The 57671-nt window shown below is 59.5% G+C and carries 40 protein-coding genes and 23 pseudogenes (2 of these 63 cut by a window edge); 27 read left to right on the top strand and 36 right to left on the bottom strand.

The features are described 5' to 3' along the window. The 14 genes and pseudogenes from JG739_RS34545 to JG739_RS34480 all read right to left on the bottom strand — a co-directional run. Positions 1-1432: the 5' portion of an ATP-binding cassette domain-containing protein gene (locus JG739_RS34545; protein WP_199202431.1), read on the bottom strand. It extends 1304 nt beyond the left edge of the window; the window shows 1432 of its 2736 coding nt (coding positions 1-1432); it begins with the start codon at positions 1430-1432; its stop codon lies beyond the left edge, outside the window. Beyond that, entirely contained in the window at positions 1429-3630 is a 2202-nt protein-coding gene (locus tag JG739_RS34540; protein WP_199202430.1) for an NHLP family bacteriocin export ABC transporter peptidase/permease/ATPase subunit, read from the bottom strand. The genes JG739_RS34545 and JG739_RS34540 overlap by 4 nt, the downstream gene beginning before the upstream one ends. Further along, positions 3615-4877: an NHLP bacteriocin system secretion protein gene (locus JG739_RS34535; RefSeq protein WP_202367941.1), complete on the bottom strand. Its 1263-nt coding sequence runs from the start codon at positions 4875-4877 to the stop codon at positions 3615-3617. Before JG739_RS34535 ends, JG739_RS34540 begins: the two co-directional genes overlap by 16 nt. 68 nt (positions 4878-4945) lie before the next feature. After that, positions 4946-6922, bottom strand: coding sequence for a RiPP maturation radical SAM C-methyltransferase (locus JG739_RS34530; RefSeq protein WP_199202428.1), 1977 nt, complete (start codon positions 6920-6922; stop codon positions 4946-4948). Position 6923: 1 nt separating this feature from the next. Continuing rightward, a complete protein-coding gene (locus tag JG739_RS34525; protein ID WP_199202427.1) occupies positions 6924-7802 on the bottom strand; it encodes a GNAT family N-acetyltransferase in 879 nt (292 codons plus the stop codon). Next, the gene (locus JG739_RS34520) at positions 7786-9318 is read right to left on the bottom strand and encodes a radical SAM family RiPP maturation amino acid epimerase (RefSeq protein WP_199202426.1); all 1533 of its coding nucleotides are present in this window, start codon (positions 9316-9318) and stop codon (positions 7786-7788) included. Before JG739_RS34520 ends, JG739_RS34525 begins: the two co-directional genes overlap by 17 nt. 149 nt (positions 9319-9467) lie before the next feature. Then, positions 9468-9857: a Nif11-like leader peptide family natural product precursor gene (locus JG739_RS34515; protein WP_199202425.1), complete on the bottom strand. Its 390-nt coding sequence runs from the start codon at positions 9855-9857 to the stop codon at positions 9468-9470. 893 nt (positions 9858-10750) lie between these two features. Then, positions 10751-11224 carry a hypothetical protein gene (locus JG739_RS34510; protein ID WP_199202424.1) on the bottom strand — a complete coding sequence of 158 codons (474 nt, stop codon included), beginning with the start codon at positions 11222-11224 and terminating at the stop codon, positions 10751-10753. Positions 11225-11463: 239 nt separating this feature from the next. Then, positions 11464-11960, bottom strand: a pseudogene (locus JG739_RS35935) (IS5/IS1182 family transposase); the annotation flags it as partial. A gap of 34 nt (positions 11961-11994) precedes the next feature. Then, positions 11995-12168 carry a hypothetical protein gene (locus JG739_RS34500; RefSeq protein ID WP_199202423.1) on the bottom strand — a complete coding sequence of 58 codons (174 nt, stop codon included), beginning with the start codon at positions 12166-12168 and terminating at the stop codon, positions 11995-11997. 71 nt (positions 12169-12239) lie between these two features. Continuing rightward, positions 12240-13640: a hypothetical protein gene (locus tag JG739_RS34495; RefSeq protein ID WP_199202422.1), complete on the bottom strand. Its 1401-nt coding sequence runs from the start codon at positions 13638-13640 to the stop codon at positions 12240-12242. A 50-nt stretch (positions 13641-13690) separates the two neighbouring features. Beyond that, positions 13691-15862 carry a S46 family peptidase gene (locus JG739_RS34490; RefSeq protein WP_244750047.1) on the bottom strand — a complete coding sequence of 724 codons (2172 nt, stop codon included), beginning with the start codon at positions 15860-15862 and terminating at the stop codon, positions 13691-13693. A gap of 394 nt (positions 15863-16256) precedes the next feature. After that, positions 16257-16863 (bottom strand): annotated as a pseudogene (locus tag JG739_RS34485) (IS6 family transposase); the annotation flags it as partial. Between the two features lie 260 nt (positions 16864-17123). Further along, positions 17124-17381 (bottom strand): hypothetical protein, encoded by a 258-nt coding sequence (locus JG739_RS34480; RefSeq protein WP_199202421.1) that lies wholly within the window; start codon positions 17379-17381, stop codon positions 17124-17126. A gap of 951 nt (positions 17382-18332) precedes the next feature. Here JG739_RS34480 and JG739_RS34475 point away from each other — a divergent pair. Beyond that, a pseudogene (locus tag JG739_RS34475) lies at positions 18333-19674 on the top strand (IS1380 family transposase). 154 nt (positions 19675-19828) lie between these two features. Here JG739_RS34475 and JG739_RS34470 read toward each other — a convergent pair. The 3 genes and pseudogenes from JG739_RS34470 to JG739_RS35930 all read right to left on the bottom strand — a co-directional run. Continuing rightward, positions 19829-20062: pseudogene (locus JG739_RS34470) on the bottom strand (IS630 family transposase); the annotation flags it as partial. A gap of 196 nt (positions 20063-20258) precedes the next feature. Continuing rightward, positions 20259-20726, bottom strand: a complete 468-nt coding sequence (locus JG739_RS34465; protein ID WP_199202419.1) for an avidin/streptavidin family protein — start codon at positions 20724-20726, stop codon at positions 20259-20261. Between the two features lie 292 nt (positions 20727-21018). Then, positions 21019-21157: pseudogene (locus JG739_RS35930) on the bottom strand (transposase); the annotation flags it as partial. 67 nt (positions 21158-21224) lie between these two features. Here JG739_RS35930 and JG739_RS34460 point away from each other — a divergent pair. Further along, positions 21225-22014, top strand: a pseudogene (locus JG739_RS34460) (IS6 family transposase). A gap of 4 nt (positions 22015-22018) precedes the next feature. On the opposite strand, the gene JG739_RS36605 reads toward JG739_RS34460, so the two are convergent. Continuing rightward, positions 22019-22255, bottom strand: a complete 237-nt coding sequence (locus JG739_RS36605) for a ribbon-helix-helix domain-containing protein (protein ID WP_353622456.1) — start codon at positions 22253-22255, stop codon at positions 22019-22021. 238 nt (positions 22256-22493) lie between these two features. Between JG739_RS36605 and JG739_RS34455 the strand changes: the two genes are divergently transcribed. Together JG739_RS34455 and JG739_RS34450 are read left to right on the top strand one after the other, a co-directional pair. Continuing rightward, complete coding sequence (locus JG739_RS34455; RefSeq protein ID WP_199202418.1) at positions 22494-22721, top strand: hypothetical protein; 228 nt, start codon at positions 22494-22496, stop codon at positions 22719-22721. A 114-nt stretch (positions 22722-22835) separates the two neighbouring features. Continuing rightward, positions 22836-23192 carry a hypothetical protein gene (locus tag JG739_RS34450; RefSeq protein WP_202367939.1) on the top strand — a complete coding sequence of 119 codons (357 nt, stop codon included), beginning with the start codon at positions 22836-22838 and terminating at the stop codon, positions 23190-23192. Between the two features lie 47 nt (positions 23193-23239). Here JG739_RS34450 and JG739_RS35925 read toward each other — a convergent pair. Beyond that, positions 23240-23398, bottom strand: a pseudogene (locus tag JG739_RS35925) (IS30 family transposase); the annotation flags it as partial. Between the two features lie 23 nt (positions 23399-23421). Here JG739_RS35925 and JG739_RS34445 point away from each other — a divergent pair. From JG739_RS34445 to JG739_RS34425, 5 pseudogenes are all read left to right on the top strand, one after another. Then, positions 23422-23565, top strand: a pseudogene (locus JG739_RS34445) (IS110 family transposase); the annotation flags it as partial. A 256-nt stretch (positions 23566-23821) separates the two neighbouring features. Next, a pseudogene (locus JG739_RS34440) lies at positions 23822-23989 on the top strand (DUF736 domain-containing protein); the annotation flags it as partial. Beyond that, a pseudogene (locus JG739_RS34435) lies at positions 23989-24480 on the top strand (IS630 family transposase); the annotation flags it as partial. The pseudogenes JG739_RS34440 and JG739_RS34435, both read left to right, overlap by 1 nt. Before the next feature lie 438 nt (positions 24481-24918). After that, positions 24919-26603, top strand: a pseudogene (locus JG739_RS34430) (FAD-dependent oxidoreductase). A 213-nt stretch (positions 26604-26816) separates the two neighbouring features. Next, positions 26817-27059, top strand: a pseudogene (locus tag JG739_RS34425) (DDE-type integrase/transposase/recombinase); the annotation flags it as partial. Positions 27060-27502: 443 nt separating this feature from the next. Here JG739_RS34425 and JG739_RS34420 read toward each other — a convergent pair. The 4 genes and pseudogenes from JG739_RS34420 to JG739_RS36600 all read right to left on the bottom strand — a co-directional run bounded on the left by JG739_RS34420 (position 27503) and on the right by JG739_RS36600 (position 30044). After that, a complete protein-coding gene (locus tag JG739_RS34420; RefSeq protein WP_244750066.1) occupies positions 27503-27853 on the bottom strand; it encodes a c-type cytochrome in 351 nt (116 codons plus the stop codon). 513 nt (positions 27854-28366) lie between these two features. Next, on the bottom strand, positions 28367-28726 hold the full coding sequence (locus JG739_RS34415) for a transposase (protein ID WP_199202415.1): 360 nt from the start codon (positions 28724-28726) through the stop codon (positions 28367-28369). Positions 28727-28856: 130 nt separating this feature from the next. Next, complete coding sequence (locus JG739_RS34410) at positions 28857-29324, bottom strand: transposase (protein ID WP_199202414.1); 468 nt, start codon at positions 29322-29324, stop codon at positions 28857-28859. A 364-nt stretch (positions 29325-29688) separates the two neighbouring features. After that, a pseudogene (locus JG739_RS36600) lies at positions 29689-30044 on the bottom strand (hypothetical protein). A 460-nt stretch (positions 30045-30504) separates the two neighbouring features. Between JG739_RS36600 and JG739_RS34400 the strand changes: the two are divergent. Further along, a protein-coding gene (locus JG739_RS34400; protein ID WP_446720587.1) for an IS3 family transposase occupies positions 30505-31604 on the top strand; the annotation gives its coding sequence in 2 pieces (ribosomal slippage) (positions 30505-30766 and positions 30766-31604; 1101 coding nt in all). A gap of 106 nt (positions 31605-31710) precedes the next feature. On the opposite strand, the gene JG739_RS34395 is transcribed toward JG739_RS34400, so the two are convergent. Continuing rightward, positions 31711-32235, bottom strand: a complete 525-nt coding sequence (locus JG739_RS34395; protein WP_202367959.1) for a hypothetical protein — start codon at positions 32233-32235, stop codon at positions 31711-31713. Positions 32236-32498: 263 nt separating this feature from the next. On the opposite strand from JG739_RS34395, the gene JG739_RS34390 reads away from it, so the two are divergent. From JG739_RS34390 to JG739_RS34375, 4 genes are all read left to right on the top strand, one after another. Beyond that, positions 32499-32999, top strand: a complete 501-nt coding sequence (locus tag JG739_RS34390) for a hypothetical protein (RefSeq protein WP_199202518.1) — start codon at positions 32499-32501, stop codon at positions 32997-32999. A 128-nt stretch (positions 33000-33127) separates the two neighbouring features. Continuing rightward, complete coding sequence (locus JG739_RS34385) at positions 33128-33592, top strand: phasin (RefSeq protein ID WP_199202503.1); 465 nt, start codon at positions 33128-33130, stop codon at positions 33590-33592. 105 nt (positions 33593-33697) lie between these two features. Further along, positions 33698-34441, top strand: coding sequence for a class I SAM-dependent methyltransferase (locus JG739_RS34380; RefSeq protein WP_202367958.1), 744 nt, complete (start codon positions 33698-33700; stop codon positions 34439-34441). Further along, positions 34438-35115: a sugar transferase gene (locus JG739_RS34375; RefSeq protein ID WP_199202516.1), complete on the top strand. Its 678-nt coding sequence runs from the start codon at positions 34438-34440 to the stop codon at positions 35113-35115. The genes JG739_RS34380 and JG739_RS34375 overlap by 4 nt, the downstream gene beginning before the upstream one ends. 219 nt (positions 35116-35334) lie before the next feature. On the opposite strand, the pseudogene JG739_RS34370 reads toward JG739_RS34375, so the two are convergent. Continuing rightward, positions 35335-36215, bottom strand: a pseudogene (locus JG739_RS34370) (IS1380 family transposase); the annotation flags it as partial. Positions 36216-36252: 37 nt separating this feature from the next. Between JG739_RS34370 and JG739_RS34365 the strand changes: the two are divergent. The 4 genes and pseudogenes from JG739_RS34365 (at position 36253) to JG739_RS34350 (ending at position 38768) form a co-directional block, all read left to right on the top strand. Continuing rightward, complete coding sequence (locus tag JG739_RS34365) at positions 36253-36954, top strand: IS6 family transposase (protein ID WP_199202433.1); 702 nt, start codon at positions 36253-36255, stop codon at positions 36952-36954. A gap of 43 nt (positions 36955-36997) precedes the next feature. After that, positions 36998-37495 (top strand): annotated as a pseudogene (locus JG739_RS34360) (thermonuclease family protein); the annotation flags it as partial. Further along, positions 37492-38070 carry a thermonuclease family protein gene (locus tag JG739_RS34355; protein WP_199202515.1) on the top strand — a complete coding sequence of 193 codons (579 nt, stop codon included), beginning with the start codon at positions 37492-37494 and terminating at the stop codon, positions 38068-38070. The pseudogene JG739_RS34360 and the gene JG739_RS34355, both read left to right, overlap by 4 nt. Next, entirely contained in the window at positions 38067-38768 is a 702-nt protein-coding gene (locus JG739_RS34350) for an IS6 family transposase (protein WP_199202433.1), read from the top strand. Before JG739_RS34355 ends, JG739_RS34350 begins: the two co-directional genes overlap by 4 nt. Before the next feature lie 46 nt (positions 38769-38814). Here JG739_RS34350 and JG739_RS34345 read toward each other — a convergent pair. Beyond that, positions 38815-39580: pseudogene (locus tag JG739_RS34345) on the bottom strand (IS6 family transposase). Positions 39581-39636: 56 nt separating this feature from the next. Between JG739_RS34345 and JG739_RS34340 the strand changes: the two are divergent. After that, positions 39637-39768, top strand: a pseudogene (locus JG739_RS34340) (IS6 family transposase); the annotation flags it as partial. Positions 39769-39862: 94 nt separating this feature from the next. On the opposite strand, the gene JG739_RS34335 reads toward JG739_RS34340, so the two are convergent. The 6 genes and pseudogenes from JG739_RS34335 to JG739_RS34310 form a co-directional block, all read right to left on the bottom strand. Next, complete coding sequence (locus JG739_RS34335) at positions 39863-40537, bottom strand: hypothetical protein (RefSeq protein ID WP_244750064.1); 675 nt, start codon at positions 40535-40537, stop codon at positions 39863-39865. Between the two features lie 901 nt (positions 40538-41438). Beyond that, positions 41439-41873, bottom strand: a pseudogene (locus tag JG739_RS34330) (MucR family transcriptional regulator). Positions 41874-42494: 621 nt separating this feature from the next. Beyond that, positions 42495-42959 (bottom strand): GNAT family N-acetyltransferase, encoded by a 465-nt coding sequence (locus JG739_RS34325; RefSeq protein WP_199202513.1) that lies wholly within the window; start codon positions 42957-42959, stop codon positions 42495-42497. Beyond that, positions 42956-43918 (bottom strand): phosphotransferase enzyme family protein, encoded by a 963-nt coding sequence (locus JG739_RS34320; protein WP_199202512.1) that lies wholly within the window; start codon positions 43916-43918, stop codon positions 42956-42958. The genes JG739_RS34325 and JG739_RS34320 overlap by 4 nt, the downstream gene beginning before the upstream one ends. Then, a complete protein-coding gene (locus JG739_RS34315) occupies positions 43915-45480 on the bottom strand; it encodes an asparagine synthase-related protein (RefSeq protein WP_202367957.1) in 1566 nt (521 codons plus the stop codon). The genes JG739_RS34320 and JG739_RS34315 overlap by 4 nt, the downstream gene beginning before the upstream one ends. Beyond that, entirely contained in the window at positions 45474-45638 is a 165-nt protein-coding gene (locus tag JG739_RS34310) for a hypothetical protein (RefSeq protein WP_202367956.1), read from the bottom strand. Before JG739_RS34310 ends, JG739_RS34315 begins: the two co-directional genes overlap by 7 nt. 537 nt (positions 45639-46175) lie before the next feature. Between JG739_RS34310 and JG739_RS34305 the strand changes: the two are divergent. Continuing rightward, positions 46176-46941: pseudogene (locus JG739_RS34305) on the top strand (IS6 family transposase). Here JG739_RS34305 and JG739_RS35910 read toward each other — a convergent pair. Beyond that, positions 46938-47181: pseudogene (locus JG739_RS35910) on the bottom strand (IS30 family transposase); the annotation flags it as partial. The pseudogenes JG739_RS34305 and JG739_RS35910 sit on opposite strands and share 4 nt — an antisense overlap. A gap of 209 nt (positions 47182-47390) precedes the next feature. Continuing rightward, on the bottom strand, positions 47391-48851 hold the full coding sequence (locus JG739_RS34300) for an alpha/beta fold hydrolase (RefSeq protein WP_244750063.1): 1461 nt from the start codon (positions 48849-48851) through the stop codon (positions 47391-47393). Between the two features lie 162 nt (positions 48852-49013). Here JG739_RS34300 and JG739_RS34295 point away from each other — a divergent pair, with 162 nt between their 5' ends. The 4 genes from JG739_RS34295 (at position 49014) to JG739_RS34280 (ending at position 53428) form a co-directional block, all read left to right on the top strand. Continuing rightward, positions 49014-49250, top strand: coding sequence for a hypothetical protein (locus JG739_RS34295; RefSeq protein WP_199202509.1), 237 nt, complete (start codon positions 49014-49016; stop codon positions 49248-49250). Between the two features lie 106 nt (positions 49251-49356). Then, entirely contained in the window at positions 49357-50868 is a 1512-nt protein-coding gene (locus tag JG739_RS34290) for a radical SAM protein (protein ID WP_199202508.1), read from the top strand. Positions 50869-50947: 79 nt separating this feature from the next. Next, the gene (locus JG739_RS34285) at positions 50948-52249 is read left to right on the top strand and encodes a radical SAM/SPASM domain-containing protein (protein ID WP_244750062.1); all 1302 of its coding nucleotides are present in this window, start codon (positions 50948-50950) and stop codon (positions 52247-52249) included. Positions 52250-52372: 123 nt separating this feature from the next. Then, a complete protein-coding gene (locus JG739_RS34280; RefSeq protein ID WP_199202507.1) occupies positions 52373-53428 on the top strand; it encodes a helix-turn-helix domain-containing protein in 1056 nt (351 codons plus the stop codon). Positions 53429-53740: 312 nt separating this feature from the next. On the opposite strand, the pseudogene JG739_RS34275 reads toward JG739_RS34280, so the two are convergent. Further along, positions 53741-54574 (bottom strand): annotated as a pseudogene (locus JG739_RS34275) (IS1634 family transposase); the annotation flags it as partial. Between the two features lie 173 nt (positions 54575-54747). Between JG739_RS34275 and JG739_RS34270 the strand changes: the two are divergent. Further along, a pseudogene (locus tag JG739_RS34270) lies at positions 54748-55622 on the top strand (IS3 family transposase); the annotation flags it as partial. 7 nt (positions 55623-55629) lie between these two features. Here the strand turns inward: JG739_RS34270 and JG739_RS34265 are convergent. After that, on the bottom strand, positions 55630-57036 hold the full coding sequence (locus JG739_RS34265) for an IS30 family transposase (protein WP_202363131.1): 1407 nt from the start codon (positions 57034-57036) through the stop codon (positions 55630-55632). A gap of 37 nt (positions 57037-57073) precedes the next feature. On the opposite strand from JG739_RS34265, the pseudogene JG739_RS34260 reads away from it, so the two are divergent. Together JG739_RS34260 and JG739_RS34255 are read left to right on the top strand one after the other, a co-directional pair. Continuing rightward, positions 57074-57358 (top strand): annotated as a pseudogene (locus JG739_RS34260) (IS3 family transposase); the annotation flags it as partial. Positions 57359-57571: 213 nt separating this feature from the next. Beyond that, positions 57572-57671, top strand: the 5' portion of a protein-coding gene (locus tag JG739_RS34255; protein ID WP_199202433.1) for an IS6 family transposase. 602 nt of this gene lie beyond the right edge of the window; only the first 100 of its 702 coding nucleotides appear in the window; the start codon lies at positions 57572-57574; its stop codon lies beyond the right edge, outside the window.

Genomic DNA, 57671 nt, shown 5'->3' with positions numbered 1-57671 from the left:
GGCCGACACTGAAGATCATCGACACAGAGCCCGAGAAGAACGTCATGAACGATCGGCTGATCAGCTTGCGGGTGACGTTGATGCCATCGGCGCGACTGGCGAGGTCGCCGGCCGTGAAGCTGTGGAAGAATGGCGCCTGCAGGTTGAGGAGCCTGATCCACACAGCGGCCTGGATGCGGTTGTCCGCGCGCGCCTCCAATCTCAGGCTGCTCAGCGACTCCACGAGATTTGTGCTGGTCATGCCGAGCGCCAAAAGTAGCAGCAGAGCGCTGATCACGCCGACTTGGTCGAGTTCGGCATCTGGAATGATCGGGTCCAGCAGCCAGCCGAGGACCGTCGGGGAGGCGAGTGAGAAAAGGCCGGTCAGAACCATCGTAGCGATGATGGCGAGCACGTCGGCACGGCAGTTATGCAGGCCGAAGCGCAGGATGCGCCAACCGGTTGGCATGCCCTCAGGAAGCGGGATATAGAAGGCGTAGGCGGTGCAGTTGATCGTTGCGCCGGTCTTGGCATCCACTGGCTGCGGGGCGCCACGGCCGTAACACAGGTAGCGATTGCCGGAGCGGATCAGAGCGCAGGGGGCGGACTCCGTTCCGACCGTCGCTAGCAGCGGGCCGAGGTCGTTTTCCCACCAACGGTCCTGCAAGATCAGTGCCCGATACTGTAGGTGGTTGTCCCGGGCGATCTCATCGATGGCCAGGGCCAGCGGGGGTGTCGTGATCTGATTGCGACATGGCGACAGCGCTGGATGGCCGAGCGCGCGTGCCACGCGGGCAACGATCATGGCGATCGTCTCGGTTTCCTCACTGCCTTCGACCGTCGTTTTGATGCTTATCAGATCAACGAGGTTGCCCAATTCCGTGGCGAAATCGCCTTCCGCCGTGAGGCGTGCTGCTTCATGCGCCGCGGAATTCTGGGCAAGTTCCCCAGCACGGCTGGCGATAGCGGCCCTTACGGCCGTTTCGGTAAGTGCCAAGCCCGCGTCTTGGCGGGACGGCCCGGTCTGCCATCGGGCCAGCAACGTAAGCCAGCCGCGCTGGGCCTGTTCGAGCGCCGGTCGGGCCTCTGCGTTCGACGCAAGCTCCCACAGCGCCTTGCGCGTCGTCTCGACGATCTCAGTGTCGGCTGATGGCACGCCGATGAAGCGGAACTCGTCGCCGGCTGGCAGGGAATCGATCAGCCCACCCGCCTCGACTGACAGAAACGGGTACCGGCCGTGCCTGTCCACAAGAAATACTTCGACGGATCCCGAAAGCACGAGCCATATCCGGTCCACTGTCGTGACATCGAGCGTGTTGTTTCCGCCCACGATCCGGCGCTGTTCGGCAATGCCCAGCGCCGACGCGAGCGTCGATCCGGGTGCCTTCCAACTCTGCGTTATGATCGCATTGAGCCGGGCGCTATTGTTCAGGAGGACGTCGACGATGTTCATCCAGCCCCCACAAGGCCGGCATAGACGCCGTTGGCCGCCTTGAGCTCTTCATGCGTGCCTCTTTCGACAATGGTACCATTCTCGAGCACGAAGATCTGATCACAGTCACGAATGGTACTGAGCCGCTGAGCAACGATAAGGCATGTCATGCCCCTCAGCCGCATGTTCTGGTCAATCTGCGCTTCGGTGACGGCATCGAGCGCGGCAGTCGCCTCGTCCAGCACCAGAATCCTCGGGTTGCGGGCGAGGGCGCGGGCAATCTCGAGGCGCTGGCGCTGGCCTCCGCTCAGATTGGTGCCCCCCTCGGTCAGTATGCCCTCATATCCGCCGGGACGTCCCAGAATCGTTTCGTGAATACAAGCGTCCCGCGCCCCGCGCACGATCGATGCCGGGCTGGTAGCACGATTGAACAAGGCGAGGTTGTCTTGAATTGTGCTCTCGAACAGGCGGATGTCCTGATCCACCCAAGCGACGTTCGAGGTGAAGACGTCGCGGGGCACCTCGGCAACCGGGCAGTCATCGTAGAGCACGCTTCCCGAGCGCGGCGTGTAGAGACCGAGCATAAGATGAACCAGGGTCGACTTGCCGCTGCCGCTGCCACCCACGAAGGCGACTCGCTGCCCCGGCTCGACCTTCAGGTTGATGTCGTGCAGTACGGGCAAGTCGAAGGCGCCGTAGGCAAAACTTAGGTCACCAACCTCGACTCGCCCGGAGAGTTGTTGGGGCGGTTCCGCTGCCGCTGCCGGTGCTGTCGTCTTCGCCGGACGCCCCTCGATCAGCGGATCGCTCTTCGCCGCAAGGATGTCCTCGAGCCGCGCCCAGTGGCCCTTTGCCTCCTGAAGCTGAAGGCTGAGGTCGACGATCTGCTGCAAGGGGGTCATGAAGCTGCCGAGCAGCATCTGGAACGCCAGTAGTCCGCCTATGGTCATCTCGCCCCAGATAATCAGGACCGCGCCGAAGCAGAGAACCGTTGCCGTCATGATTTGCCCGATCAGGGTCGGCGCCGCCCCTAGCCACAGGGAGATGCGTTCGCGCGACTGGAACTGGTTCACCGCGCGCGCCTGGTAGCCCGACCAAATACGGAAGAAATCCGACTCGGAGCCCATGGCCTTAATGGTCTCGATCGACTGAAGGCCGGACATCGCGGCGGCGGCTATTTTTGCGCTTATATTGAGGATGACCATGTTGCTGTCCTTCAATCTGCGGCGCACAAGTCCCACAGCAGCGAGGTTGCAGGCCACCAACAAAATCGAGACGATGGTGAGTGGCAGGCTGTAGACCGCCATCACGCCTGCATAGACGATCACCATTGCGAACTGGGCGGCCGCGGTCGGCAGGGGACCGGAAACCAGAATGGCAAGCTGATTGGCCGAGTGCGCGCGGGTGACGATGTCGCCGTGCTGGCTCTGCGTAAGGAACAGCAGGGGGAGGCGCAGCACGTGCCAGAGGAAGCGCGCACCGATCATCACTGCCAATTTCAGCTGTAGACGCATTAACACGCGTTGTTGCAGCCAAGTGACGGTGGCCGCCAGTGCGACTCCGAACAGCAGGGCCACGATGATGGGAAACAGCCAGGTGTCGAATCGGCGTACCAAGACCTCGTCGACGAACACTTTGATGAGCGCAGGAAGCAGAATCGACGGCAGCGCAAGCATGACGGTCGTGGCCGCCATCACTACGAGCGCGGCTCTTGACCCAGATGTCCAGCCGAACAGGGTGCGCAGCATACCCTGCCTGTAGCCGCCTGGTTTGAAATCGGGTCCGCGCTTGAACTCTAGCGCGACGCCCGAATAGTTTTCGTAGAATTCTTCGTGACCGACAATGCGTCGGCCGAGCGCCGGGTCGTTGATTCGCACACCGCGACCTGACCGGCCTTCGACTACGACGAAGTGGTCGGCCGACCAGTGGGCGATGAATGGCAGTGCAAGCGAGCTGAGCGCTTCAATCGGCAACTGCTGCCCGCGCGCCTCTAGGCCATAGTCCCGCGCCGCCTTGACTATATTGCTGGCGCGCGCACCGTCACGCGAGACGCCGCAGGCTTGGCGCAGTTCGTCCAACGGGACAAAACGGTGGAAATGCCCCAGGATCATGGACAGCGCCGCAGCGCCGCAGTCCGCCTCCATCTGCAACACTGTTGGCGTAGCGACAGCCCGCCGCAGCCGCAGGGTGAACTCACGGCTGGTCACAAACGCGTCCATGTCCGCACGATCGGCAGCACAAGGGAGAGAGGATTGACGCGGTCCACTACGATTTTGACGGCGGCGGTCGTGCCGGGCGTCACCTCTGTCAGCGGACGGGCGGCAGACGTCCAGTGTAAGCCGTCCCTTGTATCCGGATCTGCCTCAAGCTCGATCTCGATGCGCACCGGAGCGCCAGCGCCCATCATCGTGTTGACGAGCGCCTCGTTACCGAGCACGGCCAGTAAGTCACCCCGGGACACCGGCAGCAGGCTCACTTGGCTGACCTGGCCCCTGATCGACCCGTAGATTTGTTCATCGATGGACGAAGGACTGATAAGTGCATGCATGCCGGGAACCACGCGCTTGCCTTGGTCGATCGGCAAGTAGGCGTGAACGATCATGCGTCTCTCCAAAGTACCGGATTCGACCGTGATCAGGTTCATTCCAGCGGCAATCGTCGCATTGGGCTGGGTTGTAATCTCACTGACCGTGCCGTCGACCGGGCTGCGGATCGCGGAGCCGACCTTGAATTGCACCTGTAGATCACGGTAGCTGGCTTCCGCGTCGATGACCTTTATGCGCAGTTCGGTTAGGCTGCGATGAACCAAGTCTTCGAATTCGATCTCCTCAGTTTGTAACTTCCGAATCTGGTCGGTCATTTGACGGATGGAGCGCTGCACGTCGATGAGGCGGTCGAACTCAAGCTGTTCCTGGATGCGGGTGGCAAAACCGCGCTTCACTTCCGTCACAAAGCCCTCGTACAGGCCTTGAATCATCTCGCGGTTCTTCTCTGCATCTGCAAGGCTGGCCTTAAGCGATGAAATCTCTTGGTTGAGAGTCTGCCTGCGCCGCTCCACATCTGCATGCGAAGTCTTGTCGTAATTTTCAGACTCCGCGCGTTGCGCTTGGACAGCGATCCGCGCCTGCTCAAGGCGCTCCGCGACCTCGTCGAGCTTAACCGTGACCAGAAGATCGCCGCGGGTGACCATGTCCCCGGGTTTGACGTGAATTTGCGCGACTGTGCCCCCTGTCCGGGCTACCACGTCGGCAACGACGCTGCGATCGAGCAGAATGACGCCTTGACCCCTGGCATGGAAGGCGAGCCGGCCAAGAAGCCCCCAAGCCACCGCGCCAGCTACGAAAAGCGCGAGTGCAACAAGCAGAATCCACGTCGACCGCGATGTGAGTTGGATCGCTTGGTTCAAATGCTCAGGATCACGAAGGGCACGTGGGCTCTCTGCGCTCGTCGTCACAGGTTTCAGCATTTTCTCTCCCCAGGCAGCTGAGAACACCAACGGCTGTCGCCCTGCGAATATGCAAATGGCAGTTGTCCTCATTCACGTGGCGGCCTTACGGGCATGACACGTCGGTCGAAATAGCCTCCCGGAAACGCGGTCGGCGCGGGCATTGGTGTATAGGGATTCCAGAGCGGGAGCCCAACCAGCCGCGCGTCCAGCCGCACGATCAGCTTGCGAGCGATCATGTCGGCTATCGCCTCGTCGATCTCGGTCTGCATCACATTCGCCGTGCTCAGCCGTTCGCGCAGACGGGCGTCTGGCATGCCTTCGTCCGCAGCTAGGAGAATTTCGCGTGCGAGGCTTTTGACCCGGTGTTCAGGCTCCACTGCTATGGCGCGCGTGTCCTCGACCGTGATCTCGTCGCCGCTGTCGCGCATCGACAGCATGGGCAGCTTCGGCTCGTACCAGGCTTTCAGCCAGGCATCGATACCCTGGGTAACGGCATGCAGCCCCGGGCGGCGGTTCGCGTCGCGCGCAGCGAAATGGCCGCCGACATCGCTGTCTTCACAGTCTTCGAAGTAGTAGACCTGATCCGCGAGATCGGGCTCCGAGAGCGGATAGACGGAGCGATAGGAGGCGGCCGGGCGCAGCTTCAGCCCATGTTTGTCGGCTGCGCGATGATAGGGGCTGTAGCGCTGGTAGCGCAACCGCACCGCATGTCCTGGCTGGAGATGATGCAGCAGCGGCAGCCAGGAGGCCATTTCGCCATACCAGGCGTCGCTCTCTCCGGGAAAGCCCCACAGTATGCTCCAACTGACCCGCACGCCATACTGGCGGCACCATTTCAAGAGCTGAACATTGTGCGCTGACGTCGTTCCCTTGCCCATCAGCTTCAAAGCACGGGTATCCAGGCTCTCGATACCTGGCTGGATCCAGCGGACGCCGGCGGCAGCCAACTTCTCGACTTCATGGCGCTTCAGATTGGCTTTGACTTCGAAGAAGATCGCAAGCTTGTCGGGTAGGGCGGTGAGGCGAGGCAGGGTCTTTTCGACGTAGTCAAGGGCCAGAATGTTGTCGACCGCTTCGATGCGCGACGAGCCGTAGCGCGCCGACATCTCTATCATCTCCTCTGCGGCCTGCCCGGCCGGTTTCTGGCGATAGGTCATCGATCCGCCGTTCAGTCCGCAGAACGTGCAGGGGCTGCGCGCCCCCCACCAGCAGCCGCGAGAGAACTCCATCGGCAGCCCGGGATAGACGCGGTCGGCGTAGAGCGATCGCCCAAGTTCGGCAAAATAGTCCGAGAAATCGGGCAGCGGCAGATTATCCATGTTCTCGACCACTGCGCGGGGCACCAAGTCGCCCATCGACGTGGCGGGATAGCCGGCCTCGCGATGCCCTGGACCGAAAACGCCGAATGGCAGGTCGGCCGATGGAATGTCTCTACCGTGATTGAGGATGTCGCAACACAGGGCGCCGATCAGTGCGTCAGCTTCACCCGACACGACGTAGTCAACCCACGGGAAACGCGCGTGAGTGTTACGCCCCATGACCGATTCGCAGTTTGCGCCACCCATGAGAGTTACTAGGCCCGGTGAGCGCTCGCTCAGTCGGCGCAGCAACGCGAGCGAGGGAACATGCTGGGTGAAAGTCGAGGTGCACCCGACCATGGCCGGCCGTTGCTCCAGTATCTTGTCGGCTGTCCAGTCGATGAAGCCGCCGATAAGCGAGCGCAACTCGCGGAAATGGGCACGACGCTCGGCCAAACCTTTGTTAGGGTGTATCGGATTGCGCTCGAAATAGCGGTCGAGGAAGACATCGTGGTCTGCTTCGAAGTCAGGAAAAGCGATGCCGGCGAACAGCCAGTCAACAAGCGCATCCTCAGGGGGGGAACCCTCAAGCATATTGTAGTCGGCGAGGCCCGCGTATTCCAGGAACCAGATGTTGGCATACACTATCTTGGATCGCAGTCCGGCCCGGGTCAGCACCGACTTTAGCAGACCAAGCGCCAGTGACGGCCGTTCAATTGCCGACATCGGCATGTTGACTAAGACGATCTGCACATCGGCGCTCATCTCATGCCACTCTTTTCATGGTGATGCAGGCATAGGCGAGGCCGCTTAGCCACGGTCTCATGCGCCGGAGTGCAAAGCGAGCCATGCGTGGCTCCGTGACCGGAACCGTGAACATGATGTTGACCAGTTCGGGAAAAGCGCGCTGGCGGCGCGTTACTTCGAGCCACAGCGGCCGCACCAAGGCCATTGCCTGGAGACTGGGATGGATGAACGAGCAGGTCCAGCGCAAAGTGCTGGTGTCGAGCCGGTGGGTGATCGCCCAGCCACGCACCGTTCCGCCGTCGGCATCAACGAGCGCCAAGCTCGTGTGCGGGTCACTATCCTCCTCGTAGATGAACGGATTGACGTCGTCATTCACGCCGGCTTCGTCGAAATCCCGGATCATCGTTCGCTGGTCGGCGCCGATCGACCGCCAGCCAACGATGCGGTAGCGGGCCGGCAGGCGCGCCTCGACAAGCCACGGTGTCTCGAACGCCAGCGGCACGGTTGTGTGGCAGACCAGTTTGTTGACTACGGGTCGGGTCCAGCCGTTCTTCACGAAAAAGCATGCGGCGTCCTGATTGTGCTCGCCGACGCGCAGGAAATGAATGCCTAGCCTGAAGCCGAGACGGCGGAACTCCCCTTCGATCGCGTCCAGCATGGAACTGCCAAAGCCCATTCCGCGGAGCATAGGCAGGACGTAGACTGAAAGGAGTTCGAACTGCCCGGAAGGGCCTGGCACGGCCAGGGCAAGGCCTGCGGTCACGTCGGTTGTGCGCGCCGCGACGCCGCGGACCGTGGATGCGAAACGGCTCGTCACCACGCGCCACACTGCCGGATAGGTAAGATGCCGTACCTCCTTTAGGCTGACGTAGTCCAGTATCTCAAGGCGAGTCGGCATGGTCGACGCCCGTGCGGGAGGCCGCGTCTTTGGCCGCTTCGATGCGGCTCGTTATCCCCTCGCTGGTCTGCCAGGCAAAGCGGTCGTCGAGGTCCTCTTCGATCACCCCCGCCGTGTACAACTGGTCTAGCAGATCGGCGACTGCAAGGGCGCTCGCTCCGTCAGCTATGACGCGCACAGCCAACTCCGACGCTGTGCAGTCGCCGCACGCGATCAGATCGCCAACGGAGATCGGAGCGACGTCGTCGAGTATCCGGTGTTCAATGTTGCGTGAGCGGAGGTGGAAGTGCGGGTTCCCGGCCTCGTAGTGCAGGTCTCCGCGGAAGCGGATCGGCAGGTTGGGAGGTGGGCTCTCGAGCATATGCTCGTCGATGATGCTCTGGAGCCCGTCACGGAACTCGTCGGGCGTCCTGAAGAAACGCTCATCCAGGATGCGGTAGCCGAGAGGCCAGCGTTTGCTCCCTGGTACCGGCGTCACCAATTGTACTCGTCCCCGCGGCATGTTTACGAGGAAGCCGGAAACGCAGGCGATCGTCGTGTGATCGCGATCCAGCAACGCGATTGCATCGTCGTTGTTGGCTGCCCTGAGTTTCTCCTTCCGCGCGAGTGCGCGCCCAGCGAAAGCTTTTGCGGTCAGCGCCTCCTTGCCCTGCAGGATAAGTTCGACCCCCATCAGGTCCTCGGGCGAAAACGCCGCGTGAATCTGATTGAGATGGTTCGTGCTTAGCACGGAGAAACGGTTCGTCACGTCCCCGCAGCGTTTGAACAGTTCGAGCACGCGCCTGGTGAGTGCCTGATCCTTGAGCGGGGAGGCCGTCGTCGTTTGTGGCAATGCGCCTGTGATTTGATAGTAGTCGAACAGAAAGCGGTCGTAGTCCGGGTTGTCGATCGGATCTGTGGCCCAATAGCAGAAGCCCGTGCGGGCTGCGGAACCAAACATCTCGGTCGCAACACCGACCACGCCGCGCCAAAAATCCGCATGCTCCTCGCTATATTCATAATAACCCTTGAAACGGTCCGCCGAGAGGCCACAGAACCAGCAACCGACGGTGCAGCCTTCGCTGAGCTCGAAAGCGATGACGGGGTGCGTAATCGACGGCGCCGATCCTCCCAATTCGCCGTTGCAGCGCCGGATTTGGCGCGCACGCCAGGTATGAAAGCGAGGGTTGATCATCGACATTTCGCCTTGGTCGCGCAGGAGGTCGCGATGGCGCATCATCTCGCGCATATACTCGTCCCACATCACAGCCAGCGGCCACGATGCACACTCCGGCTTGAAGCGGTATTTCAGGTGGCTACTGCGCCAGAGCGGCAGCATCTCCATCGGGTCAACTTCGATGCCGTAGCGCTCGCTTACCGTTCGAGGGATGTCAACATTCTCTAAAAGCGCGCTGCGGAACGCCTCGTCACCGACCAGGCGTTCCATGAAGCGCTTGATATGCGCCAACGTGCGAAGCTGTCCGGGGGTGCGTCGGTCAAAGATCTGTCGGTAGTGTTCGGTAGCAGCGTGTGTCATGAGATTACGGGCGGGCCTTTTGAAGCCGCGTTTTCGCAGGCCAGCTGCCAAAGGATCCCATGATCTCTCCGACGAGTGGCCTGATTTTGAGTTTTCTTCACACATACTCGTCGAGTATGGGTGGATGCGCCACACTTGAACGCGCGTGGTCATATCAGGACCGCAGCGACGACTACAACGGCTTCGGCTGCCGCAGTGACAGTCGTCGCTACCTCCGCTGTCGAAGTGACAGTCGTAGCTACCTCCACTGCCTCCACAGCGGAGGTAGCGACGACTGTGGTCTGCACAACTTTGGTCGAGGTCGCAACGCTCGAATGATGCTTGCCGCCGACGATCGCATCGAGCTGCTTATCGGTCAACTCGCGTGGGCTTCGCGATTGAATGTAACTCTTAGCCTCATCGAGTGTGAAATTGTAGCCGTGGTTCTTTCCGACCGCCACAACCGATGCGAGACCCGTAGCATACGGTTTTACCTTTTCGAGCAGACTGTCGTCTTTCGCCAGATCGTCGACGAATCGCTCTACCTCAGCTTGCGACATAGTTAATCTCCCTTCGGCACGTTACGCCCGCAGCCCTTCAGCCCAACTCTTCAGTCGCGCCGATCAATTCGGCACTTCTGGGCCAATTGCCTTCGTCATCTCCGTTGGTTGTGGAGAAACCCTTCACAACGGCAAAATTGACCAAGCAAGTGACGTACCAATCTCAGGACGTAGCTGCGCGCTGATACCCAATTCGGGCGGGCGCACCTTTGCGTCGCGCTTCTTTTTTCTTTTTTTCAATGAGGGCTGCGCACCGTTTCGCATTTAGTGCGTCTGTTTGATAGGCGACAATTTGGGCCTATAACGACAGTATTGTTGCTCGGGATCGAGACACCATGTTGCCGGCACCGCTCGGTACGTCGTTTTACGTCAGCGAAATACCCGCCTGAGAGGGCATTGGAAAATTAAACCTGCCACCAGCCTGTTGCCGCACATTTATGGGTTGACGCAGAGCCTATCGCCGCTGAGATCGAGCGCAGCCTTCTGACAGATCAGGTCGAGTTGAAGCTGCACAAGAATTGAGAATCGGCATCTATGGCCTTGTCACACGTATCGACGACCATCCGCCTCAATACCCACGCACCTAATTCCCGCGCGCCGCATGATCCCAAAAAACTTGGAAGCCAAGAATCCGCCGGACTGCGTCTGTTTCGACCCCGACGCCGAGGCGCGGAGGTGTGAAATACCAGCGGGGAAGGTCGTCGCGATCAGCGCTGTATACGTCAGTGTGGGAGAAAGCCCCGAGGTAAATCCATGGGGAATGGTCGGTGCTTCATCTTCGCCAAGTGAAACAAACGCCGTCCGTGCGCAATGTTCTCAAGGGCGGATTGTAAAGTAGTACGCGTCTGCGCCGCCGCTGACTGCGGCGCTAACGCAGCGTGGCCATGGCTCGCCTATGCTTTTGCCAGGATGGCCTCTTCCTTCTGTTGCATCGAAATTGTCGTGCTGTAATACGGCCAAATGTAAGGTCCACCCGCACCTTGATTCAGATCTTGATTGATTGCCTCATACCCGGCGATAGCTGGCTGTGTGGATTGATTGGTTACAAGCAGTTGGAGGGCTGTGATGGGCTTCTTGCTTGATTCGCCGTTTTTCCAGATCATGTAAATGTATTTCCCGCCTGCTCCTTGTTTGAGGTCTTGGCCAGTCCATTGCCAACCAGAGGGCGGATTCGATTGCGCTCCGTCGTACGCAACGAAGTTGATCGATGTCACAGGATTGCTGTCACCCAGGATATAGCCAATGTAGATGTACTTCCCGCCCACGCCTGTATTCGTGTCGGTGGTCAGAAAATCCCAAGGCGGCTGGTATTTGGGGCCGGCGCTGTCGTCGACCTGGTTTGTCAACTGCTGAATCGGTGTGGTCATTTTGGCGCTCCATTTTGTGCCAGAGTTTTCACTCCTCCGCCAGAGCATCACTAGATCTTGGGTTCGCCCAAGAGCGTAAGAGCGACTGTCAATCAGCAAATCTCGCGCCAATCGAAACTTTGATGCCGGGACAACGCGGTAACTCTGAGCGTGGCGTGTCTCGTTTCGGACACACTGTCGAATATCCGACAGTAGGGGCCTTGTTACCCGATCGATACGCGGTGCTCTAATCTCCTAGACTAGGAGTTCTGCGAGGGTGACGCACCGAGATACTTCCTAGCGGTTTTCTCGAAGCGGGGAAGGGAGTTGCGAAGCGTCGGAACTGTTTGGCCTTAGCGAAGTAACATTCGATCAGGTGGCGTAGGGGTGCTTGTTGATAGGGTATTTTTGAGCAGGAGACGGGTTGTGTGGCGATGACCGCCACGGCGTCTTTTTCCGCGATCACTTAGCGTGCAGGCGATCTGCGTCATTGGCAGTATCGACCATAACGACTTTGGCGGGCAAGCCGTCGCTCAGGGCATGGGCCTGCAGGCAATCACCCTGTGGCCGGCGGTCAAGGTGAAGCGCACCGGGCAGCCAGACCTCTGAAGGCCATATGTACATCGGTGGGGCCGCCGCGGGAATGGCCAAGGGCGTGATCCTCAGCCCCTTTTAGCGCCCGAAGCATATTGATGGCGAGGATGATCGTGGAATCTATCATCTACTCGAAGTCCGGGTCGTCCGACATCGACGCAAAGGGATCTATCGAACCAAGCGTCAGATTTTAGGCGCTAGAACGCGCTAAACTTGGCGCGCCTTACGATCGGCAGCCCGTTCTCTGTCTTGCCGACAATCAGATGGGTGGCCCCAGGAGGCAAAGAGCCGTCGGGATTGGCCTCTAGGGCTTCGCCCCGTTCGATCAAACCCCGCACGAACGCCGCTTTGTCGGCGTCGTCCGGGACCATTACACCAGCCTCCCTTTTGGATGGCACCTTCGCTCTCCTTAATCAACTTCCATATCATATTGTCCATCTTATCATTGGCATCCGCAGTCGCAATCGAATAGCAGCCTAGCCAAGCGCGCGCCCCCGGGGGTCTTCACCAGCCGATGTGACTTTAGCCTATGTCCGTGGTCCAGCCGAGCCTCGGGCAAGACCACCTCGCCATAGTCCACACGACCTCGGCTAAATAGATCGTCGACGAACACCTGAGCCGCGGTCTCTGCACCCAGAGGCTGTATCGACGACAAGTCGCCGGCGGCGCTTAATGCGACGAAACGGCAACTCTGTGATGGCGTCTTGACGAAGAGCACCCCGCTAATGCCGTAGTGGTCTGCGGGCAACGCTATCTCGGCCAGCTCTTCCTGCGCGGCAGCAGGCGCACCGACAATCGGCGGGACAGAGGCAATGCTTGCTGCGGAGTGCAGAGAAAGGATCAAACGACGCACGTAGATTGCTTTGATGATCGGCGGGTATCTGGCATCCACCGAGCCAGCTGCGATCACCATATTCGCGGCAACTTGGGCGTACCAGTTGGACACCACCGGCGAAGCTTTGATCGCGCTAATGAGAATGCCAGCCAGATCGCTTGCAACTGATAGCAATTCAGCCTCCGTCGGCATCGCCGGATTTTGCGACTTGGCAGAAAGGGCCGCACCCAGCGATTCGAAGAACGCGCCTGTAAAAACTCGCGAGAACGAGTGCGGCTCGGAGGAAAGGTGTTCTGCCGGAGCGGAGTTGGGGATGGTCGTCGGGTCTAGGTACGCGAAGGAATTCACTGCATTCCGCAGGCAGTCCGCGTCTACAGCGTCCGGACGCTGCGCGCGGATGGCCGCGCCGAGCTGCTCAGCGAGGCGAGAAAGCCGCGAGTTCCTGTACAGACGGCCGCCTGTATCCTGCAGTATGCCGGTGCGGAGCGACGGTAGCTGGATAGCCGACAAGATGGCGCTGATGTCTGCGAAAGATTCATGGAATGCCGCGACTTCCTGGCTGCCTACGTCCCACAACTCCGGCTTGAAGGAGTCCAACACCGCGTGTCCCATCTCGTGGCAAACCACATCCGGACTCTCTCCCGAATAGACGGTGCCTGTTGGAGAGGGGTCGTAGAAGAAGTTAAGTGCCGTACGATCATAATAGGCGTTGAGACCGACTTCTTCGTCTAGGATGACCTTTAGGGTCGCGCCGACCCGCCACTTCGTCAGCGGAACGCGCGCGGACCAGAAATCTGCGCCTCGTCGCAACGCTTCCGCTGCAGTCCAATACCTGAAATCGGCCGCTCCGGGAGGGTATACGCTTGGCTCCGGAGCAGGCTTGGGAAACCGAAAGGCAAGAGGCTTCTTGGAAAGGTCTGGAATGGGTCGGCTAACAAGCACCCCCGATCCGGGGTCGTCCTCCCATACGGAAACCGAATTGCTCCCTCCCGCATCGGCTGTCTTCACCGAACCTGTAGCCCGCGCCACTGTGTTAACAACGTTTTCTATTTATCCGCTCAGGAGCGCGGCGCCCGCCGCACTCCCATTTCCTTGAGCAACCGGCCCGCGCCGTCGATCTTGTCCATGGTCCAGATCATGAAGCGACTGTCGACATGGATGCTGCGATTGCGGTCCGCGTCGGGGGCCCAGTCCGAGATCACCCCCTCAAGCGTGCCGTCGAACGCGAGACCCACGAACTCGCCACGCCCGTTCAGCGTCGCCGAGCCGCTGTTGCCGTTGGTGATGTCGACCGTGGACATGAAGTCGACCGGCAACGTGCCCAGCGCTGGCGCGACATAGGGGCCATAATCCTTGACCCGAATCGCGGCAACCACCCCATCCGGCGCATCGAACTCGCCCCTGCCAGTGTGCTTGGCCAGAAGTCCCTCGGCCGTGGTGAAGGGCGTCCAAATCTGCCCGTCACGCGTTCGCCCTGTCACCTTGCCCCAGGTGAGGCGCAGCGATCCATTCGCGTCAGGATACACGGGCTGGTCGATTGCCTGCCGATAGGCTCGCAGGCCCTGCATATAGGTCGCGCGGGGCGCCTGCGTGCGGCCGGCGCGGTCTTTCTTCGCCCGCTCCGCAGCTATGTCGCCGGGATAGAGCGCGACCGCCAGCTTAATGAAAGGATCATCCGACGCCTCGAAGGCAGTAGCCGGCTTGCCGAGCCAGCCGAGCCGCGTGGCCGTGTCGGCGAGTTTGGTCTCTGCATAAACTCGGTCAAGGCCAATTTGGTCCAAAGCGGTCTCGAACGCAGTATCGCGATCCTTTGCGTCTAGCCGACGATACTCATCGAGCGCGGCCTCGAACAGCTTGCGATCGATGTCGGGCAGATAGCGGAGTTCGATCTGCGTCAGTTGATCGAGGGTCTCGTTACGGTCACGATCTTGAAAGCCGCTTTCACGGTCTTCATCGGGCTTCTCGTGTTCCTTCGCCCAGCGATAGAGAGTGCGCGCGGACGAGAGGATTTGCGCGCGGTTCAGCAGCGCCTGCCGCAGCCCCTTGAGCGAGGCACGGCTATTCTCGGCCACCATGGCGTCCAGTTCGCGGATTGCTGCGCCATAGCGCGCCTGCCGCGCGGGATCGTCTGCGACCCAGTCGCAAAAAGCTTTCTCCTCGATGGCCTTGCGCGCGTCGAGCCCGATTGCGTCGGCGCCGGCAAGATCGCCCGCCAGCTTCTTCTTGTAGTTTTCAACGCCTCGCAGGATGGCGGCGTAGCGGATCTGCGCTTCGCGATTACCTGCCGTGGCTTGGTTGATCTGGGCCGCATAATCCGACAACAAACGCTGCAGCAGCGGTTCATAGTCCGCGAAGCTGAACCGGACTTCATCCGCGGTGAGGAACCGATTGGTTGCTCCGGGAAAGCCGGCGACCATCACGAAATCGCCTTCTTGCACACCTTTTGAGGCGATGCGCAGCCAGCTCTTCGGCCCGTAGGGGACATTGTCGCGCGCGTAAGGCCGGGAGGAGCCGTCAGGAGCGACATAGGCGCGATAAAAGCCGAAGTCGCCTGTGTGGCGCGGCCACATCCAATTGTCCGTTTCACCGCCGAAGTTACCGATGCCGAGCGCGGGCGCATACACGAGGCGCACGTCCTGTATTTCGAGCTTCTGTTGGAGATAGTAGGAGGCGCCGCCATAATAGGACCCTACGTCGCAGCGGCGATTGGGCTGTCCTTCACATGCGGCGATCAGCGCCTTGCGGTTCGTGTCGAGCTGCTGATAGCGGGCAAAGCCGTTCAGCTTGTCCGAGACGCCCTTTAGCATGTCGGCGGTTACATCCCGGATATCCTCGATCACATAGATGCGGCTGCCGGGCTCTGCGGGCAATTCGTCACCCAGGCTCTTCGCCAGAAAGCCGTTTGTCAGATAGTCCTGTCCCTCCTTGCTGTTGTACTGGATGGATCCGAACACGCAGTGATGGTTGGTTGCGACCAGCCCTTGTGGACTGACGAATGAGGCGGAACATCCGCCCAGTGATACGATCGCGTTGAGTGGACCAGTGTCCAGACGGCGCAACTGGGCGGGATCGAGTTGGAGCCCATCCTCGCGCATGGCCGCGCCCACTTCCGCAATCTGCCCCGGCATCCACATACCTTCGTGCGCCGATGTAGCGCTGACCTTCCAGAGCAAGGCGATGGCAGTTGCTTGGGCCAAACATTTCAAATGCGCATTCATTTTCGAGTTCATGCTGATCTCACTTTCATCCTGCTTCCTGTTCTACGCAGACAGGCTCGATGGCTATCGGGATGGCCGGCGTGCGCCAGCGCCCGCGCGGCCGCCACCCCTTGAAGACTGATGGACCGTTAACGCAAAGCATCCGTAAGACGCTCACCTCATTGTATCGGTTGCGTGCAACGTTTGCGGATCATCTGCAGCACTAATCATGCCAAAGGAATGAAGTCTTGAATTACAATGTGTTGAGCAGACCCCATCTATGTCCGATCTTCGACATCGTCGTAAACCCGACACTGTCGTCCGCGGTAGCCATGAAGGGCCGCTCCCAACGGTTGTCGCGTAGCCAATAGTTGCGATGGCGATGTCACGTTGTCTGCAATGCGTTAAGGGCCTATGGCCGTCGATGTCAGCTGATCACAGTCACGGCTTTCCAGTCGGCGAAGGCCTTCAGGCGGAGATGCGGGTGGCGAGAGCGGCGCGTTTTGAGTGGGGTGGGACGAAGAGATTGCGCAGAGCCGAGAAGATCGAGAGGAAGCGTTGCAGTGCTCTTGGAGATCGGAAGCCCTGCATCGTCCGCTCCCGTTTTCGCAATGGCACGTGCGCATTCTCGGCGCGATTGTTGAGGCCTTTGTGGGATCGATGTTCGACGGCCGGTATCACTTGACGCTTGGCCGCTCCATAGGTGTGCAGCTTGTCAGCGACCACGCGTTTCGGCGCAGAACCTGCTTCTTCAACGGCCACCTCAGCAAGCGCTTGGCACCTTGGTGTTGCGGCGGGTCTGGACGATCTCGTCGAGGCCGTAGCCGTCCTGGCCGACGGCGCGCCACAACCAGTGTCTCTTGCCAGCGATGGTGATGACAACTCATCCATATGGCGCAAGCGGCGAGCGCAATCCGGCCCGACCTTGATGCCCACCGCGGATTGTCTCATACGAAACCACGATCCCGCGCTGCAGCAGCATTTCCGCGACCAGACGCAGGCTCAAGGGAACCCTGTAAGTAAAGCCAGACTGCATGATGATATGCCGTTCATCATGCGGCTGGCCTGCATACGCGATAGCCAGGGCGCGGGAACCGTTTAGCGCACGGCTTGTCGTCGGCCTCAGCAAATCCATGGCGCGGCGAGGAAGCGGCGGTCGTCTGCTTGATGCATGACGGAAGTCGGCGGCGCTTCACCATAGGCGAAATGCAGGAAGCAAAGGACCGCCTGCATGTGATTACGAATTGCGTCCACGATCTCGGCGTCTGAGCCGCGACCATTGCCAACCGATCCCTCAACCCGCGACATACAGCTTCAACCCAGCCTTGGAACAAGCGAACCGCGCTAACATCGTTGCAGAGGAGCCGTCCACCAGATAGCTCCACTTGTAGTCCGCGCCTTTGGTCGACATAGCGACCTGACTCTCGCCACCAGCAAGGTTGAAAAGCGTTCCTTTGTTGCAGTCGTACCTGGCCTGCGTGAACCAGATGCCTGTGTTGGCGCTGCGGCGTGAGCTGATCACGTTGACGACGCCCGCACCTTCATAGGCCACTTTTCTGGACCATGTACGTCACATCAGGCTCGCCCGTCCGATCGACGCGAGTCGGCGCTGTAACCAAACCACCGTCATATGGCGGTTCCACGACGGCACTGACGGCAGCCGTCTTCTCAACGGGCATGCTGGAACGTTTCAGCATAAGGCCGACGAATCCGATGGTGGCAAGGACAAGCAGACCAAGCACCGCGTAGAAGCCGTAGTCCGCTGGAGTTCGCCTTGGAGGTGGAGCGACAATGGCCCTGATCTGTCTTGCCCTGCCGACATTGTCAGCACGCTTTCCGAAGCCCCTGAATTCCTTAGTGTCGATCCAAACTCGACCTCCGCCCATTCCCATCTATCCTCCAATATCTCAACAGTTCCTTCATTTGCCCGTGAATTGCGTTCGGATATTCGGCGAATGCAGGGCTCATCACGCCGGCGATGCGTCCCATGCAACGATGAAGTGCATGAGGGATTGAGCGCGGGGACGATGCCGCCGCGAACGCTTTAGGATCGATGCGTTGCGCTGTCGCTCGAGTTATCCTTCACCCGTTTCAGGCGTTGCGCTGTCAGACGATCGGGTGCATTTGTGTTATTTCGGGGACGCCTGAGATCGAAACCTCGCTGGTGAAGCTCCCCTAGTCCGTCCCGCCGATCGGCTCGCGCTGCGGCGGCGGGCAGGGGCCGCCCGCCAACGACGGGACCAAAATGAGTTTTACCGACCTTTGCGGTGGGTGCTCAGTAAGGCCTTATGTCCTTGCTGGTCGCCGGGTGTGAGGTGGTTCGCCCTACAGGGGGACAGTAGAACATATCTGTTTTCAACTGAACGTTCCGATCCGCTTTAGCCCGTCTTATGCACGACGACCCGTCTGAGAGGTTGGCGGATGTAGCCTAAGCGATTGATTTGGCGTAGGATTCGGTTGTCTAAGCCAGTCCTGCCACCACGTCTCGCGAGCCACACCCGCCATGACCGACGATACGTTGCTGCCGCTCTCATTTCCAGCCGTTGGGCGCAAGAAGATCACAGCTGCGTTTGACGGCGGACGCATCGCCTCGGATGGTGGCGTCATGCTTTTGGCCGCGGCCGAGCGACGCCTGCAACTGGCCGACAGGCTGGCGGCTGCGATCCACGATCCGCGCGACCCACAGCGGGTGACGCACGCCATGGCCGACATTCTGCGCGCCCGCATCTTTGCGATCGCATGCGGCTACGAGGATGCCAACGATCTCGATCGGCTGCGCACCGATCCGGCCTTCAAGCTCGCCTGCGGGCGGCTGCCCGACAGCGGGATTGATCTGTGCTCGCAGCCGACCTGCTCGCGCCTGGAGAACCTGCCAGACCTGCGCACCGTCATCCGGCTCGGCTGGGTGCTGGTCGATCTGTGGCTGTCGAGCTATGCCGCGCCGCCCAAAAGCGTGACGCTCGACATCGACGACACTGTGGATGTCGTTCACGGCCATCAGCAGCTCTCGCTCTTCAACGCCCATTACGACGAGCGCTGCTTCCTGCCGATCCACATCTATGACGCCGCGACCGGACGTCCGGTCGCCATGATCCTGCGTCCTGGCAAGACCCCGACGGGCAAGGAGATCCGCAGCCATCTGCGCCGGCTTGTCAGGCGCATCCGCGCCCGCTGGCCGGCCACCCGCCCTGGTCCGCGGCGACGGCCACTATGGCCGGGCGGAGGTCATGGCCTGGTGCGAGAACAATGCGCTCGACTACCTCTTCGGATTGCCCGGCAACAAGGTTCTCCAGCGTCTCGTTGATGAAGCCGCCGACGATATCCGCACCCGCCGCGCGCTCGAGCAAAAGCCGGTGCTGCGCGGCTATGCCGAGACCCGATACAAGGCGAAATCCTGGAAGACGCAACGTCGCGTCTGCGCCCGCATCGAGGCAACCACCCGCGGCCTCGACATCCGCTTCGTCGTCACCAATCTCGACAAAGCCTCCGCCGAGCATGTCTACGACGTGATCTACTGCGCCCGCGGCCAGGCCGAAAACCTGATCAAGATGCACAAGAGCCAGCTTGCCTCCGACCGCACCAGCTGCCGCTCACCGATTGCCAACCAGGTGCGCCTCGTCCTGCACACCGCCGCATACTGGCTGATGCTCACCCTGCGCGAGGCGGTGCCCACAACCGATCATCTCAGCAGCGCCGAGTTCGCCACGCTGCGGCTCAGGCTCCTCAAGCTCGGCGCCCGCGTCATCGAAACCGTCTCGCGCATCCGCCTGGCCTTCGCCGCCGCCTGTCCCGAGGCCAGCCTGTTCCGACAAATCGCTCTCACGCTGCAGCCCGCAGGACCATGAGCGCCGGGGCATCAAAGCCCCGCCGAACCGACACCTTGACCCTCCAGCGCGTTCCAAAGTCCAGTCTCAGCTGCGGTGAAAAAGACGCCTCACACCTGCATGACCGAACGCTCAACGGCGCTCGAACCACAAGGCTCATGAATAGGACGGGCTAGTTCAGTGTGACGTCCTTGCGCTCCTCGATCAGCCCCACGATAAAGGCTTCATGCGCATCGAGGATGGAGGCGCGGTGGCGGCCCTGCGGGCGTGGCGCCAGTTCGCCGATCTTCGCCCGCGCGCTCCAGCGGATCGCGCTGGACACTCCCGCGCCGAACCGCGCCGCCGCTTGCCGCGCCGACACGCCCTCGTCCGAAGCCTTCAAGACCCGCGACCGAAGATTCCCGCTCAATGCTCTTCTCCTTCAAAGTAGATGTTGAATCAGCACAAAACGCATCCGTCACATGACAATCGATTCATCGATCACAGGAACGTGGTCTACAGCGACCTGGTCAGGTCAACAGAGCATCGACATCTCAGACTTTCTGCAGACGTCCGCAGTACCCTCAAACGCCGCACCAGGATTTTTGGGTTCAGCCTCGATATTGTTAGTCTTTGATTGGCGCGTCGCCTTTCTTTGGCTCGGTATATATGAACAAATCTTTACCGTTCGTGACGGCAGGACCTGATCCACCTTGATAGGCCAAATTCCATTCTGTAACGATTTGCAGTGCCCCACTGCTGCTCTTGGCTGCATAGCCTGTCCAGCCGGTCGCCGAGTGGCAGTTCTCGAGGCCGTTATTCCAGCCGACGGAAAAGGCGATGAAATTGCCGGTCACCCGCCCCGCGATCGGATATGGAGAGTTTTGGCAGCCAGTGCCCTTGGCGCGATTGACATACTGGCCCGTAACCCCACCATTTGAGTCAAGCGAGATGACCATGGTCGAGCCTTTATCGTTCGTCCACGCGCTTGATGCGCCAACCAAGCTGGAAAACTGCTCAAACGAGGCAGGCTCAAAAGCCATCGCAGAGCTGGCTAACGAAAGGCCAAGTCCGGCGAAAATAACACGAAACATACCAGTATTCCTCCTCATGGGGTCATGCATTAGTATTCAGCCAGCCCTAACACTCCACATCTGAAGCAGGCCGACCCGAGAATTAGATCACCTTACACCAAGCCACATGAACATTCCGTGATATTCTGTGACATTCTGTTGACACCAACCATATTCGCTGGCCGGATGGCTTGTGTAGCGAACGCACGAGCGATCGACTAAAAGAGTCTTGCATGCCCGACGCTGGCTTACCCATTGCCGACCGCAAGCGTGGGGCCACAGCGCATCGCGTGGCATCGGACGTCACCATTTGTCAGCATCTGCTCAGCCAGCATCTTCTTCAGCTTGGCGCTCTCCTCTTCCAAAGCCTTCAGCTAGCGCGCATCGGAAACATCCATGCCGCCGAACTTGGCCTTGTATGTGTAGAGGGCTTCCGAATTTCCATGCTTGCGGGCAGACATCGGCGGGGCATTGTCAACTTAACTCGCGTTCAGGGATTTGCGGCATAGACCCGATGTCATGAACACCGCAACCGTCAGCTACAAGCGCCATCGTTTCCCGCCGCAGATCATCGCCAATGCGGTCTGGCTCTACTACAGGTTCCCCTTGAGCCTGCGTCTCGAGGAAATGCTGCTGGATCGCGGGATCCTGTGGTTTTGTATGAGACAATCCGCCGGTGGGGCATCAAGTTCGGTCCGCAGTACGCTCGCCGCTTGCGCCGCAAGCAGCACAGCCGAAACGATGTTTGGCACCTGGACGAGGTCGTCATCACCATCGCCGGCAGGAAACACTGGTTGTGGCGCGCCGTTGACCGTTGACCAGGATGGCTATGTGCTCGACGAGATCGTCCAGAACCGCCGCAACACCAAAGCGGCCAAGCGCTTGCTGACGCGGCTGCCAACAGAAGCAAGGCGTCGCGCCGAAGCGCATGATCACCGACAAGCTGCGCTCCTATGGAGCAGCCAGGCGACAGGTGATGCCGGACGTCGAGCATCGGTCGCATAAGGGATTGAACAACCGTGCCGAGAATTCGCATGTGCCGCTGCGAAAACGGGAGCGGATTATGCAAGGCTTCCGATCACCAGGAGCACTGCAACGCTTCGTTTCGATCTTCTCGGCTCTGCGCAATCTCTTCGTCCCGCCCCGCTCAAAACGCTGCGCTCTCGCTACACATCTTCACCGCCTGCAGGCCATGGCGGAATGGAAAGCCGTGGCCATGGTCAGCGGACATCAGCGGCTGCAGGTCTCAACGCGTGTATATGCAGACAACGTGACATCCCCGGCTGGACAGTTTGGCGTGCGTGCGTAGCGCCTCACCCCTTGGTCACTCTGCGTTGCAGAGCCGCCCCACCCCGCGGTAGCGGCTTCTCGTTGGCCAATCTCGGAAGCCCGTTCTTCGATAGGAAATCATTGATCGCTTCGCCAAGGAGCGCTTGGACAGTGCTATCTCGTTCTAGCGCGAGACGCTTCAGCGCCTTCACAACCTCGGTGTCGAAATGACCGGAAATTTGGCGCCGCCCGCTTCGGGACGGAGGCTTGTTTGCGGCCATGGATCACCAAGGAAAGAAGAACTCCCGGTAGCTCTACAAAAAAGAGGAACATAAGTAACCAGAATATTGATGTGTCGACATTTCAACATTTGGAGACTTAATATTGGTGTTACACAAAAGAACTTGACGTAAACGCAGACATAAAGGAAGTTTGCGCAAGCCTTAATCAGCGGGCCGCAAACATGATGGCCGCATACCACTCACTGCGGTCAGCCGCGCGAATAAGATCGACTGGCGGATGCACGCACCACTTAGGGAGGGCGTACTCATCAAGGCCAGCGGAGCGATCGACGCCGGTTCGGAATCCCGCACGCGCGCGGCGAACGTGATCTGCTGGACGGTCGCGGCCGACGTCATGACGCAGGAAGAGCACGACGCCGGGCGCCGCAACTATAATCAAGCTTTCGGCATCGACGTCAACGACCCCGAGGTTGCCAAGGTCGCCGGCGAACCCGATCCCGTTTAGGGCGTGAAGATGGCCGCCTGATCGAACTGCCCGGAGGGGCCGAGCGGCGTTCGCCCCTCGCTCCTACCGCTTTTTCCCATGATGATGGAGTTTATGATGCTCACGAGCACGAAGATGTTTCTGATGATGACCCAAGAGGGTGACTATGGGGCGTTGGTCCGTGGCGCGGACGCGGCGTCGGCGATCGAACGCCACTATGCCGAAATGGATGCATGGTGTCCGCCGCAAGACCCAGAACTGAACGAGGAATTTGCTGTCACCCTTTATGAGATCCCCAGACACGCAGAAGGGGACGTCGCCGCCCTTGGCGACAAGCTGTCGGCCGGTGACTATACGGACGCAGCCGCCCACCTAGTCGCGCGATATCCCGACATCACCTCCATCATCGTCAACGTCATCTATACCTATGAGGAAGGGGCGAAAGCTTCAGAGCTCAAGCCTGTGCCGGACCTCTTCGAGCGCCTCCGCTAGGGCAATCGCGGCCTCGTCCATATCGATTGGGTTGTGAAACGGCCAAAAGCGCGATCGGCCGCTTCGGCGGGGCGTTGACTAATCATGATGTCCGGCGAGACAAAGCTCTTGCCTCGCCTGCGTACACGCGCCCTGGGGACCCGCAACACGCGCCCCGTTCGCAAGCAGGCCGACAGTTCGCGGCGTAGCGCTCCCCGACCCTGAACGCGAGTTAAGTTGACAACGCCCCCTGCGGACATGGGGTCTCCAGCTCCGGGAGAGGATCGGCTTCAAAAGAGCTGCCGTGGCTGTGGCGCGCAAACTGGCGGTGATAATGCATACGATGCTTAAAACCGGCGAGCTCTTTAATCCAAATGCAGGACCCACAACGTAAATCCGGATAGCGTTCAGAATCTGAACGCCTGAGGCGTCCCTGCCGGGACGTGAGCCGAGCCATTCCGCTGATGGGGTTGCACCGCTGACTCAGCAAAGTCACCGTCCACATTGAAGGCTCGTCCCGCGAAGCTCCATCATGCGGCGACCGATGTTGACCGCGAAGACAACCGTGTACCCGGCCAACGCATCTCCAAGCGCGAAGATACTTGACGTCCCCACCGCGATTAGACAACCCCATCGACAGGGCCATCGAGGAGCGCGTCTCGCGCGACACCCCGGACTTCCGCATCATCGCCGGTAACGGCGTCGAGGTCGGCGCGGGTTGGAAGGCGGTCTCCAACGACGGCGAGGAATACGTCTCGGTCAAGCTGAACGATCCAAGCTTCAACGCCCCGATCACCGCGGCCTTGTGGCCGGGTAAGCCCGTGTCGGTCAAAAGAACAAGATCACCCGCCGCTGGGCAAAGCGTGGAACGCAACCTTCGGCACCGCACGACCAGCGAACCCGATCAGCCTACATCTTCGGCGCGATCTGCCCCGAGCTCGGCAAGGCGGCAGCGCTGGCCATGCCCTGGTGTGACACATACGCCATGACCCAGCATCTGACCGAAATCTCCCGCCATGTGGCCGATGACGCGCATGCCATCCTCATCATGGATCAGGCCGGGTGGCACATGTCCAACAACCTCGTCGTGCCCACGAATATCACCATCCTGCCACTGCCGCCGAAATCACCGGAGCTCAACCCGGTCGAAAACCTCTGGCTCGTCATGCGCGAAAACTGGCTGTCGAACCGCATCTTCAAATCCTATGACGATATCGTCGCCCATTGCTGCGATGCTTGGCGCAAGCTCGAAAACCAGCCTTGGCGCATCATGTCCATCGGCCGAAGAGAATGGACAAATGGGTTCTGATCAGTGAGGAGGCGTATTATATTACATATGAAACCTAATATTAATTCACTGAGTTGGAATTGAGTGATAGAAAGAAATAGATAATATGGATCATTAGCAAGCACTAATAGAATATATCGCGCGCGAGTATTTGAAACGTGGTCGGTTGCAGGAGTGCGACTTCCCTATATGAGAGGAATGCGATGGATTTCTGCTGAGCAATCAATTCTGATCCAAATAAATATTGCGTCAATCTCCGATTAGCGAGATGCGTTTGCAGTGATTATTATTACTGAGCACAGAAGCTGGCAAGCTCTCTACTAATACCCACCGTTAATTGCGCCTCCGGTGAGCAGCAATTGTTATGCTGTGGCCGCGCGGCGTTCCAATTTAACGGGGGAGGTGTTCTGAGGGCGGCCACACTAGATCTCAAGAAATAAGCTATCACCGGAGAGCGGTATGCTGAACAATACCATCGCAAGAAATTCATTGCCGAGTATCGATCTTCTGTATGATTATGGACCGTTCTTGCGATTGAGCGAGTCTGAAGGTGGTATTGGGAGCTTTGCTCAAAACAGCCAGCGCCCGCGGGTTGGCATTGTGGGCGCCGGCATCAGTGGCTTGGTGGCGGCGACTGAACTTTTGCGCGCCGGAATAACGGACATCGTGCTATTTGAGGCGCGGGATCGTATGGGTGGGCGGGCTTGGTCACAAATCTTCGACCCGCGCGAACCGCATCTCATTGCCGAGATGGGCGCTATGCGCTTTCCTGCCAGCGCAACCTGCCTGTTCCATTATCTGGACAAATTGAGGATAGATACCGCAGCTTCCTTCCCTGATCCGGGCATCGTGGATACCGAGGTGCACTATCGAGGTGCGCGTCATTTATGGCAGGCGGCGAGTCTCCGCCGCCACTGTTTAGGCGCGTTCATCAAGGATGGCAGGCATTGATGGGCGACGGTTACGTGCACGAAGGGATTCAACTGCCCGCACCGGCGAAGATCACAACTTTGCTTCGGTCGCATCGCTTTGACCAAGCTCGTGACGCATGGCAGGCCTGGCTAGATTCGTTTCGCGACATCTCCTTCTATTCGGCCCTCGTCACCATCTTTACCGGACCGCAGCCACCAGGGCGCGTACCTTGGAAAAGGCCGGAAGATTTTGAGCTTTTCGGATCGCTGGGGATTGGATCTGGAGGCTTTTTACCTGTGTACCAAGCCGCGTTTACTGAGATACTGCGTCTTGTAATTAACGGGTACGAGGACGATCAGCGCCTGATTATGGGAGGGATCTCCCTGTTGGTGAAACGGTTGGCTGAACAGGAGCTTAACGGTGTGAGTTTGCGGCAGCGTGTCCGCTACGGTCATGTAAGCCGTATTTACAAACAAGGCGGTCAGATTCTCGTGACATGCGCAGGAGGGCAGGTCGTGCCTTTTGACCGCGTCATCGTCACTACCAGCAATCGAGCTATGGAGCTGGCCCATCGTCTCACGGCGGATGGAACCTTTCTTACTAACGAAGTTTTGCGAGCGGTCAGAGAAGCTCACCTTACCGGCTCTTCCAAGCTGTTTATGCTGACGGAAAACAAGTTCTGGTTAAAAAAGGGCTCGCCGACAACCATCTTGTCAGATGGCCTTGCCAGAGGGGTTTACTGCCTAGACTATCAGCCAGATGATCCGGATGGTAAGGGCGTGGTGCTGTTAAGTTATACATGGGAAGATGATGCTAACAAAATGCTTTCCATTCTGGACAAAAAGGAACGGTGCCAGCGTCTGGTCGATGATCTGGCCACCATTTCCCCTGATTTCGCCCGTCATCTAGTCCCGGCTAACGGTGACTATGAACGTCATGTCCTGCAGCACGATTGGCTGATGGATCCATATTCAGTAGGTGCCTTCAAGCTCAATTATCCTGGTGAAGACATCTATCCAGAACGGTTATTTTTCCAATTCGCTACCGCAAAAAGACCGGCAGAAGACACGGGCTTGTATCTCGCAGGATGTGGATGCTCCTTTACCGGCGGGTGGGTCGAGGGCGCGGTACAAACGGGCTTGAATGCCGCATGTGCTGTTATCCGCAGCAGTGGCGGCCAGCTCTTGAGCGGTAACCCTATTGATTCGATGAATTCCGCTTATCGATATTGAGAACCGGTAAATCTAGCGTTCTTTAGAAAAGGCTTCTTAAACGTTTGCAACGTCCACACTCGAGGAGATTTGCAATCAAATACTGGCCGGGAAAACTTCGGCGTTGGATATCAGGGAATCGGCACTTTAGGGCGCAAAAATCCATGGTCGACCGGTTAGGATGGGATTTCCTGCGCTGACAGGCGCGGGATGCAGTAGCATCGGTTCTGGAACCGCCGCAACACCAAAGCGGCCAAGCGCTTGCTGACGCGGCTGCTGAAGAAGCAAGGCGTCGCGCCGAAGCGCATGATCACCGACAAGCTGCGCTCCTATGGAGCAGCCAGGCGACAGGTGATGCCGGACGTCGAGCATCAGTCGCATAAGGGATTGAACAACCGTGCCGAGAATTCGCATGTGCCGCTGCGAAAACGGGAGCGGATTATGCAACGCTTCCGATCACCAGGAGCACTGCAACGTGTGTAGCGAGAGCGGAGCGTTTTGAGCGGGGCGGGACGAAGTCAACGTGACATCCCCCCTCATCCCGTTGAAACGGGACGCCCCGGAAACTCAGCGAAATGAGTCAATTGTCGGCGGCCCTTGCTGAATGCAGGCTGCCGGAAGAGGGAGCACCCTAACCAACTTTGACCTATTAAGGGCGCGGCGACGCATGGCTATATTTTGGGCAGAGCCATAGGACGCGGCCTAATGAGTACCGTCGTGGCGAAGCCAGAGCAAGCGTATTGGATGGATTCTCGTCCTGCGGTTGCTGATGGCGTGAGCACAGGCCTGCTCGACCAGCCGCGTCGGATAGCTTCGCCACTTTGCCGACAGAACAGTCGGCTTTCAAAACTGGTTTCACGGCGTGAAACACGATTGCTCCCTCCTTCGCGTTGTTCCCGAAACGCAACGGCCAAAGGTTTCTAACCTGACACACTCTTGAGATAGGCGATGACGTTTTTGACGTCCTCGGGATTCTTCAGCCCAGGGAACCCCATTTTGTTCGCCGGGACTTTCGCCTTGGGATTGGCCAAATATGCCATCAGGTTCGGCTCATCCCATACGAGGCCCGCTGCGCCCGCATCCTTCATGGCTTTCGAGTATGAATAGCCCGGGACGGTCCCAGCTGTCCGGCCTACAACGCCTTTCAAGGTTGGCCCGACCTTATTCGCGTCGGTATCAGCGCGGTGGCAGGCGGCACACTTTTTGAAGACTGTCTTTCCGGCCTCGATACCCTGAGCCCGGGCGACCGGAGGCAAGCACGCCAAAACCATTGTGGCGCCGACGAACAGATATTTCACCCGGGAATTCACCGATTGAAGATACGGCAGGCGGTCGATATGTTTATAAGGCATGATCCAATCCTCGCTTAAAGTACGTTACTCAGTAGCCGTAAAGAGGCTCGTCGACTCCCTCGGCGTAGATTTCGCCCTTGGCGTCGATGCGCAGCTCGTATTGAGGAATATTGGCCGTCGACTGGGCCCAGATCTGCTACCTTTCTATGTGAGTAGTGGCCGGGACACCTAAAGGAGTGGTCATCGGCGTTGTAGTTCCATGGGAAGCCCTTGTGCGGGCACGTGGTCCAGAATCCGACAATGTCGCGGTCCGGCCCGCGCCGTCTGGTAACTGACGTCGAGGGTTCGTTCGGCTTCAGCCTGTTCGATGGGTATTCGACGAGTGCCCGCCCCAGTGCAGACTTTGTCTGAGTCTGCGCAGGCAGTTCCACAGGTATGGCCATTCCTGCATCGGCAAACGTTCCTCCTCTTAGAAATTGACGGCGGCCGATGTCAGGCAGCTTGTTGCAGCAATTCATGCGTCCTACCCATTAGGCGAAATGTTATCGCAAATAGCTCTGCAACGCTTGTGCCAACCGGAAAAGCCGGCGATTTCATACAAAATGCGAATGGGATCCATTTCCGAGGAGTCGCAGCCAAGGCCCCGCAGACCCATATCGCAAATCGTCTCTCAGCGGTCCTCGACAGCTCGCAAAGGCTGGTCGGGTAGGCGCGCTGCACCCGCGAGAAGAAGCTTTCGACCTGGTTGGTGTTCGTGCCGCCCTCGGTCTGGTAGGCCTTGGAGTGGTTCACTCGCTTCAGCTTGTTGACGCCCGCCAGGTCGTTGTAGCTGCCATGCTCGTCGGAGATCACAGTAGCTTCGCGGGAGACGTGGTCACGGACCGCTGCCCACCGCCGTCCTCGTCGCGGATGCCGCGCGTGAATGTCTGGCCGCCACGCCTGAAGCAGTTCCAGAACATGAAGCGGCTGTGCGCCTTGGCGCTCAGGGAGCGCGGTCTCGGCCGGCGGTCGACGCGGTCTTCGGCCTTGTTCTCGGGTCGGATATGGCCGCCAGCGTATTGCCGTCGATCTCGACTTCGCCCTTGAGCACCATGTCTTCCCTGCGCCACGCGATCGCCTCGCGTAGCTTCATGAGCATCACCCAGGCGGTCTTGAACTGCACGCCGATCTCGCGCGAGAGCTGGAGTGCAGCCTTGCCCTTGACCGAGTTCACCGAGAGCCAGATGGCCATGACCATCTTCTTGAAGCTGAGCGTGCGTGACGCGAAGACCGTGCTCGACGTGACGGTGAACACGGCCTTGCAGGCCTTGTCCGAGCATTTGAAGCGGCCGCGGCTCATCGAGCACCAGCTCAGCGTGCCGCATTTCGGGCAGAACGGTTCGCCGTCAGTCTGCGGCCAGCGCATGCGCTTGAACCAGCCATAGGCCGTCGCCTCGCGGACCTTTGCCAAGGTGAGCTTCCGGCACGCGGGCGACAGCAGGAAGTGCTGCCTCTTAGACTGTTTTTCGGACGCGGCCAGAACTCAGTCCCTCCTCGGTTTGGACGGCGACTGAGCCGCGTATTTCCAAACCTCGGGACGGAAACGGGACGAGCGAAACCGCTGCGGCATGCTGCACGGCGGTCGTGACGATGGCGAATGGGATGGTCATGTTCAGGCTCCAGGTTGCAGGCATACAGGGTCCGCGGCGGCCGCCGGGCCACCGAAGAAATCAAAGCTGTATGTGCGCAGTCCTCAACATGGGACCGGGCTCATACTTGGAATGCGTACGGAAGTCGGCCGATGAGCGGCAGGGCCAAAGCGCAGTGACGGGCCGTCAAACGCCAGGCAGCGCGCCCTTCGCTGACATCGCGAAGACATCGAGCAGGATCGCCAGCCCCACGCCGCACGCGGTCAGGATGAGGCCCGCCATGAAGATGCGGTTAGCGCGTTCGTAGATTTGTCGGCGCAGCGAACTCATGTCGAGCACCATGGACAGCGCCCGCATCTGCAACGCGATGCCGAACAGGATCGGCACAACGGCAGCAGGTCGTAAAACCCCCATGGCATGGGGTTAGCAGCCCAATGCGTGACGAAGCCGAGCTAAAAGGCAAGCAATATCCCCACGACGGTGATTGTACCGTTGCGGAACATCGTCTCGATCAGCTCTTCCTTCGGATCGTTCTCGTCCAAGCGCCCTCCCCTCCATCAGCCGTAGCAGACCTTTGCGCGGTTAAGATTAAGCTCTCGGGAAATCCTGGACATCGCCGCCAATTAGTCAAGGGCCGAGGAGCGAAGCCATACGGCAACCGTTTCAGGTTTGCGCGGCGCCTTTGTCACCGCGCTCGGCCGCCGTCTCATCAAAGGACCAAAGCTGCGTCAGCAACCGAAACGTCTTGCCGCGCGAGGCAGCTCAGTAATCGGACGACCAGCCATTTGGAGCTTGCCGATCAAGCGATCGGGCACAAGGTCCCAATCTCGTTGCTCAATCCCGATGGCGCCACCAGCCCGCCATCGTGAAAAAGCCGGGAAACTCCATCTTCCGGCGGTCCAAACAATGGGTTCAGAGCACATGACGTGCCTCCGGTTTTTCGGACCGTTCTGAGTTGGAATTTTCCAATTATGATCCCGATGACGGGAGAAGGAGAGTTCCATGAAGAAGTCGAAGTTCTCGGAGGCGCAGATCGCGTTCATTTTGCGCCAGGCGGATGAAGGAACGCCCGTCGCGGAGGTATGTCGCAAGGCCGGCATCTCGGACGCGACGTTCTACAACTGGAAGAAGCGCTATGGCGGTTTGACGCCGTCCGAGGTCAAGCGCATGCGCCAGCTCGAGGACGAGAACAATCGGCTGAAGAAGATCGTCGCCGACCTGACGCTCGACAAGGCAATGCTGCAGGATGTCCTGTCAAAAAAGCTCTGAAGCCTGTTCGCCGCCGGGGGCTTGTCGATGAGGTTCGGGCGGACTGGAAGGTGTCGATCCGCCGGGCATGCGCGACGTTCCTGATCGACACGTCGCTCTATCACTATAAGTCGAAGCGCGGCGACCAGGCTGCCTTGAAAGCCAGGATCAAGGAGATCACAGCGACGCGGGTGCGCTACGGCTACCGTCGTGTCCATGTATTGCTGCGCCGGGAGGGATGGCCTGTGAACGCCAAGCGAATCTATCGCCTCTACAAGGAGTTGGGCCTGCAAATCCGCAACAAGACGCCACGGCGACGGGTGAAGGCGAAGCTGCGCGAAGACCGGACAGAGGCCGTGCACTCCAACGATGTCTGGGCCATGGATTTCGTTCACGACCAGTTGGCGACAGGCCGCAAGATCCGGGTGCTGACCGTCATCGACACATTCTCGCGCTTCTCTCCCGCGGTCGATCCGCGGTTCAGCTACCGGGGAGAAGACGTCGTAGCCACACTGGAGCGGGCCTGCCGATCAGTGGGCTATCCGAGGACGATCCGGGTCGACCAGGGTTCGGAGTTCATCTCCCGCGACCTCGACTTGTGGGCCTATCAGCGCGGTGTCGAACTGGACTTCTCGCGGCCGGGCAAGCCAACGGACAACGCCTTCATCGAGTCCTTCAACGGCAAGTTCCGCAGCGAATGCCTCAACGCCCACTGGTTTCTGACGCTTGACGACGCCCGCTTGAAAATGGAGGAATGGCGTAAGGACTACAATACAGTCCGACCCCACAGCGCGATCGGCAACAAGCCGCCGATTTCGCTCATGAAAGGCTCATCGGCGGCTTCCGCCACCTGAGCCAGACACCCCGGAAGTTCCGGCCCGGGCGATCCAAAGACGGGGAGCACTTCAACACCCCCGGAAGTTCCTGCCCGGGGCGATCCAAAGATGGGGAGCACGTCAATCACCTTGGGTGAGAGGAAAGAATCTCCATTCGCACGGAGCAGCCGCCAGCAAGTGGCTGGAGGCAGTATACGACAGCCCATGTGTGACCATCCTTCATCTCAACGAAAACAAGGTTGTCGGCCCCGCCGTAGCTTTTCGAAACGTACGTCAATTCGTTGTTCTCTATCTTGGACTTGATGACAACGCCGAGAGTCTTGGACATCTCATATCGATCGCTATCGAACGTTCTTTTTGTGCCGTGGTGGTCAAAAGCACGATGCTGCTCACCATGCTTAGTTCTTTCTGTATAGACGTGGTTTGAGAAAACCACATCGACAAGGACATCGGTCCCAAGATCGATTCCCTTTCCTGGAATCGATGCCGAAAACGCCTGCAAATGCGTTAGGTCGTAACTGGTTCCGTCGACAGTGATCGGAAGATGTTGCGATACACACGCAGGTGCTATACTTGCAAGGATGACGACCACCAACCAAATATTTGCAGCCACCAGAATTTGCAAAGCGCTAAATGAGGGTATCGTCACAGCTGGGGGTCCCTCTCGGAAAACGAGCTTCGGAAGGTGCACCACACATCATCGGATTCTTGCGGAATTTGCTCCATAATTCCGCAATTATGCGACTATGGTGCTGCCAGATAGCGGGTGTTTTCCGCCTGCGGCCTGATCTGGGTTGCGGGCGCGCGGCGATATATGTCCGCTTCTTCAAAGATCGGCTTCCATGCCGCCCACCGGGAGGAAAACGGCGAGTACAAGGAATCCGGAGTGGCCAAGGCCGAGATTGGATCATATTGCCCCATCTCGGCCTGCGCATCGAAGCGATACGGTTCTTCACGATCGCTGGGCCGAATGATTTCCTTCTGTTGACGACGGAACAGGCTCGGGCACTCGGAATCGATGTCTTCGAACAGGACGGCTTGAAGGTCACGACGGTTGACATCTACGCGGGTCGATTCGTGTCTTACGGCATGCTCTGCTCACGTTGCGAAGGATTCCTCCTATTCGACAAAGGAATCGTCGAGCGGGAGACCTGGAAGCAATCAAGGCGGGCCAGCAGATCGCAGGGAACGACGCCTGGATTGATGTCTGGACGCCGATGCAACGCGCCGCGCTACGGCGATGGCGGTGTAGTAGTCGTCGTGCAGAATGGCGGACAAACTTGCGGCATCATCTTCAGCGACGATCCTTGTGACCACCGCCAGCTCCGGAAGCGTGATCCCTTTTGGCCTCCGGGTGAACAGCTCCAACATGCGCTTCGATTGCCGCAACAATCACGCGTGCCCCGAGCGTGATGTCGGACATACGACACAGCTGCATTCGAGACATCGTGTTGTTCCGAAACGATTTCCCCTTTTGGCACGGCATATGCATGTTCATTGTGTGCAGGTAACAAACCACCACCAACCAAAAGGATCCGGAAATGTCCAAGATCACAGACAAGTCTGGCCAAACCGCTGAAACCGACGAATTCCAGCCATTCGACCCCAGCAAGGCCACCGATCAGTTTCGCGCGGCCGCCGAAAAGGGCGTCGAGCAATCGAAAGAAGCGCTTGCCAAATTCCAGCTCGGCGCCGATGAGGCTAAGAAAGTGCTTAAGTCGACCTTTGAAACCGCTAGGTCAGTCGGCAACGAGGTGTCGCTGGCGACGATCGCCGCGCTGCGCGCCAATGTCGACGCCGACTTTTCGCATCTTCAAGCTCTAGCCGGCGCGAACTCGCTGTCCGAGGTAATTGAGCTGCAGACCACATTTCTACGCAAGCGCGTCGAAATGGGGCTCGAGCAGGCTAAGGATTTTCAAGCGCTCACTACCAAGGCGGTGACCGATATCTCCAAACCGGTCAAGGAGATCTTCGAGAAGACACTTTGGGACCTCAAGGCCGCCTGATACCTCAAGCGCTGAAAATACCTGGGCGTCAGGCCGGTCTGACCTCCATATTGGGGGCGATGCCCAAGTCCAGTGGAGATGGTTCAAATTGCGGAGAACCAGCCCATGGCGTATCAAGAACGTCCCGAACGTGAACGCGACTTCCACAACAAGCGCTTCGGCGCTGTGGAAGAACGCAGGCAGGATTCGTTCTACTTCGCGGCCCAGCCTGCAACGGATGCCTACTGGCAGCTGCTGAGAGAAACAGCGCCGGGAAAGACTGCGCTCGAATATGGCTGCGCGGACGGCGAGAACAGCATTCGCCTAGCGCCCTTCGCCAAGAAGATAACCGGCATCGACATCTCCGACGTTGCCATCCAGAAGGCGAAGAACGAGGCGGCGCGCCGCAGGATCAATAATGTCGCGTTCCGGATCGACAATGCGGAAGAGATGAGCCTGCCCTCGGCGACGTTCGTGTTCGTGTTCGGCGCCGGCATTCTTCATCACCTCATCCTCGACAACGCACTTCGCGAGATCCACAGGGTGACGCGACCCAGCGGCAACGCGATCTTCTTCGAATCGCTCGGCCACAATCCGCTGATCAATATGTACCGCAACTGGACGCCCGAGGCCCGGACGATCGACGAGCACCCGCTTTTGAAGAGCGACTTCGACATCGTTCGCAAGCATTTTTCCAAATGCGACCTGCAATTCTTCGGGCTTTCCACGCTTGCATCGATCCCGTTCCGCAGGAGCGTTCTGGGCCGTACGGTGCGGGCCATCGGCAAGCAAGCCGACAATGTGCTACTGAAGGTGCCAGGGCTCCGGTGGCAGGCTTGGATCGCCGTGAGGGCTCTGGAGGCGTCATGAGGGACGTTGCCAAGTGGGCCACCGCGGGCTTTTCGCAGGCTGACATCGATTTCCCGCCGCCGATCGGCGGCTTGCTCAAACGCAGCTTCGATATCACCGGTTCACTGATTGGCTTGATCGCGCTCAGCCCGCTGTTTGTCGTGATCGCTCTGCTCGTCAAATTTTCCGACGGCGGCTCGATTTTCTACGGTCACAGGCGAATCGGGTACGGCGGACGGGTTTTTCCTTGCCTGAAGTTCCGCACCATGGTTCCCGATGGCGACAAGGTTCTGGCAGCCTATCTCGCCACCAACCCGGACGCCAACGCGGAATGGGCAGCAACCCGCAAGCTGAAGAACGATCCGCGCGTCACCCGGGTCGGAGCAGTCCTGAGGAAACTCAGCCTCGATGAGCTGCCACAGATCTTCAATATCCTGCAGGGCGACATGAGCCTTGTCGGACCTCGGCCGGTCGTGCGCGACGAACTCGAGATCTATGGCACCTCCGCAGTGTATTACCTGAAATCCCGCCCGGGCCTGACCGGCCTGTGGCAAGTCAGCGGCCGCAACGATGTGTCCTATGACAGCCGCGTCGCCTTCGACCGCCACTATGTTGAGAACTGGTCGCTGTTCGAGGACGTTCGCATCATCATCAATACCGTCCCGGCCGTGTGGATGTCGCGCGGCTCTTACTGACCAGCCGGTGGCCAATGCCAGATATTGGCGCCGGCCATTCGACGCAAGCTCATCGGGCGATGGGGCTAACCCGTCCTATTCATGAGCCTTGTGGTTCGAGCGCCGTTGAGCGTTCGGTCATGCAGGTGTGAGGCGTCTTTTTCACCGCAGCTGAGACTGGACTTTGGAACGCGCTGGAGGGTCAAGGTGTCGGTTCGGCGGGCTTTGATGCCCCGGCGCTCATGGTCCTGCGGGCTGCAGCGTGAGAGCGATTTGTCGGAACAGGCTGGCCTCGGGACAGGCGGCGGCGAAGGCCAGGCGGATGCGCGAGACGGTTTCGATGACGCGGGCGCCGAGCTTGAGGAGCCTGAGCCGCAGCGTGGCGAACTCGGCGCTGCTGAGATGATCGGTTGTGGGCACCGCCTCGCGCAGGGTGAGCATCAGCCAGTATGCGGCGGTGTGCAGGACGAGGCGCACCTGGTTGGCAATCGGTGAGCGGCAGCTGGTGCGGTCGGAGGCAAGCTGGCTCTTGTGCATCTTGATCAGGTTTTCGGCCTGGCCGCGGGCGCAGTAGATCACGTCGTAGACATGCTCGGCGGAGGCTTTGTCGAGATTGGTGACGACGAAGCGGATGTCGAGGCCGCGGGTGGTTGCCTCGATGCGGGCGCAGACGCGACGTTGCGTCTTCCAGGATTTCGCCTTGTATCGGGTCTCGGCATAGCCGCGCAGCACCGGCTTTTGCTCGAGCGCGCGGCGGGTGCGGATATCGTCGGCGGCTTCATCAACGAGACGCTGGAGAACCTTGTTGCCGGGCAATCCGAAGAGGTAGTCGAGCGCATTGTTCTCGCACCAGGCCATGACCTCCGCCCGGCCATAGTGGCCGTCGCCGCGGACCAGGGCGGGTGGCCGGCCAGCGGGCGCGGATGCGCCTGACAAGCCGGCGCAGATGGCTGCGGATCTCCTTGCCCGTCGGGGTCTTGCCAGGACGCAGGATCATGGCGACCGGACGTCCGGTCGCGGCGTCATAGATGTGGATCGGCAGGAAGCAGCGCTCGTCGTAATGGGCGTTGAAGAGCGAGAGCTGCTGATGGCCGTGAACGACATCCACAGGCATCGTCAACTTAACGAAGCTTGGATACCGATGTGCGATGACGGGCTATGACAGAGCGTGACCCACTCTACCGCCGCCACCGCTTTCCCGCCGAGATCATCGCCCATGCTGTCTGGCTCTATTTCCGTTTTCCTCTCAGTTTGCGAATGGTCGAGGACTTGCTGGCGGCACGAGGGATTATTGTCTCGCATCAGACAGTCCGGCTTTGGGCAGAGAAATTCGGGCGGACCTTTGCCAGCGAGATCCGCCGCCGCTCAGCGGGTCGGCTGGGTGACAAGTGGCATCTCGACGAGGCCGTCGTTTCGATCCGCGGCAAGAAGCACTGGCTCTGGCGCGCCGTCGATCAGGACGGTTTCGTCCTGGAGGTTCTGGTGCAAAGTCGTCGCAATGCCAAGGCGGCCAAGCGTCTGATGCGCAAGCTGTTGAAGGGCCAAGGCCGCGCGCCGCGCGTGATGATCACCGACAAGCTTCGGTCTTACGACGCTGCAAAGCGAGAGATCATGCCGGGGGTCGAACACCGTTCGCATAAAGGCTTGAACAATCGGGCGGAGAACTCCCATCAGCCAGTCCGGCGACGGGAACGGATCATGAAACGCTACAAGTCACAACGCCATTTGCAGCGCTTCGTCTCAATTCATGATCCGATTGCCAACCTGTTTCACATCCCCCGCCACGAAATCTCCTCCAGCCATCATCGCGAACTGCGTTCAGAGGCAATGAACCTGTGGGCAAAAATCGCGCGGGCTTGAACCGCCGTGGGGCAAGCGGGCTACGACCGCCTCGCGCTCTTTAAGTTTACGATGCCCGCCTGACGGCTATTTTGACCTGGAGCCGGGCATAACACTGGAAACCGGCGACACCTGGGTTGCAGAGGGGCAACGCTATCGCCTGTTTGGGGTTCAATCCTGCCTTCGCGGCACCAACTACACCGACTTGAAGCGGCAAAAGCGCGATTGTGGCGATGCGTCCCTGGCAATGTTTGCTGCCTATATCAAGGACACCAAGCCGGTTTGCGCGCCGGTCGCCAAGACCGCGGACCTAACCTACGTCATCTGCTATGCCACCGTTGGCAAGGATCGCCTCGACCTCGCCACCATGATGATTTCGAGCGGCTACGCCTTCGCTTCGCTCGATGATCAGGGCATGCCAATTCATCCGCCGTACTCCGTGGCCGAGCTGGACGCCCGCGAACGCAAGGCCGGTCTCTGGCAGTTCCCCGATGTTGTACACCCGGCAGTCCTGTTGGCCAAGACAGCCAACGAGCGCGCCAAGAAGGAGGCGAAGCAATGAAAGCCCAACTCCTCTTGTCGGCAGCAATGCTTGCCCTCACCGCTGAGGCCGTCGAAGCGGCGGATGTCATCAGGAATGAGCCTGTCCGCAAGGTCTACCGGCCAGCCGTAGAACCATCCGCCGCCCAGGTGACCCGGGTGCATCCTGTTCTAAGGGGGCGGGTCGCGGTCATGGACGGGCGGACGCTCTGGTACCCTCAGTACGCACAGAGCGTCCAATTGGCCGACATCGACGCTTGCGAGCTGCCGCAATGGGCACTCGATCCCAAGTGGGAAGACCGTGAGAGAGTGAAGGCTCCTCCACCCGTCCCGTGCGGACCATTTGCCAAGGCATGGCTTAAACGGACGGTCGGCAACAAGTCGGTGACCTGCAACGTCGTCTCCTACAGAGTCGACGGTACGGCGATCGCGCGTTGCACCACCGGCGCTCGAGATCTTGCCCTGGAAATGCTTCGTGTTGGCTGGGCGCGAGTTGCCTCGCCCTATCTCGTCAATGGCCAATATGCCGCCTATCAGCGTTACGGGCATCGTCAACTTAACGAAGCTTGGATACCGATGTGCGATGACGGGCTATGACAGAGCGTGACCCACTCTACCGCCGCCACCGCTTTCCCGCCGAGATCATCGCCCATGCTGTCTGGCTCTATTTCCGTTTTCCTCTCAGTTTGCGAATGGTCGAGGACTTGCTGGCGGCACGAGGGATTATTGTCTCGCATCAGACAGTCCGGCTTTGGGCAGAGAAATTCGGGCGGACCTTTGCCAGCGAGATCCGCCGCCGCTCAGCGGGTCGGCTGGGTGACAAGTGGCATCTCGACGAGGCCGTCGTTTCGATCCGCGGCAAGAAGCACTGGCTCTGGCGCGCCGTCGATCAGGACGGTTTCGTCCTGGAGGTTCTGGTGCAAAGTCGTCGCAATGCCAAGGCGGCCAAGCGTCTGATGCGCAAGCTGTTGAAGGGCCAAGGCCGCGCGCCGCGCGTGATGATCACCGACAAGCTTCGGTCTTACGACGCTGCAAAGCGAGAGATCATGCCGGGGGTCGAACACCGTTCGCATAAAGGCTTGAACAATCGGGCGGAGAACTCCCATCAGCCAGTCCGGCGACGGGAACGGATCATGAAACGCTACAAGTCACAACGCCATTTGCAGCGCTTCGTCTCAATTCATGATCCGATTGCCAACCTGTTTCACATCCCCCGCCACGAAATCTCCTCCAGCCATCATCGCGAACTGCGTTCAGAGGCAATGAACCTGTGGGCAAAAATCGCGCGGGCTTGAACCGCCGTGGGGCAAGCGGGCTACGACCGCCTCGCGCTCTTTAAGTTTACGATGCCATGTCACGTTGTGTCCATACACGCGTTGAGACCTGCAGCCGCTGATGTCCGCTGACCATGGCCACGGCTTTCCATTCCGCCATGGCCTGCAGGCGGTGAAGATGTGTAGCGAGAGCGCAGCGTTTTGAGCGGGGCGGGACGAAGAGATTGCGCAGAGCCGAGAAGATCGAAACGAAGCGTTGCAGTGCTCCTGGTGATCGGAAGCCTTGCATAATCCGCTCCCGTTTTCGCAGCGGCACATGCGAATTCTCGGCACGGTTGTTCAATCCCTTATGCGACCGATGCTCGACGTCCGGCATCACCTGTCGCCTGGCTGCTCCATAGGAGCGCAGCTTGTCGGTGATCATGCGCTTCGGCGCGACGCCTTGCTTCTGTTGGCAGCCGCGTCAGCAAGCGCTTGGCCGCTTTGGTGTTGCGGCGGTTCTGGACGATCTCGTCGAGCACATAGCCATCCTGGTCAACGGTCAACGGCGCGCCACAACCAGTGTTTCCTGCCGGCGATGGTGATGACGACCTCGTCCAGGTGCCAAACATCGTTTCGGCTGTGCTGCTTGCGGCGCAAGCGGCGAGCGTACTGCGGACCGAACTTGATGCCCCACCGGCGGATTGTCTCATACAAAACCACAGGATCCCGCGATCCAGCAGCATTTCCTCGAGACGCAGGCTCAAGGGGAACCTGTAGTAGAGCCAGACCGCATTGGCGATGATCTGCGGCGGGAAACGATGGCGCTTGTAGCTGACGGTTGCGGTGTTCATGACATCGGGTCTATGCCGCAAATCCCTGAACGCGAGTTAAGTTGACAACGCCTCTCCGGCGGATCAAGCGCCGTGTTCGGCCGATGCTCGGCTTCAAATCTCCCGCAGCCGCAAGCATCATCCTCGACGGCATCGAAATGCTTCACATGATGCGCAAACGACAGGCGAGGTTCGCCTTCAACCCAAATCCGTCTTGGCCGAGCCGCAATCCTCGCCGCCGCATAAGCACCGCCCGCCATATCTTCTTGCTTCAGTTCAAAAAAAAAGTTGCAACAGAACCCGTCACGGTTGCTGTTCAGATAGGCACCTTGCCCCGCTGGTAGCTGCCCCCTTGAGGCGCGCGCCGGCGAGCTCGAGGAGCGCGTGGGCTATCTCGTCCTCGGTCCAGCCAGATTCCGCTGCGCGCTCAACCAATGCCTGGAGGGCCGGTTCCAAGGCGAGCTGGCATTGAAGGCCGCGGTCCGGATGATCCACCGGGCAGCTTGGTTGCATGACCGCAATGTTTGATCGCTTCATTGCAGGCCATGGGCTCTCATCTCTCTCCTTTTGCCACACGAGGCGCGCCAGCTCACGTGTTGTTGCTGGTGTGCGCCCCGGCAACCGCTTCATCTTGTCAATCAGCCGCTCCAGCGATCCCGCGCGTCCCAACTCCGTAAAGAAATGATGCGGCGTGACGCTACCGAGCCGGTGCAGCTCGGCCAGCTTCCACACATACGGATAGTCGACCATGAAATCGGATCGAGGCGAGGCCTTGGACGGTTCAGCCTCGGTCACGATGCCGCCGCCCACGTGCCGATCGGCCCTCTCGATGATTTGGCGCACCCTCGTTATCGACAAGCCATGTTCCTGCGCCAGGTCGGCGAAGCGCTTGCCTTTCAGAAAGCCTTCGACCAGGGCGACGTTCCTATCGACGGTCGGGCTAAATCCCCAACAGGCACGCAATTTTTCCAGCATCATTGCGTTCATCCATCCGGTTGTTCGCGCTCCTGCAAACCCTAACCGGCCAAATCGGCGCTTGGAAGACCCGCCAGACCACGTCATGGCCCGGCGCGTAGGATGCGGGCGATCACCATGATCGTTGTCGACCGCCGACCAGGCGAATGTCGGCTTCGATCTTACCTCCTTCCCTTACACTGGGGGCGGCACTCACGTTCACTCGTTGTTCTTTTCCAAAAGCGGCCGGTAATATATGGTCTGCGACTACATCAGCGCTCAGCGAGTCACCTCGAATGACAGTCCAGCCCGGGTTCTCAATGAACCGAAAGTCAGCTGCCCAAGCTGCAAGGCCGACATCAAGCTGAACGAATCGCTCGCGGCGCCGCTGATTGCGCGAGGACTATGAGCGGCGTCTGCCGCAGAGCAACGCCTCGATCGCGGCTTGAGAGGAAGCTTAAACGCAAGCAAGCCGCAATGCGGCGCTCGACCGCCGATGATCGGGAGGCCCGTTCTGAGATCGGCCCAATCGGAGACGCTTGCACAATGGATCCGTGCCGACCGCGCCAACCATGATCGCCACGCCATCGTTGCTCAGGCGCAGGCGCGGTTCGGGATCGAGCTAGCCTCGACATCCGTCGAACCCCCTGAGGAATCTCTCCGAAAGCCAGGCAGCGTCCGCCGTCGCCGGCGTCTGTGGGGGCCGATGAAGCCAAGGAGAGCGCGCGCCAAGCTACTCATGACCCCGCTTCCGGTTCGTGAATCGGAGTCCGCGAAACTTCGCCCTGGGACACGAAGCTCTGCGCCGGTTCGCAAAACTCGTCGCACCGACAACGGCTCGGCGGCATCCAGGTGCAATGTTCGTTGCGGCATCAACGCCACCATTTGGAGTGGCGTTGAGTGCCGAATGCGATAGCGTCAGACCTCAGGCCTTCGCTTTGCGTTTCGCCGCAGGCTTCTTGGCCGGAGCTTGCTTCCTTCCCAAGCCTAGCGACTTTGCCAAAGCCGATCGGGTCGCCGAGTAACTCGGCGCAACCATGGGATAGTCCTTCGCCAGACCCCATTTCGCCCGGTATTCATCAGGGGTCAGCCCATGACTGGTCGCAAGATGGCGCTTAAGGGACTTATATTTCCTACCGTCCTCAAGACTGATGCCGGAAACACCGACTTTTTCGGGTTAACTGCCGGCATGGAGGCGGGCTTTACGATCGGAGCTGGCGGCCCAATATTGGACAACGCCGAATTCACGCTGGCGCTCAAATCCGGCAACCCCGGACACTGGCACTGCATTTTTCTGAACATAGGCTGCAACGATATCTGCAGTAAGTTCAATCATATTATTGCTTAGTTCCCCGGGCATCACTGTGCTCCTTCAATCATCACATTCTCATATACGCCATAGGGAACGATATGCATCCAAACGTATGGCACCTGAAATTTCTACAATCAAGCCATATGCTGGAATTTCTATGTGATGGTAGGGGGAATAACGGTTGTTCGTTTCGCAACACAGCGTGTATACGCAAAAGTCGACTGCTAGGCCTTGCGATGCGAAGCCGATTGCAACTGCATCAGTCTAGAATAGTCTAAGAAGTGCCAAAGGTGGACGGTAGCCTAATGCAAAGCAGGATATGACTGCATGAACCTCGACAGAGCTCAGACAGTGTAGTGTCGAGTGCGTCTCCGAGGGTTTTAGAGGTGCTCGATGTAATTGAATGCGTCCGCAAATTCCCATATATGGGTTTTGTGCAATCAATCGATCTAAAAGTGGTATAACGCATATTATGGAACTGCAAATATGCAAGTAAAAACAAGCGCAGCTGAGAAGCGCGATCGATGACCGAGGTTCGCACGGGCCGTCAACGGCGTGATGGACGTCAACTCCTTCATCACGTTTGGCAGCCCGCGAATCTGCCTAACTAAGTCTTCGATCACCTCGCGGATCGCGACTTGAACCGCGGCACGATCTTGGGCCGAGTTTTCAGTTTCCAGGGTCCTGCACCAACGAAACGAGGCCCGGCGTCGGCGCCGGCTGCGCCTCGAAGAAACCGCGCGAGCGTAGCAGGGTCAGGCAGGCCTTGTTGCGGGCATCCACGACCGCCAGCAGCCGCTCCAAGAATGCCGCCCGCTTGTAGTGAATCAGCGCGTCCACGATCGCGGTGCCGATCCCCTTGTGGAAATGGTCAGGGCGCACTCCCACCTCGATGTGAGCCCGCCGCCGGCATGGGGTCAGGTAGGCCGCCCCATACCCCGCGGGCATTCCTGCCCAACGGGCCACAAGGTAGTGGCCGCGCCCGGCCGCGATATCCACCAGCTTCCCCTCGATTTCCGTCCGGAGCTCTGCGACAGGCGGCGGAGTGGAAATCCACCGGTTGAATTCCTCCCCAGCCTGCAGCTCGGCCAGCCAGGGCACGTCGGCCAACCTGGCATCGAAGACGGTTATCACGAGCCCCTCAAGAAGCGTAGGGAACCGCTGGCAGCCCGCTCGACCATACCAGCGGCGCTCCCTAGGGCATCAACCCAGGTTTCGGTATCCAACTGGCAGTAGTCTTGTAAGAAACGCAGCGACCGCAGGTGCTGGACTGCTACAAGCCACCGCAGGGAATTGCTTAGCTCGGCGTCGTCTTTCGCCCGGTCATAACCAGTGAGGAACGCTCGCCACAACTCGGCGGCGCCATCGCCTGTTGCCAGTTCCAGCCACCACCCGACGGTGGCCAGATCGAGCCACTGTGGGCCAAGGCCGCAATCGTCAAAATCGAACATCACAATCCGATCGATAGCCCTGTGCAGGTTGGCCATCCGAAAATCGCTGTGGCAGAACCCTGCAGGCCCCGCCGCCCGGTTCATCCCTTGACCCCGCAGATCGGCCACCGCAGCCACCAGCCTGGCGCGCTCAGTGGCGAAGCCGTCCTCAATCCGGGCGATGGTCCGATCAATCTCCCCCTCGGCCGCCAGCTCGCGTTGGGGCGCGAGTGCGGCCAGCTGCGTCTGACCATGCAGGTCGGCCAATGCCGCGCCGGCAGCCCGCAGATCATCGGGACGCGCGCGCACCGGCTCGCCCGCCGCCACCTGAAACACGGCCATTGGCCGGGTGCCGGACCCCGGCACTTCCAGCTGCGTCAGCAGTTGCCCCTTCTGACTAGCCACGGCCCTTGCCACGTCCAGTCGATCGGTGGCCACTACGGCATCGAGCACCGCAAGCTCGGCCGCTATCTCGGCCTTCGGCCGACCTTCGGGCCGGTAAAGGCGAACATAAGCCACTGGCGCTCTGTCCGGCCCTGCAGCAAGCGTCCAGTTGACGCCACGCACGACCGTGCGGACCTCGGCCGAAAGGCGGTACTCCGCCTCCAAAGCGGCCGCAACGACCCGTTCCACTGCTGCAGTATCGTTCGTCGCCACCATCATGTCACTTGCCGCACAAATCGTTCCAGCCACAGGAAGAACGCCAGCGGCGCGCAGGGCGCTTCCGCCCGTGTTGCCGCGACCTCCTCCAATAAATTCAGTACCGCCCGTTGATCGACCAGGCCGAAATCCGCTAGCGCGCAGTCCTTCAGCTGCGATGCTATTCGGTCGGCCTCTTGGGCGATTAACTCCGGAAGCACACGCGCGAATGTCTCCTTTGCGTAAGTGCAGGGGAATATGCCGGCATTTAGGCCCAAATTAAGGTATTTGCGCATTGTCGTTCGCTGGAACCGAGCCGACAGTGGGAGCGCATGGCAATATTCCATCAACCGCGGATCACTCAGCGGATTGATTGGCCACAACCCGCGCCGCAGCAGGTATGGAGCCCTGCACACATGCGCTAGTAGCGTCGGCATGGAAACTACGCTCGTGGGCGCATCGAACAACCGCATCGAACGTGCTGCCGTCAGGGCGCGTTGTGTCAGAATGCTTTCGGCATAGGAACCGACTTCTGCGATCATCGTCTCGCTCGACAGGCGCTCAGGGGCCATTTCGCCAGCGAACAGCTGGAATAGTTCATCGCCGCCTATTCCCGTGAGCAGGTACTGCGCGCCTTCGCTTCGCGCATCGGCCCAAATAGCCTCGAACGCTTCCAGGTAGAACTCGCCCAACGGGTGCTCCTTCCGCCGAGCGTCTGTCCGGAGATCGAGGCAGGGCAGGAAGTCGGCCATATTCACGGTGCTATCCCGCAGCTCAAGCTGCGCGACAATCGCGTTGCGCCGTTCCATCTGGGCATACCGGTGCTTGCCATCCAGTAGGATGCCCTTGCTGGAGAGCCTGCCCATCGTGTGACGCGCAGCAACTGCGACTGTCGCCGAGTCCATTCCGCCGCTCAGCTCAATTGTAGCCCCGCTTTCCTTGATCGGCCTCATGGTCAACACCTCATGCAGCAGCTGACGGAATCGGGGGGCAGGATCGAATCCGCCCTGCTCGTCCGTTGGTCCGACCACTTCCACCGCTTCCGGATAGCAGTAGTTGGCCACGCCGGGTGCAACATAGATGGAACCGCGTTCCGTCAACATCGTGACGCCGGCGCATATTTGCCGCGCCGAGTAGAAGGTCCCGAGCGTCAGGTAATGCGCTGCGATTTCCGCATCGAGCGCGAATGGCACACCTAGGAAGTCCGCGAAATCCCATGACAGTAATATCACATCGTGCTGGGCGCGACAGTAGATCGGCGCAGACCCAAGAACGCCGGCGCGAATGCGCATCCGGCGTTCTCCTTCCATCACCTCGATCATTACATAGTCCAGCGGCCAGGCCACACATTCCTGATAGAGCTCGACATAAGCGTCCAAATCAAAAGCCTCGACTGCCGCCGGTGTGACCATTCCGGCTGCTCGCTCACGTACAACGGCGAACCATTGGCCGTCGGTCCTGACCAGCACCATTTCCAACGCTGGGTGATCAAAGGCCTGGATCCAGCTCCTACCGAATTCCACTCGGCCCGCGCGTTGCCAAACGCGGCCTCTCAGATCCTGTAGCCTGATTTCCGCTTTCAACACTTTCGTTGTCTCAGAAAGAGCCGTCCCGATGGCGCGGTATTGAAGCGGGGTGAGAGGTACGTCAGGGTGGCGCTGTCACCCGGCAAGCGGCGCTTCGGCAGCGGCGCCTGGGCGGCAGCGGACTTCTGCATGGGGCGATCAAGATTCTGCTTCTTCATGGCAAATCTCCATCTGAAAAGCCGCAGGATGGCGGCAAGCGCATCTTACTTCGGCAGCACGGTAGGGTGCGTGAAACCTTCTTTACGTTTGCGTTATGCTCGTGCAGAAGAAGGCCGACAACAACATCGACCCTCTGATCGAGCTCACCGCCGGTGTCGTATCAGCCTATTGTCCAACCGGTCCCTGTGGGCGATCTTCCTGCCCACGGCGGCGAGCAATGCCGCCCGTTCTTTGTGCCCATTCGGCCGGTTGTCGGCGACCCGCAAGCCGGGTATGTGCCCGCTAAAGGTTTGCGTATGTTTGATCGGGTTCTGCCTTTTTCTCGGGGCTGGCTTTACTGTTGGGTGGCGTCTGCGCGCAGCGATGATGGCATCATTATTCCGAGATCGCTTGATGCCAGGCGACTCTTTGACAAAGAGCCGCCCCGCCTGCAACAACCACAGAACGAAACCAGCGTGTTTCCGGTTGCCACAGGAGCCGGAGAGGCGTTGTCAACTTAACTCGCGTTCAGGGATTTGCGGCATAGACCCGATGTCATGAACACCGCAACCGTCAGCTACAAGCGCCATCGTTTCCCGCCGCAGATCATCGCCAATGCGGTCTGGCTCTACTACAGGTTCCCCTTGAGCCTGCGTCTCGAGGAAATGCTGCTGGATCGCGGGATCCTGTGGTTTTGTATGAGACAATCCGCCGGTGGGGCATCAAGTTCGGTCCGCAGTACGCTCGCCGCTTGCGCCGCAAGCAGCACAGCCGAAACGATGTTTGGCACCTGGACGAGGTCGTCATCACCATCGCCGGCAGGAAACACTGGTTGTGGCGCGCCGTTGACCGTTGACCAGGATGGCTATGTGCTCGACGAGATCGTCCAGAACCGCCGCAACACCAAAGCGGCCAAGCGCTTGCTGACGCGGCTGCCAACAGAAGCAAGGCGTCGCGCCGAAGCGCATGATCACCGACAAGCTGCGCTCCTATGGAGCAGCCAGGCGACAGGTGATGCCGGACGTCGAGCATCGGTCGCATAAGGGATTGAACAACCGTGCCGAGAATTCGCATGTGCCGCTGCGAAAACGGGAGCGGATTATGCAAGGCTTCCGATCACCAGGAGCACTGCAACGCTTCGTTTCGATCTTCTCGGCTCTGCGCAATCTCTTCGTCCCGCCCCGCTCAAAACGCTGCGCTCTCGCTACACATCTTCACCGCCTGCAGGCCATGGCGGAATGGAAAGCCGTGGCCATGGTCAGCGGACATCAGCGGCTGCAGGTCTCAACGCGTGTATGGACACAACGTGACATCCCTACTTGATAGATGGCTTCGTGGCTGATGCAGATCGTCTTTGTCGTCCGGGAAGTCGATCGGCAAGCGTCGGGCAATCTGCTCCGGGCTCCAAGCCCTGGCCCATCGCCGATCCTTTCGCGGGCCATGCCGGCGGCCCTTCCACGGAACGGCGGGACCAGCAGCGGCAGCGCCACTCGGGGTCATGACTACGCCGGCCAGTCGCTGCTCCACATAAGTGCCCAACGTTGTGTTGAGCGCAAGCTTGGCTGCCGAAAACCCGGCCTCAAGACACGCATCGATCAGTCGTTCCTTCGCCACCGGGTCAAAGCGACGTGTGGCCGTCGATGTTAGAGTCTGACCAAAAAAGGCTTTAACGAAATCAAGCACTTTCGAGCCTGCGGGTGCGGAGGCGGATGTGGGCGACCGCCCTCAACACCATTTATGTGTAGACAACGTGACATCGCCCTTGTTCTGACCTATTGCACCCCCCCGCCCTGCTCTACGGGAGTGAAGGGAGGAGAGTCCAGGAGCGATGCTGTGTCGCGTGCCTGTAGGCCATGCAGGAAGAAGGCTCTGCGAACTGCACGCTGGTACTCGTGATCCAGTTCCAGTCGATGGCCACCCCGAACCAATAGGAAGCGGGCGCTGGGATAGGCCGATGCGATGGCTTTGCCTATTGCCGGAGAGAATACGACATCATCCTTTCCCGAGACGACCAAAACCTCCCCCTGAAAACGGCTCCGATCCAACTGCAGATTCGGCAAGGGCGCATGCTGATGCAGAAAATTCTTTAGGATTTCTGCGGACCACTGGTAGAGTGGGAGGTCGTACCCATATGAGCAGGCCCCATTCTGCAGATCGGTTCCAAGTAGCTCGTACATCCGCACTTTCGCGGCATCGGCGGCAGGCAGGCCTAGCAGGGCGCGGCTGAGCCACCAGTTCAGGCTCGGGTGCAGCTCATACCAAGCATACGGTAAGGGGTTGTGGCTTAGCTCTGCGCGGATGACCTTACGAAGTGTTGCCAAGCCCGACTGTCCTTGTCGCCCGAGTTGAAAGAGCATATAAGCCAAGCTCAGGCGCCTGCCATTCTGATGCCTTGCAATCTCTGACAGGGTGTCAGCGGCCCCCGGATCGAACTCAGCGAAGTTGCGAGCGAAGGTCCATCGCTGCTGGCGGGCTAAGTCCGGCGCTCCCGTGGTGGCCAGCAATGCCCGGGCTACGTGTTCCCCATGTCGATCCAGGTATTGTTGGGCAAGTACGCCCGCGCCTGAGGCTCCGAAAATCATGATGCGCCCGCCTGACGGAAGCAGCCTCGCTGAAACCATGTCCTGCCTTACGCGTTCGATATCCTCGACGCGCTGCCAGGAGCCATAAAGGTTCATTGCGCGGCGCAGATCCAGCTTGCCGTTTGGATAGACCTCCGGGAAAACCGTGGGGCTGTGGCCGCGATGGCCGATCAGCACATAAGATACCCCAGGCAGCTGCTCATCAAAGAAAGAGAAATCAACGCCCGGGCCAACTATTTCCATTTGCCCGTCCGTCAGAAAAAAGACTACGGGACCTTGGGGATTGAAGTTAGGGCTGAGCACATAGAACGCGCGAAAGCGTCCGCTGCTTTCATCTGCATAATCAATCGGAAGAGTAAGATATCGATGGTGCGCATCTGGTGGCATCTGCGGGTAGTACGCATCCAGCGCGAGGCGCGCATTCGGTGGTTCTTGCGCCACATGCCATAGCGAATAGCCCCATATCCCACTTACCGCGCCAACAGTTAAGAGTATGACCAAAGCGGATCGAATCCTTCGACGGGAGTTTTTCATTGTGAAACCTGGCGTTGGCTGTGTGATGTGCGGATGGAGAATACTACTCAGTGCGATGAGGGATTTGCGGCTAACCGCGATGACATGAACACCGCGACCGTCAGCTACAAGCGGCATCGTTTTCGCCGCAAATCCCTCACCAGCATTTAGGTTGATAACACCCGCGCACTGTCAGTCAAGAAGGTTAAGAGACAGGCTGACCTGCATCAAGGCAGCCCAATCTGAAAACAGGCATAGTCGTAAACGTGGTTCATCCACACAACCTAATGGAGATGGAAAATGAAGACGATCGAAGAGCGCAAGGTTGTTACCGTCAAGGGCAGAGAAGTCGATTTCGGGACTTTGCTGCACCAGTATGAGTCTGACAAGTTGATCCAGGAGATGCAGACCCTGATCAAGAAAAAGGGCCTCAAGGTCGACCTCGTTCCTGGCGAGGGAGCACCGACGTTGGGAGAGCCCCTACTCGCATCGGGCTGCGACAGCTGCACCGTCTGTCCCTGCATGATCTGCTGGTAGGCCAATCCAGTGGTCAGGATACCATCCGGATCCAAGCGCATCTGGATGGTACCGGCCAAGTAGAGGATTCGGTCAACTCCGGCAAGAGTGCGAGAGAGACAGTGCGATGACGACAAAGCTACCCATAAGACCAGATCAGTTTGTCGCAGTGCGCCGGGACTTCGTCTTCACACAAGATGGGAATCGGCCAATTCTCTATCCTCTTGACTACATCAACACGCACATCCATTTCTTAACTCCGATCCAGGGATTCGCCCTATCGTTACTGGATGGCGTCTCGCGCTTTTCCGAGATCGATCTCTTCTTCCGTCAACTTTTTCCGGAGGCAGCGGCTGGGAGCCTCGTCGAGACACTCTCCGGCGTCGACGCTCTGGTGCGCGCCAGCGTATCGGCTACGGGAATTGGTGCTCACGGCATCGTGGAGATTGCCGATAACCCGATTACCGAGGCGCTCCGCTTCGACCCGCGCTGTTTCGTCATTGATCAGCAGGCATATTCGCGTGTGATGCAGGAGATCAAGACCCGATTCCGTCTAGAAGCGCCGATCAACCTCTATACGGTCTTCACACATCGCTGCCAAACCGACTGCCTTTACTGCTACGCCGACCGACGCATCAAAGCAGGCAAGGAGATGCGTCTTGAACGTTGGCGCGAGTTGATCGAGGAGGCAGCCTCTATGGGGGTGCGGATGTGCTCACCCGATAATGGGGACACCTTCGTGCGGCAGGACGGGATCGACTTTCTCAATCTACTTGTCGAGCACGAGATGCTGTTCCTCCTATCGACGAAAGCATTTCTGGACCGTAACGCGGTCGCGCGGCTAGTCGATGCCGGGTTCAAGGAGAAGATCAACGGCGTGGTCGAACGGCCTGTGCAACTTAGCTTCGATGCCGCCGACGACCACATGAATATGCGCGTGCTGAACGTCAGGAAACCCCGCACGCAACTGGCGGCCATGACCTTCGAGAGCTTTATGACTTTCGGCATACAGCCTATCATAAAGGCGGTCATTACTGGATTAAATGTCGATCAACCGAAGAAAATCGTTGAGTTCTTCTATCCTCGCGGCGCTCGCACCTTCAGTTTTGTGCGTTATTCGCGCTCATTCCACCGTCACAGCGACGATCTGTTCGTTACGGGCGCACATCACGCAACGCTTGCCCGCGAGTTTGAGGCAATCCGAGCCAAGTATCCGGACATCGCGCTAAACGAAAATCTGTCGATCGCCCCAACGCCGGCTGGAGAGCTGACGTCGGAGCGCAAGCTGCAGATCTGGAGCCAGCGGATTGGCTGCGGAGGCGGGTGGCACGCTCTCGGCATCGGTCCCGACGGCGGCGCCTTCCTGTGCGAACAGATGGCCTACGAGGAGCCATTCCTGGTGGGCGACGCCCGACACCAATCGTTGCGCGAAATCTGGACTGGTTCCCGATTGCTCAACTTTATCCATCCGAGCCGCGAGCGGTTTGCCGGGTCCAGTTGTGAGGCCTGTTCGTCCTTCGAGAGCTGCGTGTGGGAGAAGGGTCGATGTTACCGGGACGCCTATTTCTCCTATGGCTCGGTCCACACCACGCCGCCGTTGTGCCCTTTCAACGACAAGCCGGGCGTGCGGCTCAGCTAAGGGAAGCGTTACGACCATGACTATGACCCGGAATTGGAAACCGTCAAGCTTCAACATGCCCTTCAGTGAGTCAGACGACATGACTCTGCTGCTTAACGCGAGAAACGGCCAGACTCTTGAACTGGATATGGCCGGCTGGGCTATCGTCAAAAGGTGTCTCGACAGCCTAAAGCACGGAGACGCCGCGCCAGATCGCGAGCTTGTGAGCTGTCTCGCTACGCTTGGCTTCGTGGTGCCGGCCGAACTGGACGAATTCAGCGACGAGGAGGAGCGGCTACGCCTCAACAAGGTCGACAAATCACGCCTGTTTGTGACCATCGCGCCAACCATGGCTTGTAATCAGCACTGCAGCTACTGCTTCCAGCGCAGTATAGCCAAGACGAAGATCATGTCGGAAGAGCTGCAGCAAGCGACAGTGGAGTTCGTCCGTCGCCAACTGGGCGACAGCCGTCAGCTAGTCGTCCAGTGGTTCGGCGGCGAGCCGCTTATCGGTTATGCCGCAATCACTTTCATGACGCGGGCATTCAAGGCGATCTGTGCCGAGCGCGGCATCGACTACTATGCTGAGATGCTGACCAACGGCGTCCTGCTGACGCCGGAAAGGGTAGCCGCCCTGCCCGAACTCAGCATAAAGGCGCTGCAGATTTCCCTTGACGGCACGCCCGAAACCTATTCTGGGCGGCGACAGGTGCCAATAGCGAAGGCGGAGGCCCATTATCGGTTCTTGGCCGAGCACGTGCAGGACATCGTTGATGCCACTGGGTCCCTCACCATGCGCATCAACGTGGATCGGGATAACATTGAAGAGGCCAAATATGTCGTGCGTCTCTTCAAGAGCCACGGTGTGGTCGATCACCGCATCGATTTCCGTCTTGGTTTCATCAACACCAGCCGAGGTCTGGTGGATTGCGTGCCGCACGACTGTTTCACCAACACTGAGTTCGCCGAGAAGGAGTTGGTGTTTCGTCGCTTCCTCGAGGCGGAGGGATATATGGTGTTCGGTATGCCGCGGCCCAAGCGCTACCCTTGCACCGCGGTTGTGCGCAATTCGTTCACGATTGATCCACACGGCAACCTCGGCAAGTGCATCCCTGCTGTGGGCACATCCCAGTCGACATTCGCGCGCATTCTGCCGGACGATATGGATAGAACACTGCGGGACGTGACGACGGCTGAGATGCCATATGAGCGCTTCAACCCATTCCACAGCGAGGGGTGCGGTGGCTGCCTTATGCTGCCAACGTGCTTGGGCTCGTGCCCCAAGCACCATGTTAGCGGCCGCCGCGTGGTGGCCTGCGGCATGCGGGAGGGCTTCGGTGACAAGATCACCTTTTATCATCGGTTTCATAAGCGGCGGCTCGATGGCCGTACGCAGGTCTAGCGTTGGATTTGCTTCAACACGCCCCACGGAGGCAACTTACGATCGGAGGGCACCGTGGCAAGAGCCAAAGCTAAACGTCGGAGTATATCAGCCGTTGCGAAAGAGCGGCCAGAGGAGGGCTCAATGGCCCTCGCGCGTGAGCGGCTCGGTATCCTTGAGTTGGCGACGACGCTAGGCAACGTCGCGGAGGCGTGTCGTCGCGGCGGCATCGACCGCACGAGCTTCTACGCGTGGCGCCGCCGCTTTCGGGAGCAAGGCTTAATTGGATTGCAGGACCGGTCGCCGATTCCCCGCAATCACCCTCAGAAGACGCCACGGCAGACGGCAAGGCGGGTTGCGGCGCTCGCCTTGCAACATCCGGCATATGGTTGCAATCGCCTACAATATCTGCTGCATAGCGAGGGACTGCGCCTGTCGGCGGTCACGGTGCAGAAACTCTTGAGAGAGCGCGGCCTCGGCTGCCGTCGGCAGCGGTGGTTGACGCTTGAAGCGCTCGCTACTAAACGATCGCTCAGACTCACGGCCGAGCAGTCCGCTTTCGTCGAAGCCATCAACCCCAGCTTTCGTGAGCGTCACAGTGAAACTCAGGCGCCCGGGGAGGTGCTCTGCGCCAACATTCTGCCTGTTAGTCGCCTCCGTAACGAAGGCAAGATCTTTCTGTGTTTCGTCGTCGATATCTACTGCGCCTATGCCTTTGCAGCGCTTAAGGTCGGCTGGCATGAGCAAGCGCTCACCGAGTTGATGCAAAACTTCGTCGTACCATTCTATGGAGTGCGTGAGCTCGTAGTGAGGGAGGTGATCGCCAGCGCTGCGTTGCCATGCGGCGATTATGCGCCCACTTTCGCGACGGCTGAGATCAAATACCATGCCACTCGACTGCCCCCGGGGCATCTTCACGGCTTCGCCGAGCGTTTCGGCCGGATCGTATCCGGCGAGTTCTTTTGCGGTCGCCGTGCGGCGGTGGATCGTTTAGACATGGATTGCATGCAGACGGAGCTTAGGCTCTGGCTCGAAAAATACAACGCCAAGCGCTGTCTCGACGGCTATCGCAACTACGGGACTCCGCCGGCTGAGATGATGGACCGATGGCTCGCGGTACGCGTCCCACGACCAACTGAGCAGCCGACAATGTCAGGTGATCTGTCAAACAGCTTCCAAAACCGATTCCGTGGTTGTTGACACACGAGACCGCGCGGATCGCGCCTCGTTCGCTGCTTCGCGGACTGCGGAGCGTCTCTATGCTAGCGGACTACGTCGATATCTCCATCCGCTCGCACAGCTCACCGGCGGAACTGATCGTTGATAAGGCGTTGATAGGGGCCTTCAGCGGTCTGAAATAAAGGACTGAAAAGCCACGTTCGTTCCGATCGGCAACCTTCGTGAGGATCAAACCCTACTTCAACAGTGAGATTCTAAAAGCGTTGTGAGTTCAATGCGTTGCAGGCGCGAGAACGGGTGTTTGCACTACATTTTGCGGGTTTGGGCCGCCGCTCAAGCGGCCTGTTCGCGGATATTTTGCGGCAGGGCGACGCCGGCGGCCTGGAAGACGGACCCGACTTGGCCTTTCACGTGGGTTCGGGTGGTGATGCGCTTGCCATCCTTCTCGATCGTGGCCTCCTGCAGCCGGTCCAGGTCGCGCAGCAGATCGCCCCATTCGACGCTGAAGCCTTTGGCGGCGCAAAGATCCGCCAATTCCTTCTGCAGCAGCAGAGCCAGGAACGAGCAGAACACGTGACCGCGGATCGCCTCATCCGAGCTGTGATAGATTGGCCGGGTGCGCATCAGCGCCTTAGCCCGGCGGAACAGAACCTCCACCTGCAGAAGGTCGCGGTAGCGAAGGACCGCTTGCAGGGGCGTGATCCTGGCGTTGGTCCTTAAGACGAAGATCCCGTCATAGCGGGCCTCTTGGGCCAGCTTGCCGAGATCGATCTCGAAGGCGTCTCTGGTGACTGACTTCAAATAGCGTCGATAGGCCTTGTTGCCGATCAGCGCCTTGTCGCCTTTCTTCAGCTGCTTTTGCAGTCCCTCCACGATCGCCTGGCGATCGGCCTTGTCCTTTTCGGCCTCGGCTTCGTTGCGGCAGACGATGTAGCGCTGGCCGGAGAGCTTGACCTGTTTGACGAACAGCTGGGTCTCGCCCTTGACCCGCTCGACCAAGAGCGGCGTAAACGGCTGCTCGTCGTTCATCACCAGATCGCGCACGATGACGCTGGAGCGTTCGCGGGCGCCGAGGATGTATTCCAACTTCCGCGCCTCCAGCGCCGCGATGCTCGCCGCCGAGATCATGCCGCGATCGGCCACCACGCAGACCCGTCCCACCTTGAAGGTAAGACCTTATGTCCTTTCTGGTTGCCGGCTGTGAGGTGGTTCGCCCTACACTGGCGGTGTTGAAACGAGGGTTGCTCGTCGAGCCTATCCTCATGCCAGGAGGACGAACTGGCCTGCTGCCGGTTTCGGAGACACCGAGATAAGGTGTTTGACGGAACTGGAGAGTGGGAATGCAAAGAAGGAAGTTCAGCCGCGAGTTCAAGCTTGAGGCGGTGAGATTGATCAAGGATCGGGGCGTTGCGGTGGCCCAGGCTGCCCGCGACCTCGATGTCCACGAGAATGTGCTGCGCAAATGGGTGCGCGAGCTGTCGACCGATCCGCAGCACGCCTTTCCCGGCCACGGGCAGATGAAGCCGGAGCAGCTCGAGATTGACCGGCTGCGCAAGGAAGTCGCGAAGCTGAAGGCGGAGCGCGACATCCTAAAAAAGGCCGCAGCCTACTTCGCGAGGGAAGTGACATGAGGTTCGCTTTCATCGCGAGGCACCGGACCGTCTGGCCGGTGGCATGGCTGTGCGCCGCGCTGGACGTATCCCGCTCAGGCTTCCATGCCTGGCTCAACCGCAGCCCCAGCGCTCGCTCCCGGCACGACGAGGTGCTCGTTGCCCAGATCGACCGAAGCTTCAAGAGCAGCGACCGCACCTATGGCGCCCGCCGCGTCTGGCACGACTTATTGGCGGAAGGCCTATCTTGCGGCCTGCATCGCATCGAACGGCTGATGCGGGAGAACGGCCTGCGTGCACGTCCACGCCGACGTGGGCTGCCGAAGGATACGGGCGAGCGAGCGGCAGTGTCGGACAACCTCCTTGACCGCGCCTTCGAGGCATCGGCTCCGAACCAGAAATGGATTGCCGACTTCACTTACATCTGGACCGCAGAAGGTTGGCTCTACGTTGCCGCCGTGGTCGATCTATTCTCTCGCCGTGTCGTCGGCTGGGCGATGAAGGCCGAGATGACGGCGCAGCTCGTCACCGACGCCCTCATCATGGCGATCTGGCGCCGAGGCAAACCGGACAGCCTGCTGCATCATTCCGACCAAGGATCGCAAGGCGGATTCAAGCGGTCGTCGCAACACCGATTGTGTTCACTCGCGACAGCAACTCGTCAAGCGCTTCTGCGGGTGTTTTCCATCCCAGAGTTTTTCTCGGTCGGGCATTGAGGGCCACGGCCACGGCGGCGATCTCGTCGGCGCTGTGGACGCTCAGGTCGGTGCCTTTCGGGAAGTACTGACGCAGCAGTCCATTGGTGTTCTCGTTGGTGCCACGCTGCCATGGGCTTTGCGGATCGCAGAAGTAGACTTGGACACCCGCGTCGATCTTGAGACGATCATGCTGAGCCATTTCGGCTCCCTGATCCCAGGTCAGCGAACGCCGCAACTCTTCGGGCAAGGTGATGATGGTGCGCGTAATCGCGTCACGCACGGCTTCAGCTCCGTGTCCCGCGAGAGCAGGGCCATTCTTCATGCGCGGAGCTTCGCCATGCCCCGCAAGTCGGGGAAGATGCAGCAACATCGTGAAGCGCGTCGTACGCTCAACCAGCGTGCCGATCGCCGAGCTGCCAAGACCAAGGATGAGGTCTCCCTCCCAGTGACCCGGCACCGCGCGATCGACCGCTTCGGCGGGGCGTTGACTGATCATGATCTCCGGCGAGACAAAGCTCTTGCCTCGCCCGCGTACGCGCGCCCTGGGGACCCGCAACACGCGCCCCGTTCTCAAGCAGGCCGACAGTTCGCGGCGTAGCGCTCCCCGGCCCTGAACAAAAAGGGCCTGATAGATGGCTTCGTGGCTGATGCGCATCGTCTCGTCGTCCGGGAAGTCGATCGGCAAGCGTCGGGCAATCTGTTCCGGGCTCCAGGCCGTGGCCCACCGCCGATTCTTTCGCGGGCCATGCCGGCGGCCCTTCCACGAAACGGCGGGACCCGGAACGGGAGCGCCGCTCGGAGTCATGACGACGCCGGCCAGTCTCTGCTCAACATAAGTGCGCAAGGTCGTGTTGAGCGCAAGCTTGGTCGGTTTGGGTCGACGGGCCGATCGCTCGGCATGCCATTGGGCTGTCGATGCACGATACTCCAGGCCACCGCTGCGCGTCGCGGCATTGCGTCGTAGCTCGCGGGAGATGGTTGAGGCGGATCGGCCAAGTTGGCGACCGATCTCGCGTCTCGAAAGGCCTTGAACGCGAAGTAGTGCGATCTCCTCACGTTCCACAAACGAGAGGTACCGCCCGGACGGCGGCTTGCTCGAAGATCTGAACATCGCTGGTGCCATGCCACCCGCCTGTCGGAACAATCTGGTTCCAACAGGCTGCGACATACCAGCAGCCAGCGCAGCATCTTCGCTTGTCATTCCTTGCGCGATCCCCAACCAGAATCGCTGGAGTTCAGATCTCTCCGCCACTGGCGGACGTCCCGGTGACGGCAACGGCGCTCGTCCAGAACGGTGTGATCGTCGCTTTTGGATGCCCATCGCAACCTCCTTCGTTTAGGTGTTGCGACGACCGCTTGAATCCGCCCAATATACGAGCGAGCAGTTCCAGCGCCTGATGGCCGATAACGGCATCACATGTTCGATGAGCAGGTCGGGCAACGTGTGGGACAATGCCGCGATGGAGAGCTTCTTCTCGTCGCTGAAAACCGAGCGCACAGCCCGCAAGGTCTACAGGACGAGAGATGACGCCAGGGCGGATGTGTTCGATTACATCGAGCGCTTCTACAACCCGCGGCGCAGGCACTCGACACTGGGCTATCTGAGCCCCGTCGAGTTCGAGGAGCAAGCTATGCTAGCTTAACCTGGTGTCCGAAAAATCGGCAGCAGGCCAAACCGTGGAAGAGTATAGCGAAGTTTTCGTAGGATTGGATGTTGCAAAGGATCGACATGCTGTTGCTCTCGCCGAGAGCGGGCGTACCGGCGAGGTTCGATATGTCGGAGAGATATCCTCCGATAGTGCGTCAGGGCATCGTCAACTTAACGAAGCTTGGATACCGATGTGCGATGACGGGCTATGACAGAGCGTGACCCACTCTACCGCCGCCACCGCTTTCCCGCCGAGATCATCGCCCATGCTGTCTGGCTCTATTTCCGTTTTCCTCTCAGTTTGCGAA

Origin of the sequence: Mesorhizobium sp. L-2-11, from assembly GCF_016756595.1 — a bacterium.
Taxonomy (GTDB): domain Bacteria; phylum Pseudomonadota; class Alphaproteobacteria; order Rhizobiales; family Rhizobiaceae; genus Mesorhizobium.
Note: the sequence above shows the minus strand (reverse complement) of the source record. Positions and strands in the feature narration are given on the sequence as shown.

What these genes read in the sequence shown, in the direction of transcription:
- JG739_RS34520 (WP_199202426.1), bottom strand. Translation starts at nt 9,318, where the DNA reads ATGACACACGCTGCTACCGAACACTACCGACAGATCTTTGACCGACGC.
- JG739_RS34365 (WP_199202433.1), top strand. Translation starts at nt 36,253, where the DNA reads ATGACAGAGCGTGACCCACTCTACCGCCGCCACCGCTTTCCCGCCGAG.
- JG739_RS34455 (WP_199202418.1), top strand. Translation starts at nt 22,494, where the DNA reads ATGCACGCACCACTTAGGGAGGGCGTACTCATCAAGGCCAGCGGAGCG.
- JG739_RS34510 (WP_199202424.1), bottom strand. Translation starts at nt 11,224, where the DNA reads ATGACCACACCGATTCAGCAGTTGACAAACCAGGTCGACGACAGCGCC.
- JG739_RS34490 (WP_244750047.1), bottom strand. Translation starts at nt 15,862, where the DNA reads ATGAACTCGAAAATGAATGCGCATTTGAAATGTTTGGCCCAAGCAACT.
- JG739_RS34525 (WP_199202427.1), bottom strand. Translation starts at nt 7,802, where the DNA reads ATGCCGACTCGCCTTGAGATACTGGACTACGTCAGCCTAAAGGAGGTA.
- JG739_RS34530 (WP_199202428.1), bottom strand. Translation starts at nt 6,922, where the DNA reads ATGAGCGCCGATGTGCAGATCGTCTTAGTCAACATGCCGATGTCGGCA.
- JG739_RS34295 (WP_199202509.1), top strand. Translation starts at nt 49,014, where the DNA reads ATGAAGACGATCGAAGAGCGCAAGGTTGTTACCGTCAAGGGCAGAGAA.
- JG739_RS34265 (WP_202363131.1), bottom strand. Translation starts at nt 57,036, where the DNA reads ATGGGCATCCAAAAGCGACGATCACACCGTTCTGGACGAGCGCCGTTG.
- JG739_RS34300 (WP_244750063.1), bottom strand. Translation starts at nt 48,851, where the DNA reads ATGCCGCTTGTAGCTGACGGTCGCGGTGTTCATGTCATCGCGGTTAGC.
- JG739_RS34375 (WP_199202516.1), top strand. Translation starts at nt 34,438, where the DNA reads ATGAGGGACGTTGCCAAGTGGGCCACCGCGGGCTTTTCGCAGGCTGAC.
- JG739_RS34420 (WP_244750066.1), bottom strand. Translation starts at nt 27,853, where the DNA reads ATGGTTTTGGCGTGCTTGCCTCCGGTCGCCCGGGCTCAGGGTATCGAG.
- JG739_RS34500 (WP_199202423.1), bottom strand. Translation starts at nt 12,168, where the DNA reads ATGGTCCCGGACGACGCCGACAAAGCGGCGTTCGTGCGGGGTTTGATC.
- JG739_RS34335 (WP_244750064.1), bottom strand. Translation starts at nt 40,537, where the DNA reads ATGATGCTGGAAAAATTGCGTGCCTGTTGGGGATTTAGCCCGACCGTC.
- JG739_RS34280 (WP_199202507.1), top strand. Translation starts at nt 52,373, where the DNA reads ATGGCCCTCGCGCGTGAGCGGCTCGGTATCCTTGAGTTGGCGACGACG.
- JG739_RS34380 (WP_202367958.1), top strand. Translation starts at nt 33,698, where the DNA reads ATGGCGTATCAAGAACGTCCCGAACGTGAACGCGACTTCCACAACAAG.
- JG739_RS34290 (WP_199202508.1), top strand. Translation starts at nt 49,357, where the DNA reads ATGACGACAAAGCTACCCATAAGACCAGATCAGTTTGTCGCAGTGCGC.
- JG739_RS34310 (WP_202367956.1), bottom strand. Translation starts at nt 45,638, where the DNA reads ATGAAGAAGCAGAATCTTGATCGCCCCATGCAGAAGTCCGCTGCCGCC.
- JG739_RS34535 (WP_202367941.1), bottom strand. Translation starts at nt 4,877, where the DNA reads ATGCTGAAACCTGTGACGACGAGCGCAGAGAGCCCACGTGCCCTTCGT.
- JG739_RS34385 (WP_199202503.1), top strand. Translation starts at nt 33,128, where the DNA reads ATGTCCAAGATCACAGACAAGTCTGGCCAAACCGCTGAAACCGACGAA.
- JG739_RS34285 (WP_244750062.1), top strand. Translation starts at nt 50,948, where the DNA reads ATGACTCTGCTGCTTAACGCGAGAAACGGCCAGACTCTTGAACTGGAT.
- JG739_RS34515 (WP_199202425.1), bottom strand. Translation starts at nt 9,857, where the DNA reads ATGTCGCAAGCTGAGGTAGAGCGATTCGTCGACGATCTGGCGAAAGAC.
- JG739_RS34540 (WP_199202430.1), bottom strand. Translation starts at nt 3,630, where the DNA reads ATGGACGCGTTTGTGACCAGCCGTGAGTTCACCCTGCGGCTGCGGCGG.
- JG739_RS34450 (WP_202367939.1), top strand. Translation starts at nt 22,836, where the DNA reads ATGTTTCTGATGATGACCCAAGAGGGTGACTATGGGGCGTTGGTCCGT.
- JG739_RS34355 (WP_199202515.1), top strand. Translation starts at nt 37,492, where the DNA reads ATGAAAGCCCAACTCCTCTTGTCGGCAGCAATGCTTGCCCTCACCGCT.
- JG739_RS34320 (WP_199202512.1), bottom strand. Translation starts at nt 43,918, where the DNA reads ATGATGGTGGCGACGAACGATACTGCAGCAGTGGAACGGGTCGTTGCG.
- JG739_RS36605 (WP_353622456.1), bottom strand. Translation starts at nt 22,255, where the DNA reads ATGGCCGCAAACAAGCCTCCGTCCCGAAGCGGGCGGCGCCAAATTTCC.
- JG739_RS34465 (WP_199202419.1), bottom strand. Translation starts at nt 20,726, where the DNA reads ATGTTTCGTGTTATTTTCGCCGGACTTGGCCTTTCGTTAGCCAGCTCT.
- JG739_RS34350 (WP_199202433.1), top strand. Translation starts at nt 38,067, where the DNA reads ATGACAGAGCGTGACCCACTCTACCGCCGCCACCGCTTTCCCGCCGAG.